The 57,135-nt window shown below is 62.6% G+C and carries 54 protein-coding genes (1 of these 54 only partly in view); 36 read left to right on the forward strand and 18 right to left on the reverse strand.

Annotated features, from left to right (window positions below; translation table 11 throughout):
- Positions 1-68: 68 nt before the first annotated feature.
- From DBV14_RS03130 to DBV14_RS03165, 8 genes are all read right to left on the reverse strand, one after another.
- The gene (locus DBV14_RS03130) at positions 69-1,178 is read right to left on the reverse strand and encodes a mandelate racemase/muconate lactonizing enzyme family protein (RefSeq protein ID WP_124457742.1); all 1,110 of its coding nucleotides are present in this window, start codon (positions 1,176-1,178) and stop codon (positions 69-71) included.
- A 5-nt stretch (positions 1,179-1,183) separates the two neighbouring features.
- A complete protein-coding gene (locus DBV14_RS03135; protein WP_124457743.1) occupies positions 1,184-2,005 on the reverse strand; it encodes a transporter substrate-binding domain-containing protein in 822 nt (273 codons plus the stop codon).
- Between the two features lie 64 nt (positions 2,006-2,069).
- Complete coding sequence (locus DBV14_RS03140; protein ID WP_124457744.1) at positions 2,070-2,798, reverse strand: amino acid ABC transporter ATP-binding protein; 729 nt, start codon at positions 2,796-2,798, stop codon at positions 2,070-2,072.
- Positions 2,782-3,429 carry an amino acid ABC transporter permease gene (locus DBV14_RS03145; RefSeq protein WP_124457799.1) on the reverse strand — a complete coding sequence of 216 codons (648 nt, stop codon included), beginning with the start codon at positions 3,427-3,429 and terminating at the stop codon, positions 2,782-2,784. Before DBV14_RS03145 ends, DBV14_RS03140 begins: the two co-directional genes overlap by 17 nt.
- A 22-nt stretch (positions 3,430-3,451) precedes the next feature.
- Entirely contained in the window at positions 3,452-4,135 is a 684-nt protein-coding gene (locus DBV14_RS03150; RefSeq protein ID WP_124457745.1) for an amino acid ABC transporter permease, read from the reverse strand.
- A 45-nt stretch (positions 4,136-4,180) separates the two neighbouring features.
- On the reverse strand, positions 4,181-5,431 hold the full coding sequence (locus DBV14_RS03155) for a UxaA family hydrolase (RefSeq protein ID WP_124457746.1): 1,251 nt from the start codon (positions 5,429-5,431) through the stop codon (positions 4,181-4,183).
- A gap of 16 nt (positions 5,432-5,447) precedes the next feature.
- A complete protein-coding gene (locus DBV14_RS03160; protein WP_124457747.1) occupies positions 5,448-5,780 on the reverse strand; it encodes a UxaA family hydrolase in 333 nt (110 codons plus the stop codon).
- Positions 5,781-5,791: 11 nt separating this feature from the next.
- A complete protein-coding gene (locus tag DBV14_RS03165) occupies positions 5,792-6,451 on the reverse strand; it encodes an RraA family protein (protein WP_124457748.1) in 660 nt (219 codons plus the stop codon).
- Between the two features lie 227 nt (positions 6,452-6,678).
- Here DBV14_RS03165 and DBV14_RS03170 point away from each other — a divergent pair, with 227 nt between their 5' ends.
- Positions 6,679-7,452 (forward strand): SDR family oxidoreductase, encoded by a 774-nt coding sequence (locus DBV14_RS03170; RefSeq protein WP_124457749.1) that lies wholly within the window; start codon positions 6,679-6,681, stop codon positions 7,450-7,452.
- Between the two features lie 106 nt (positions 7,453-7,558).
- Positions 7,559-8,404, forward strand: coding sequence for an IclR family transcriptional regulator (locus tag DBV14_RS03175; protein ID WP_124457750.1), 846 nt, complete (start codon positions 7,559-7,561; stop codon positions 8,402-8,404).
- A 57-nt stretch (positions 8,405-8,461) separates the two neighbouring features.
- On the opposite strand, the gene yiaA is transcribed toward DBV14_RS03175, so the two are convergent.
- Entirely contained in the window at positions 8,462-8,899 is a 438-nt protein-coding gene (gene yiaA, locus DBV14_RS03180) for an inner membrane protein YiaA (RefSeq protein ID WP_124457751.1), read from the reverse strand.
- Positions 8,900-9,015: 116 nt separating this feature from the next.
- Between yiaA and DBV14_RS03185 the strand changes: the two genes are divergently transcribed.
- Positions 9,016-9,750 (forward strand): hypothetical protein, encoded by a 735-nt coding sequence (locus DBV14_RS03185; protein ID WP_124457752.1) that lies wholly within the window; start codon positions 9,016-9,018, stop codon positions 9,748-9,750.
- Positions 9,751-9,829: 79 nt separating this feature from the next.
- Here DBV14_RS03185 and argC read toward each other — a convergent pair whose 3' ends face one another.
- Positions 9,830-10,753 (reverse strand): N-acetyl-gamma-glutamyl-phosphate reductase, encoded by a 924-nt coding sequence (gene argC / locus DBV14_RS03190; protein ID WP_124457753.1) that lies wholly within the window; start codon positions 10,751-10,753, stop codon positions 9,830-9,832.
- A gap of 207 nt (positions 10,754-10,960) precedes the next feature.
- On the opposite strand from argC, the gene sucC reads away from it, so the two are divergent.
- The 30 genes from sucC to DBV14_RS03340 all read left to right on the forward strand — a co-directional run bounded on the left by sucC (position 10,961) and on the right by DBV14_RS03340 (position 46,687).
- Positions 10,961-12,127, forward strand: a complete 1,167-nt coding sequence (gene sucC / locus DBV14_RS03195) for an ADP-forming succinate--CoA ligase subunit beta (protein ID WP_124457754.1) — start codon at positions 10,961-10,963, stop codon at positions 12,125-12,127.
- Positions 12,128-12,137: 10 nt separating this feature from the next.
- Positions 12,138-13,031: a succinate--CoA ligase subunit alpha gene (gene sucD, locus DBV14_RS03200; RefSeq protein WP_124457755.1), complete on the forward strand. Its 894-nt coding sequence runs from the start codon at positions 12,138-12,140 to the stop codon at positions 13,029-13,031.
- A gap of 105 nt (positions 13,032-13,136) precedes the next feature.
- Positions 13,137-13,823 carry a TerC family protein gene (locus DBV14_RS03205; protein WP_124457756.1) on the forward strand — a complete coding sequence of 229 codons (687 nt, stop codon included), beginning with the start codon at positions 13,137-13,139 and terminating at the stop codon, positions 13,821-13,823.
- 32 nt (positions 13,824-13,855) lie between these two features.
- Positions 13,856-14,665: a Stp1/IreP family PP2C-type Ser/Thr phosphatase gene (locus DBV14_RS03210; RefSeq protein WP_124457757.1), complete on the forward strand. Its 810-nt coding sequence runs from the start codon at positions 13,856-13,858 to the stop codon at positions 14,663-14,665.
- 66 nt (positions 14,666-14,731) lie between these two features.
- Entirely contained in the window at positions 14,732-15,382 is a 651-nt protein-coding gene (locus DBV14_RS03215) for an FHA domain-containing protein (protein WP_124457758.1), read from the forward strand.
- Positions 15,383-15,442: 60 nt separating this feature from the next.
- Positions 15,443-17,695 (forward strand): CHASE2 domain-containing protein, encoded by a 2,253-nt coding sequence (locus DBV14_RS03220; RefSeq protein WP_124457800.1) that lies wholly within the window; start codon positions 15,443-15,445, stop codon positions 17,693-17,695.
- 29 nt (positions 17,696-17,724) lie between these two features.
- A complete protein-coding gene (locus DBV14_RS03225) occupies positions 17,725-18,528 on the forward strand; it encodes a 3',5'-cyclic-nucleotide phosphodiesterase (RefSeq protein WP_124457759.1) in 804 nt (267 codons plus the stop codon).
- Between the two features lie 217 nt (positions 18,529-18,745).
- Positions 18,746-19,237: a pilin gene (locus DBV14_RS03230; RefSeq protein WP_311732688.1), complete on the forward strand. Its 492-nt coding sequence runs from the start codon at positions 18,746-18,748 to the stop codon at positions 19,235-19,237.
- A gap of 94 nt (positions 19,238-19,331) precedes the next feature.
- Positions 19,332-21,026, forward strand: coding sequence for a PglL family O-oligosaccharyltransferase (locus tag DBV14_RS03235; RefSeq protein ID WP_124457761.1), 1,695 nt, complete (start codon positions 19,332-19,334; stop codon positions 21,024-21,026).
- Between the two features lie 51 nt (positions 21,027-21,077).
- Positions 21,078-23,000 (forward strand): nucleoside-diphosphate sugar epimerase/dehydratase, encoded by a 1,923-nt coding sequence (locus DBV14_RS03240; RefSeq protein WP_124457762.1) that lies wholly within the window; start codon positions 21,078-21,080, stop codon positions 22,998-23,000.
- 4 nt (positions 23,001-23,004) lie between these two features.
- Entirely contained in the window at positions 23,005-24,297 is a 1,293-nt protein-coding gene (locus DBV14_RS03245; RefSeq protein ID WP_124457763.1) for a nucleotide sugar dehydrogenase, read from the forward strand.
- 8 nt (positions 24,298-24,305) lie between these two features.
- Positions 24,306-25,256, forward strand: a complete 951-nt coding sequence (locus DBV14_RS03250; RefSeq protein WP_124457764.1) for a Gfo/Idh/MocA family protein — start codon at positions 24,306-24,308, stop codon at positions 25,254-25,256.
- Complete coding sequence (locus DBV14_RS03255) at positions 25,253-25,834, forward strand: acyltransferase (RefSeq protein ID WP_124457765.1); 582 nt, start codon at positions 25,253-25,255, stop codon at positions 25,832-25,834. Before DBV14_RS03250 ends, DBV14_RS03255 begins: the two co-directional genes overlap by 4 nt.
- A gap of 8 nt (positions 25,835-25,842) precedes the next feature.
- Positions 25,843-26,958 carry a DegT/DnrJ/EryC1/StrS aminotransferase family protein gene (locus DBV14_RS03260; RefSeq protein WP_124457801.1) on the forward strand — a complete coding sequence of 372 codons (1,116 nt, stop codon included), beginning with the start codon at positions 25,843-25,845 and terminating at the stop codon, positions 26,956-26,958.
- A gap of 12 nt (positions 26,959-26,970) precedes the next feature.
- Entirely contained in the window at positions 26,971-27,960 is a 990-nt protein-coding gene (locus DBV14_RS03265) for an NAD(P)-dependent oxidoreductase (RefSeq protein ID WP_124457766.1), read from the forward strand.
- 3 nt (positions 27,961-27,963) lie between these two features.
- Positions 27,964-29,088: a DegT/DnrJ/EryC1/StrS aminotransferase family protein gene (locus tag DBV14_RS03270; RefSeq protein WP_124457767.1), complete on the forward strand. Its 1,125-nt coding sequence runs from the start codon at positions 27,964-27,966 to the stop codon at positions 29,086-29,088.
- Between the two features lie 159 nt (positions 29,089-29,247).
- Positions 29,248-30,594: a hypothetical protein gene (locus DBV14_RS03275; protein WP_124457768.1), complete on the forward strand. Its 1,347-nt coding sequence runs from the start codon at positions 29,248-29,250 to the stop codon at positions 30,592-30,594.
- On the forward strand, positions 30,594-32,066 hold the full coding sequence (locus DBV14_RS03280; RefSeq protein ID WP_260396798.1) for a lipopolysaccharide biosynthesis protein: 1,473 nt from the start codon (positions 30,594-30,596) through the stop codon (positions 32,064-32,066). The genes DBV14_RS03275 and DBV14_RS03280 overlap by 1 nt, the downstream gene beginning before the upstream one ends.
- A gap of 43 nt (positions 32,067-32,109) precedes the next feature.
- Complete coding sequence (wecB, locus tag DBV14_RS03285; protein WP_124457770.1) at positions 32,110-33,201, forward strand: non-hydrolyzing UDP-N-acetylglucosamine 2-epimerase; 1,092 nt, start codon at positions 32,110-32,112, stop codon at positions 33,199-33,201.
- Complete coding sequence (locus DBV14_RS03290; protein WP_124457771.1) at positions 33,198-34,424, forward strand: glycosyltransferase family 4 protein; 1,227 nt, start codon at positions 33,198-33,200, stop codon at positions 34,422-34,424. The genes wecB and DBV14_RS03290 overlap by 4 nt, the downstream gene beginning before the upstream one ends.
- Positions 34,421-35,149, forward strand: a complete 729-nt coding sequence (locus tag DBV14_RS03295) for a bifunctional 2-polyprenyl-6-hydroxyphenol methylase/3-demethylubiquinol 3-O-methyltransferase UbiG (protein ID WP_260396796.1) — start codon at positions 34,421-34,423, stop codon at positions 35,147-35,149. The genes DBV14_RS03290 and DBV14_RS03295 overlap by 4 nt, the downstream gene beginning before the upstream one ends.
- Positions 35,150-35,161: 12 nt before the next feature.
- The gene (locus tag DBV14_RS03300) at positions 35,162-36,334 is read left to right on the forward strand and encodes a DegT/DnrJ/EryC1/StrS aminotransferase family protein (protein WP_185545911.1); all 1,173 of its coding nucleotides are present in this window, start codon (positions 35,162-35,164) and stop codon (positions 36,332-36,334) included.
- Positions 36,334-36,954, forward strand: coding sequence for a sugar transferase (locus DBV14_RS03305; protein ID WP_124457773.1), 621 nt, complete (start codon positions 36,334-36,336; stop codon positions 36,952-36,954). The genes DBV14_RS03300 and DBV14_RS03305 overlap by 1 nt, the downstream gene beginning before the upstream one ends.
- Positions 36,955-37,430: 476 nt before the next feature.
- Positions 37,431-38,048, forward strand: a complete 618-nt coding sequence (locus tag DBV14_RS03310) for a GspH/FimT family pseudopilin (RefSeq protein ID WP_124457774.1) — start codon at positions 37,431-37,433, stop codon at positions 38,046-38,048.
- A 44-nt stretch (positions 38,049-38,092) separates the two neighbouring features.
- On the forward strand, positions 38,093-38,698 hold the full coding sequence (gene pilV, locus DBV14_RS03315; protein WP_124457775.1) for a type IV pilus modification protein PilV: 606 nt from the start codon (positions 38,093-38,095) through the stop codon (positions 38,696-38,698).
- Positions 38,695-39,705 carry a PilW family protein gene (locus DBV14_RS03320; RefSeq protein ID WP_124457776.1) on the forward strand — a complete coding sequence of 337 codons (1,011 nt, stop codon included), beginning with the start codon at positions 38,695-38,697 and terminating at the stop codon, positions 39,703-39,705. The genes pilV and DBV14_RS03320 overlap by 4 nt, the downstream gene beginning before the upstream one ends.
- Positions 39,702-40,349, forward strand: coding sequence for a PilX N-terminal domain-containing pilus assembly protein (locus tag DBV14_RS03325; RefSeq protein WP_124457777.1), 648 nt, complete (start codon positions 39,702-39,704; stop codon positions 40,347-40,349). The genes DBV14_RS03320 and DBV14_RS03325 overlap by 4 nt, the downstream gene beginning before the upstream one ends.
- Positions 40,350-40,354: 5 nt before the next feature.
- Positions 40,355-40,861 carry a type IV pilin protein gene (locus DBV14_RS03330; protein ID WP_185545912.1) on the forward strand — a complete coding sequence of 169 codons (507 nt, stop codon included), beginning with the start codon at positions 40,355-40,357 and terminating at the stop codon, positions 40,859-40,861.
- Between the two features lie 139 nt (positions 40,862-41,000).
- Entirely contained in the window at positions 41,001-44,861 is a 3,861-nt protein-coding gene (locus tag DBV14_RS03335; RefSeq protein WP_260396797.1) for a pilus assembly protein, read from the forward strand.
- 125 nt (positions 44,862-44,986) lie between these two features.
- The gene (locus DBV14_RS03340; protein ID WP_124457779.1) at positions 44,987-46,687 is read left to right on the forward strand and encodes a Wzy polymerase domain-containing protein; all 1,701 of its coding nucleotides are present in this window, start codon (positions 44,987-44,989) and stop codon (positions 46,685-46,687) included.
- A gap of 41 nt (positions 46,688-46,728) precedes the next feature.
- Here the strand turns inward: DBV14_RS03340 and moaC are convergent, their stop codons facing one another.
- Positions 46,729-47,241 carry a cyclic pyranopterin monophosphate synthase MoaC gene (moaC, locus tag DBV14_RS03345; RefSeq protein ID WP_124457780.1) on the reverse strand — a complete coding sequence of 171 codons (513 nt, stop codon included), beginning with the start codon at positions 47,239-47,241 and terminating at the stop codon, positions 46,729-46,731.
- 54 nt (positions 47,242-47,295) lie between these two features.
- Between moaC and DBV14_RS03350 the strand changes: the two genes are divergently transcribed.
- A complete protein-coding gene (locus tag DBV14_RS03350) occupies positions 47,296-48,864 on the forward strand; it encodes a M48 family metalloprotease (RefSeq protein ID WP_124457781.1) in 1,569 nt (522 codons plus the stop codon).
- A 7-nt stretch (positions 48,865-48,871) separates the two neighbouring features.
- Here the strand turns inward: DBV14_RS03350 and DBV14_RS03355 are convergent, their stop codons facing one another.
- The 3 genes from DBV14_RS03355 to DBV14_RS03365 all read right to left on the reverse strand — a co-directional run bounded on the left by DBV14_RS03355 (position 48,872) and on the right by DBV14_RS03365 (position 50,629).
- Positions 48,872-49,225 (reverse strand): phage holin family protein, encoded by a 354-nt coding sequence (locus DBV14_RS03355; RefSeq protein WP_124457782.1) that lies wholly within the window; start codon positions 49,223-49,225, stop codon positions 48,872-48,874.
- Between the two features lie 124 nt (positions 49,226-49,349).
- On the reverse strand, positions 49,350-49,814 hold the full coding sequence (locus DBV14_RS03360) for a hypothetical protein (RefSeq protein ID WP_124457783.1): 465 nt from the start codon (positions 49,812-49,814) through the stop codon (positions 49,350-49,352).
- A gap of 68 nt (positions 49,815-49,882) precedes the next feature.
- Complete coding sequence (locus tag DBV14_RS03365) at positions 49,883-50,629, reverse strand: TerC family protein (protein WP_124457784.1); 747 nt, start codon at positions 50,627-50,629, stop codon at positions 49,883-49,885.
- A 498-nt stretch (positions 50,630-51,127) separates the two neighbouring features.
- Between DBV14_RS03365 and DBV14_RS03370 the strand changes: the two genes are divergently transcribed.
- On the forward strand, positions 51,128-51,592 hold the full coding sequence (locus tag DBV14_RS03370) for a DUF3717 domain-containing protein (protein WP_124457785.1): 465 nt from the start codon (positions 51,128-51,130) through the stop codon (positions 51,590-51,592).
- A gap of 25 nt (positions 51,593-51,617) precedes the next feature.
- Entirely contained in the window at positions 51,618-51,923 is a 306-nt protein-coding gene (locus tag DBV14_RS03375) for a DUF2007 domain-containing protein (RefSeq protein ID WP_124457786.1), read from the forward strand.
- A gap of 13 nt (positions 51,924-51,936) precedes the next feature.
- Here DBV14_RS03375 and DBV14_RS03380 read toward each other — a convergent pair whose 3' ends face one another.
- The 4 genes from DBV14_RS03380 to purB form a co-directional block, all read right to left on the reverse strand.
- Entirely contained in the window at positions 51,937-52,497 is a 561-nt protein-coding gene (locus DBV14_RS03380) for a YaeQ family protein (RefSeq protein WP_124457787.1), read from the reverse strand.
- Positions 52,498-52,531: 34 nt separating this feature from the next.
- Entirely contained in the window at positions 52,532-54,664 is a 2,133-nt protein-coding gene (locus tag DBV14_RS03385; protein ID WP_185545913.1) for a TonB-dependent siderophore receptor, read from the reverse strand.
- 90 nt (positions 54,665-54,754) lie between these two features.
- Positions 54,755-55,897, reverse strand: a complete 1,143-nt coding sequence (locus tag DBV14_RS03390; protein ID WP_124457789.1) for a PepSY domain-containing protein — start codon at positions 55,895-55,897, stop codon at positions 54,755-54,757.
- Between the two features lie 127 nt (positions 55,898-56,024).
- On the reverse strand, positions 56,025-57,135 hold the 3' portion of the coding sequence (gene purB / locus DBV14_RS03395; protein WP_124457790.1) for an adenylosuccinate lyase. It continues 269 nt past the right edge of the window; only the last 1,111 of its 1,380 coding nucleotides appear in the window; its start codon lies beyond the right edge, outside the window; its stop codon occupies positions 56,025-56,027.

A 57,135-nucleotide genomic window follows, 5' to 3' on the forward strand; every position in this document is an offset into this window, starting at 1 on the left:
CGTCGCCCTGAATGAACCGAGCGACAGCGCCAAAACCCGAAGCAGATCGCAGACGGACAGCCAGGCCTTCAGCCGCGCACAACAAACGGCGCGAACTTGCGCCGCACCTTGAGCTGATCGGCATCCCATTCGATGCCCAGCCCCGGCGTCTCGGGCGCAACAGCGTGGCCGTTCTCGATGCGCAGACGGCTCGTGGTCAGGTCGTCCAACTGCGGGATGTATTCGACCCACCGGGCATTCGGAACCGCCGCGCACAGGCTCACGTGCAGCTCCATCAGAAAGTGCGGACACATCGCGATGTTGTGGGCCTCCGCCATGTGCGCGATTTTCAGCCACGGCGTGATGCCGCCCACCCGCGCCACATCGGCCTGCACGATCGAGCAGGCGCCCTGCTGGATGTACTCGGCAAACTGCGACGGGTGGTACATCGACTCGCCCACCGCAATCGGCACGCTCGTGCTGGCCAGCAGCTGCGCATGCGCGCGCACATGCTCGGCCGGCATCGGCTCCTCGAACCACGCGAGATCGAGCGGCGCGTACTGGCGCGCGCGGCGAATGGCCTCGGCCACGGTGAAGCTCTGGTTGGCATCCACCATCAGTTCGAAATCGGCACCCACCGCCTCACGCACCGCCGACAGGCGTGCAATGTCCTGCGCCACATGCGGCTTGCCGACCTTGATCTTCGCACCGAGAAAACCATCGGCCTTGGCCGCCAGCGTCTGCTCCACCAGCTGTGCCGGCTCGATGTGCAACCACCCGCCTTCGGTCGTGTAGACCGGCACGCGCGCCTGCGCCCCACCGGCCAGCCGCCACAGCGGCAGGTTGGCCACGCGCGCATTGCGGTCCCACAGCGCGGTGTCGACGGCGGCCAGCGCCAGGCTGGTGATGGCGCCGACGGCGGTGGCGTGCGTGTGGAAGAACAGGTCGCGCCAGATGGCTTCGTACTGCTGCGGATCGCGCCCGATCAGGCGCGGCACCAGGTGGTCGTTCAGCAGCGCCACGATGGAGGAGCCGCCCGTGCCGATGGTGTAGGTGTAGCCGGTGCCCACCGAGCCGTCGTCGCAGCGCACGGTGACCATCACGGTCTCCTGCGTCACGAAAGACTGAATGGCGTCGGTGCGCTTGACCTTGGGCGCAATGTCGATCTGCGCGATCTCGACCTGGTCGATCTTCGCCATGTCGGTCAGCCCGCGTTGCGCGTCACTTCGACCGGCAGGTCGGCGCCGTGGAACTTCTTGTAGATGGTGTTGAGCTCGCCGCTCTTGAGCTGCGCTTTTACAAAATCGTCGAGCTTGGCTTTCAGGCGGGGCTCGTTCTTGCGCAGGCCGATGGCCAGCATGTTGACCTTCATCGTGAACTTCGGCTCCATCTGCTTGGCCGGGTTCTTCTCGTTGATGGTCTTCAGCAGCGGCGGTGCGGTGGCGAAGATGTCGGCCTGGCCGCTGATCACGGCGGTGATCGAGGTGGCGTCGTCGTCGAAGCGAATCAGTTGCGTGCCGGCCGGCGCGACCTTGGTGAGCTCCTGGTCGTTGGTGGTGCCGCGCGTGGCAATCACCTTCTTGCCGACCAGGTCGGCGGGGCCGGTGATGGCCATGCCCTTCGGTGCGCCGACCACGGCCAGGATGGCGGCGTAGGGCACCGAGAAGTCGACCACCTTTTCGCGCTCGGGCGTGACCGACATGCTGGAGATCACGATGTCGGCCTTGTCGGTCTGCAGGAACGGAATGCGGTTGGCGCCGGTGGTCTGCACGATCTCCAGGTCCACGCCCAGGCTCTTGGCCAGCAGGCGCGCGGTTTCGACGTCGGAGCCGGTGGCGTTGAGCTTTTCGTCCTTCAGGCCATAAGGTGGCACGGCCAGGTCGATGGCCACGCGGATCTTCTTGGCGGCGGTGATGGTGTCGAGCTGGTCGGCATGGGCCGCTCCGGCAAATGCGAGAGGCAGCGCCAGCGCCAGGGCGGAAATCAGTGCGCCGCGGCGCTTGAGCGAAAGGAAAGAAGAAGTCATCGAAAGTCTCCTGGAGTTGTCTGAAGAAACGTTGTCGTCTGAAGAAGCAAGGCGGCCGAAGCGCTCAAAGGCCGGTGCCGATGAACTGGCGCAGCTCGGGCGTCTGCGGGTTGCTCAGGATGCTGGCGTCGCCCTCTTCCCACACCAGTCCCTGGTGCATGTAGATGATCTTGTCGGCCACGCCCCGTGCAAAGGCCATTTCGTGCGTGACCAGGATCATGGTCATGCCCTCGGACGCGAGCTTTTCCATCACCTTGAGCACTTCGCCGGTGAGCTGCGGGTCGAGCGCGGAAGTCACTTCGTCGAACAGCATCAGCTGCGGCTTCATGGCGAGCGAGCGCGCGATGGCCACGCGCTGCTGCTGGCCGCCGGAAAGCTGCTCGGGGTAGGCGTCGGCCTTCTCGGCCAGGCCCACGCGCTCGAGCACTTCCATGGCAATGGCGTTGGCTTCGGATGCGCCGATCTTCTTGACCGACTGCGGCGCGAGCGTGATGTTCTGCTTCACCGTGAGGTGCGGGAACAGGTTGTAGCTCTGGAACACGATGCCCACGTCCTTGCGCAGCGCGCGCAGGTTCAGGGCCGGGTCGTGCACCGCGTGGCCGCAGCACTGGATGGTGCCGCTGTCGATGGTTTCGAGCCGGTCGATGCAGCGCAGCGCGGTGCTCTTGCCCGAGCCGCTCTGGCCGATGATGGCCACCACCTGGCCGCGTTGTACCGAGAACGACACGCCCTTCAGGACGTGCAGCGGGCCGAAGTGCTTGTGGACTTTGTCGAGTTCAACCACGGGATGCATGGAGCTTCCTTTCGAGTGCGCGGCTCCACCGCGAGAGCGGGTAGCAAAGAATGAAATAGAGGACCACCGCACACCCGAAATACAGGAAGGGCTGGAAGGTCGAGTTGTTCAGCACCTTGGCGTTGTAGGAGAGCTCGGCATAGCCGACCACCAGCGACGCGATCGATGTGTTTTTGATGATCTGCACCAGGAAGCCGACGGTGGGCGGCGTCGCGATGCGCAGCGCCTGCGGCAGGATCACGCGGCGCATGCGCTCCCAGCGCGTGAGCGCCAGGCATTCGGCGGCTTCCCACTGCGCGCGCGGCACGGCCTGGATGCAGCCGCGCCAGATCTCGCCGAGAAAGGCGCTGGCGTAGATGGTGATGGCCAGCGCCGCCGCCGCCAGTGCCGGCACCGAGCCGATGCCCGCGATGTTGGGGCCGAAGAAGCACACGCCCATCAGCACCAGCAGCGGCGTGCCCTGGATGACCTGGATGTACCCCGCGGCCGCCACGCGCACGGCCTTGACAGGCGACACGCGGGCCAGCGCCACCGCGAGCCCGATGAGCCCGCCGCCGATGAAGGCCAGCGCAGAAAGCTGCACCGTGCCCCAGGCGCCCAGCAGAAGAAAGCCGAAGTGATCGGCCGGCATGAGAGTCATGTTGCGGCCCTTTTCACAGCGGCGTGCCGAGCTTGCGCCGGCGCGGGAAGATCAGCATGGCCAGCAGCCAGAAGCCCAGGCGCATGGCGTACGACAGCACGAGGTACACCACCCACAGCACGATGAAGATCTCGAAGTTGCGGAAGGTGTCCGACTGGATGCGGTTGGCCACGCCGAACAGCTCTTCCGCGCCGATCGACGACATGATGCTGGAGGCCAGCATCAACAGCACGAACTGGCTGGCCAGCGCCGGGTACACGCGCTCCACGGCCGGGCGCAGGATCACGTGCCAGAACACCTGCACCTTGGAAAGCCCGAGGCACTGGGCGGCTTCGAGCTGGCCTTTGTGGATCGACTCGATGCCGGCGCGGATGATCTCGCAGCTGTAGGCACCGATGTTGACCACCAGCGCCAGCACGGCGCCCACCAATATCGGCATGGTCACGCCCGCGCTCGACAGGCCGAAGATCAGGAAGTAGCTCTGGATGAGCAGCGGCGTGTTGCGGATCGCCTCCACGTAGCCGCCCGCCAAGCCGCGCAGCCAGCCATGCCGGCTGTTGCGGCCGAGCGCGCAGACGGTGCCCAGCGCAAAGCCCAGCACGGTGGCGACGAAAGACAGCTGCACGGTCGTCCATGCGCCTTCCAGCAGCAGCGGCCACTGCGCGAGCACGGGGGCGAAATCGAACTGGTAGTTCAAGCAATCTCCTTCGGGGAAGCGTTCGCGGGAGCTGGCGTGGCCGGCTCAGGCCGCGTGCGCCATGGGGCGCAGCGGCAGGCACGAAGGACCGATGGGCTCGAAGGCCTTGTAGGTCAGGATGAATTCGCGGTGGCCCAGCCCTTCGGACTTGGTGGCCGCGCCGTTGGCGACGTTGCGCACCGCGTCGAAGATTTCCTGCCCCACTTCCTGCAGCGTGCCGCGGCCTTCGAGGATGCGGCCGGCGTCCACGTCCATGTCCTCGGCGAGCTGGCGGTAGGTGTCGGGATTGGCGCAGACCTTGATGACCGGCGAGACGGCCGAGCCCACCACCGAGCCGCGTCCGGTGGTGAACAGGAGCAGGTGAGCCCCGCAGGCGATGAGCTCCACGATCTCGGCGTTGTCGCTGATGTTCGGAAAGCCGAAGCGCGGCTCACCGTCGGGCACCACGTCGAGCAGGTAGAGGCCGCCCTGCGGCGGCACATCGCCCGGCTTCACGATGCCGTTGATGGGCGAGGCGCCGCTCTTCGCATAGGCGCCCAGCGATTTCTCTTCGATGGTCGAGAGGCCGCCGTCGGCGTTGCCCGGCGCGAAGCTGCCGTGGCCCATGGTGCTGTAGTAGCGCGCGGCCTTGTTGACGCACTCGACGATGGCCTCGCCGAGTTCCGGTGTGGCGGCACGCCGCTTCATGTGGAACTCGCAGCCGATCAGCTCGCCGGTTTCCTCGAAGATGCAGCGCGCATCTTGTGCGATCAGCAGGTCGAAGGCGCGGCCCACGGCCGGGTTGGCGGTGATGCCGCTGGTGCCGTCGGAACCGCCGCAGATGGTGCCGACGATGAGCTCGTCCAGGCCCATCGGCACGCGCTGTTGTTGCGCCAGTTCGGCCAGCGCCCACTCGACCCACTCGGTGCCTTCGCGGATGGTGCTGCGGGTGCCGCCCTTCTGCTGGATGGTCAGCGTGTGCACCGGCCGGCCCGAAGCCTCGATGGCCTGTTCGAGCTTGCGCTTGTTCATGCTTTCGCAGCCCAGCGAGATCAGGAGCGCGGCACCCACGTTGGGGTGCGTGGTGATCGCCGTCATCATGCGTTCGGCGTACTCGTTGGGGTAGCAGCCGGGGAAACCGACGAGGTGCACCTCGACGTCGCCCTGCTGCTGGCGGAAGTTCAGCGTGATCTCGCGGGCCACGTGGTGCGCGCACTCCACGAGGTAGGCGACGACCACCACGTTGCGGATGCCCTTGCGGCCATCGGCGCGCGGGTAGCCGTGGAGCGAGAGCGGGAGCGGATTCGTGGGGCTCATGTCGGGTGTCGTGGTTTCAGGCGTGGCCGACGAAGGTCTCGCCCTCGTCCAGCGTGTAGGTGGGGGTGTAGTCGCTGTCGAGGTTGTGCGTGTGGATGTGCTCGCCGGCCTCGACCGCCACGCGCAGGCTGCCGATGACGGCGCCGTACTTCAGCACCTTCTCGCCCGCGGCGATGGCGTGGCGCGCGAGCTTGTGGCCCAGGCCGATGTCGCGCGGCAGCGTGGCGCTGTTGCCGCCTTCGAGCTGCACCGTGGTGCCGGCGGCCAGGTGGCTGCAGGCGATCAGGCAGTTGTCTTCGGCCGACAGCAGCACCAGCCGGGGATCGAGGGATTGCGCAGGAGTGCTCACCGTTCGATGCCTCAGAACTTGCGGTACTTCAGGTAGGCCTCTTGCGGGTCGGTGCCCGCGAGGATGGCGGTGCGCACGAGGTTCTCGCGGCCCATCATGTGTTCGGCTTCGGTGATGAGCGCGTCGGCTTGCGCGAGCGGAATGCAGATCACGCCGTCGGTGTCGGCCAGCAGCAGGTCGCCCGGGTTCACCGTGACCTCGCCGATGCGCACCGGCACTTCCATCGCGTCCGGCAGCCAGTAGCCGACCACGTCGCGCGGCGTGAAGTAGCGGTGCCAGACCTGGAAGCCCTGCGCAATGATGAATTCGGCGTCGCGTACGCCGCCGTCGGCGATCACGCCCAGCACGCCCTTGCGGCCGAGCGTCTCGGCGGAGAGCTCGCCCATGTGCGAGACGGTCGAGTCGTTGGGCTGGATCACCGCGATGTGGCCCGGCTTGGCGCGCGAGAGAAAGCCGGTCCATGCCATCAGCGTTTCGTGCGGATCGGCCGTGGGGTCGACCCGGCCGCTCACGGTGAAGGCCGGGCCGCAGATCTTCTGGCCGGCGATCAGCGGTCGCAGCGTGGGCGGCAGCGTGAAGTCGCGCAGGCCCGCGGCGCGCATGACGTCGTGAAGGATGCCGGTGTAGCAGGCCTGCAACCGGGGCAGCAGCGAATCAATCGTGGTGGCCATGTCTCTGTTTTCTTAGGTAAAACTTGATTTCAGCATTTAGGCTAACAGTGTGCGCAGTAATTTACGCTGGGGTTTGCGCCAGATTGCGGGTAAACACCAATGAGAAAGCAGCGAATACGGGTTTTTTCCGGGTTCGAAATGCTGAAGCCTTGGCGTACATTTGATTTCATACATGAAATGAAAATTTCATCAGTGCTTGAATCAAACCACTCGAAGGACACAGCAGCATGAGCAACCGCGTTCAGGGAAAGAACATCCTCGTCACCGCCGCCGGCAAGGGCATCGGCCGCGCCAGCGCGCAGGCACTGGCGCGTGAAGGCGCCGCCACCGTGTGGGCCACCGACGTGGACGAAGCCGCGCTGGCCGAGCTCGCCGCGCTGGCGCGAGAGGAAGGCCTGACGAACCTGAAGACCGCGTCGCTCAACGTGCGCGACAGCGCCGCGCTGCAGGCTTTCGCAAAAACGTCGGGACGGCTGGACGTGCTCTTCAACTGCGCCGGCTTCGTGCACAGCGGCAACATCCTGGCCTGCGAGGAAGCCGACTGGGACTTCAGCATGGACCTGAACGTGAAGTCGATGTACCGGACCATCCGCGCCTTCCTGCCGGCGATGCTGGAGCACGGCGGCTCGATCATCAACATGGCCTCGGCCGCGTCGAGCGTGAAGGGCGTGCCCAACCGATTCGTCTACGGTGCGTCGAAGGCAGCCGTCATCGGGCTGACCAAGGCGGTGGCGGCCGACTTCATCCAGCAGGGCATCCGCTGCAACGCGATCTGCCCGGGCACGGTGGAGTCGCCTTCGCTGCGCGACCGCATCGCGGCCCAGGCCGAACAGGCCGGCGCCGACGAGGCCACGGTGCGTGCCGCCTTCGTGGCGCGCCAGCCGCTGGGGCGCGTCGGCCGGCCGGAAGAAATTGCCGCGCTGGTGGTGTACCTGGCGTCGGACGAGTCGGGCTTCACGACCGGCACCACGCACATGATCGACGGCGGCTGGTCGAACTGACATGGGCGCTTCATCGATTGCCGGGAGCGGGGCTTCAGCGGCGCTGGCGGCTTCGCCGGAAGCCATGCCATCGTGCGTGTACGCTTGATGTGCCATGAACCCAAAGATGCCGAGCAATCTCACTGAGCCATCGATCGACGCCCCGTTGTCCGAGGCGGAAGACGGGCTGGACGCCGGCCCGCGCTATTCGGCGCCGGCCCTTGAAAAGGGGCTGGACATCCTGGAGGTGCTGGCCGACAGCGTGACCGGTTGCACCCTGAACGAGCTGGCGCAGAAGGTCGGCCGCAAGGTCAGCGAGATCTTCCGCATGGCGGTGACGCTGCAGCGGCGCGGCTACGTTCAGGTCGACGAGAACGACCGCTACACGCTCACGCTGCGGATGTTCGAGCTGGCCCATCGCCAGCAGCCGCTCAAGAGCCTGGTGAGCGCGGCATTGCCGCTGCTGCGCGAGCTGGCGAACCGCTCGCGCCAGTCGTGTCACCTGGCGATGTACCAGGGCGGCCGGGTGGTGGTGATTGCGCAGGTCGAGAGCCCCGAGCGCTGGTCGTTCGGGCTCAAGGTGGGCGTGATGATGGGGCTGACGGATACCTCGTCGGGCCACGTGCTGCTGGCCTTTCGCGACGAGATCGACCGCGCCCGCATGCTGGGCACGCACATCCGCGTCGAGGGCGAGCAGGACATGGACCCGGGCGAGCTCTTCGCCATCTTGCAGGACGTGCGCGAGCGCGGGCATTCGGCCATGCCGAGCCGGCAGATCCGGGGCATCACCAACATCGCGTTTCCGGTGATGGGCGTGGCCAACCACGTGATCGCGGCGATCAACGTGCCGCACCTCGAGCGCATCGACCAGAAGGCGGGCCCTGACGTGGCCCAGGTGCGCGATATTGCCGGCAACATCGCGGCGCGCCTGTCGGCGCTGATGGGCGCCAGCGGCTACAACGACAACGAGTAGCGCGGCTGGCGCGGAAGTGGCGCCGCTACCTACGGGGCTGCGGGCGCCGGGGCTGGATCAGCCCGCCTCGGGCGTGTCTTCGGCCGAGGGCAGTTCGTTCTTGTGCGCGGCGATGTCGCGCACGTTCTTCTGCACGGCCACCGAGCCGAACAGGCTCAGCAGGAAGGCCATGCCGTAGAAGCCCTTCTCGCTGTTGGCCAGCGTGGCGTTGAAGAGGCCGACGGCCAGCAGGGCCACCGACAGCAGCAGCGAGATCCAGCACAGGCCGTAGTAGATGGCGGTGACCGCAGTGCCCTCGAGCCGGTCGCGCACCGTCTTTTGAAGCGATACGGCGGAGAACAGGCCGTACATGAGGATGGTGAAGTAGTAGCCCTTTTCGTTGAGCTGCATGGAGGCATTCCACAGCCCGATCAGGTACACGATGGCACCGATGAGCAGTGCGGCCCAGGAAGCGGCGACGAACGCCCCGGTCGGTTTCTCAAACTTGACTGCCATGGCAATCCTCCTCGTTGTTGTGTGGCGCGATTATGGAGTTGGATTGGCGATGGCATGATCAACAATGGTTGCCGCGGGGGCGGCAAAGCCTTCAACAACTTCAAGGGAGCCTTTCGATGCCATCAGAGCCCGTCAACCAGCCATCGCTCGCGCGTACCGGTGCCAAGGCCGGCTTTGCTTTCGTCGGATCGGTCGTCAAGGGCGGCCTGCTCGGGCTGATCCTGGGCGGCGGTGTTTTCTTCTTCTACCTGAGCCAGCTGAGCGGGCCCGGCAATCCGGCGGCGCGGGCTGGCGGTGCAGGCGCCGTCGTGGCGCTGGTCACGTCGCCGCCCATTTTGGTCGCGGTGCTGCTGCTGCTCTTCGTTGCCGTCTACACGATGCTGGGCGTGCACCAGGGGCGCGCGAAGGCGATGCAGCACCTGGTGGCGGCGCGCGGCGAGGCCGTGTCGCAGCGGCTGGGCGGCGCCATTGCGGGCCGCATCGAGTCCATGCCGCGCACCCACGGCACGCTGCAGCGCGCCGCCGACTGGCTGTCGGTCGACGCCCTGAGCAAGCAGCTCGCGCCGGTGCTGGGCGAAGGCAAGGCGGTGCGCTCGGTGGTGGCTTTCGTGGTGAACCGGCTGCCGATGAGCGAGATGCTCGCCGAGTGGCAGGAGGGGCGCGCCGCGAACGGAGAGCCCGCCGCCGCCGAAGGTGCTGTTGCAGCGCAAGACCCGGCATTGCGCGCCCTGCTCACGCGCCGCATCAACGAGACGCTGCAGGACATGGCGACGCCATCGCGCACGCCGCTGTACATCGCACTGGGCGCGCACGCGGCGCTGCTGGGCGTGGGTCTGTGGCTGGTTAACTGATTGACTGGCGCCAGGGTCCGGCGCCTGGCTCGGCGTCCGGCCTGGTGGCGTGAAGCGTGAGGCGTGAAAAGCGTGGCGCTCAGAGCGCCAGCATCAGCTTCAGGTTCTGCACCGCGGCACCGCTGGCGCCCTTGCCCAGGTTGTCCAGGCGCGCGATCACCACGGCATGGCGGTGGTCTTCGTTCGGGAACACGCGGATCTCGAGCTGGTTGGTGTCGTTCAGCGCCAGCGCATCGAGCTTGCCGTCGTCCGTGGGCGGCAGCACCTTCACGAACTGTTCGGGCGTGTTGCTCTTTGCGTAGTGCGCGGCCAGCGCGTCGTGCAGGTCGCCGGCCTTCGGCTTGCCGGGCAGCAGGTCGAGGTGCAACGGCAGCTGGACCAGCATGCCCTGCTTGAAATTGCCCACCGAAGGAATGAAGACCGGCCGGCGGGTCAGGCCGGTGTAGGTCATGATTTCGGGGATGTGCTTGTGCTTGAGGCCCAGCGCGTAGGTCTCGAAGAGCGGGGCTTCGTCTTTTTCGTAGGCCTCGATCATGGTCCGGCCGCCGCCCGAATAGCCGCTCACGGAGGGCAGCGAGATCGGGAAGTCGGCGGGCAGCAGGCCGGCATCGACCAGCGGGCGCACCATGGCGATGGCACCGGTGGCGTAGCAGCCGGGGTTGCCGACGCGGTCGGCCTGGGCCACCGCTTGCCAGTGGCCAGCCACCAGTTCGGGGAAGCCGAACACCCAGCCGGGCGCAATGCGGTGCGCCGTGGAGGCGTCGATGATCTTGGGCTTCTTGCCGGGCAGCTGGTCAATCAGCGCGACCGATTCGCGCGCTGCGTCGTCGTGCAGGCACAGCACCACGAGGTCGACGCCGGCCATCAGGTCGCGCTTGGCGTTCACGTCTTTTCGCAGCTCGGGCGCGATGCTCACGAGCTCGATCTGCGGCATTGTCTGGAGCCGCTCGCGAATTTGCAGGCCGGTGGTACCGGCTTCGCCGTCGATGAAAACCTTGGCCATGATGGAGTGTGCCCGGGGTAGCTAGAAGAAAGTACGTATTGACCGCAACCCTACGTACAGTATTGGTGCGGCGCACCATGATACAGTCCGCGGTTGTTCGCCGCCCCCAGCCGTCAGGCTGCCGTCGCCCGCGAACAACAGAGCCAAAGAAGCCTCAGACCCCCAAATCTCCCGTTCTCAACCTCCTCCTTCCGAGAGACATCCCTCATGAAGATTCACGAGTACCAAGGCAAGGAAATCCTTGCCAAGTTCGGCGTGCCGGTGCCGCGCGGCATCCCGGCCTATACGGTCCAGGAGGCTGTCGAGGCCGCCCAGAAACTTGGAGGCCCGGTCTGGGTCGTCAAGGCCCAGATTCACGCGGGTGGCCGCGGCAAGGGCGGCGGCGTCAAGGTCGCCAAGTCGATCGAAGACGTCAAGAAGCTGGCCGGCGAAATCCTCGGCATGCAGCTCAAGACCCACCAGACCGGCCCCGAAGGCCAGAAGGTGCGCCGCCTCTACATCGAAGATGGCGCCGACATCAACAAGGAATACTACGTTTCCGCCGTGACCGACCGCGCCACCCAGAAGGTGGCCTTCATCGCTTCGAGCGAAGGCGGCATGGACATCGAGGAAGTGGCCCACTCCACCCCCGAGAAGATCATCACGGTCTACGCCGACCCGAAGGATGGCCTGACCGACGCGCAAGCCAGGGAAATCGCCAACGGCATCGGCATGCCGGCCGACTCGGTCGCCCAGACCGTCGACATCCTGAAGAAGCTCTATACCTGCTACATGGAGACGGACGCCTCGCTGGTCGAGATCAACCCGCTCAACCGTGACAGCAAGGGCAACGTCATGGCGCTGGACGCCAAGTTCAACTTCGACAGCAACGCGCTGTTCCGCCACCCCGAAATCGTGGCCCTGCGCGACCTCGACGAAGAAGACGCGGCCGAAGTCGAAGCCTCGAAGTTCGACCTGGCCTACATCTCGCTGGACGGCAACATCGGCTGCCTGGTGAACGGTGCCGGCCTGGCCATGGCCACCATGGACACCATCAAGCTGTTCGGCGGCGAGCCGGCCAACTTCCTGGACGTGGGCGGCGGCGCCACCCCCGAGAAGGTCACCGAAGCCTTCAAGATCATGCTGAAGAACAAGAATGTCGAGGCCATCCTCGTCAACATCTTCGGCGGCATCATGAAGTGCGACACCATCGCCACCGGCGTGATCGCGGCCTGCAAGGCCGTGAACCTGCAAGTGCCACTGGTCGTGCGCATGAAGGGCACCAACGAAGTCGAAGGCAAGAAGCTGCTGGCCGATTCGGGCCTGCCGATCATCAGCGCCGACACCATGGCGGACGCGGCCCAGAAGGTCGTCGCAGCAGTCAAGAAGGCCTAAGGAACAAGTCATGTCGATCTACATCAACAAAGACACCAAAGTCATCACGCAAGGCATCACGGGCAAGACCGGCCAGTTCCACACCGAAAAGTGCCAGGAATACGCGAACGGCAAGAACGCCTTCGTGGCGGGCGTGAACCCCAAGAAGGCCGGCGAGTCGATCTTCAACATCCCGATCTTCGGTTCGGTCAAGGAAGCCGCTTCGCAAACCGGCGCCACCGTGTCGGTGATCTACGTGCCGCCGGCAGGCGCCGCGGCCGCCATCTGGGAAGCTGTCGAAGCCGACCTGGACCTGGCGATCTGCATCACCGAAGGCATTCCGGTTCGCGACATGCTCGAAGTGCGCAACAAGATGAAGGCCAAGGAAGCGGCCGGCGGCAAGAAGACCTTGCTGCTGGGCCCGAACTGCCCCGGCCTGATCACGCCCGACGAAATCAAGATCGGCATCATGCCCGGCCACATCCACCGCAAGGGTCGCATCGGCGTGGTTTCGCGCTCGGGCACGCTGACGTACGAAGCCGTGGCTCAACTGACGGAAATCGGCCTGGGCCAATCGTCGGCAGTCGGCATCGGCGGCGACCCGATCAACGGCCTGAAGCACATCGACGTGATGAAGGCCTTCAACGACGATCCGGACACCGACGCCGTCATCATGATCGGCGAAATCGGCGGCCCCGACGAGGCTGACGCAGCCCGCTGGTGCAAGGAACACATGAAGAAGCCGGTCGTCGGCTTCATCGCCGGTGTCACCGCCCCTCCCGGCAAGCGCATGGGCCACGCCGGCGCGCTGATCTCGGGCGGTGCCGACACGGCCGATGCCAAGCTCGCCATCATGGAAGAGTGCGGCTTCACCGTGACGCGCAACTTCTCGGAACTGGCCAAGCTGCTCAAGGCACGCCTGTAATCAGCCGAACGGCTGCGGCTTGCCGCACCTCCACGCAGAAATAAAAAAGCGCCCGCAATGGATTGCGGGCGCTTTTTTCAAATAAAACACAGTGGGATCAGAGACATGGAAATTCTTTACAGCACAGACTTCTGGATCGGTCTTCTCAAGATCGTCTGGATCAACATCATCCTGTCGGGTGACAACGCGGTGGTCATTGCCATGGCCGCGCGCTCGTTGCCGCCCGCACAGCAGAAAAAGGCCGTGCTCTTCGGCTCGGGCGCGGCCGTGGTGCTGCGCATCGTGCTCACGGTGGTGGCGGCCAAGCTGCTCGCCCTGCCCTACCTGCAGATCATCGGCGGCCTGCTGCTGCTCTGGATCGGCCTGCAGCTCCTGAGCGAAGAAGACGACGGCGAAGGTGAAAGCAAGGAATACGGCAGCATGATGGTGGCCGTGCGCACCATCCTGCTGGCCGACCTGGTCATGAGCCTGGACAACGTGATTGCCGTCGCGGCCGCCGCGCAGGGCAGCATGGTGCTGCTGGTGCTCGGCCTGGCGATCAGCATTCCGCTGGTGATTTTCGGCAGCACGCTCATGATCAAGCTCATGGAGCGCTTCCCGATCATCGTCATGCTGGGTGCCGCGCTGATCGGCTGGGTCGGTGGCGAAACCATCGTGAGCGACGTCGCCCTGCGCGACGTGCTGGTGGCCAACCCCTGGCTGCACTATGCGGCCGCGGCTGCCGGTGCTTTCCTCGTCGTGGCCCTGGGCCGCTTGCTGCAGCAGCGCGCACGTGCTGCGGCGCAGCACTGAGTTCCAACCAGCAAAGGCGGCGCTGACAAACCATGGCGAGTGTCGGTGTCTCCCTGTTCTCCAGCCGGCCTCCGCTGACCTGGGAGTTTGCCGCGCTGACCGATGTCGGACGGCTGCGCGCCCACAACGAGGATGCCGTGCACGTGGACGCAGCCCTCGGCCTGGCCCTGCTGGCCGACGGCATGGGCGGCTACAAGGGCGGTGAAGTGGCGAGCGCCATGGCCATCTCGCTGCTGCACGCCAGCTTCGGCCGGTGGTTCGCCCAGGCCGGGATGCAGGCACCGGCCCGGGTGGTCAGGCGGGCGCTGCAGGCGGCCACCGACGAGGCCAATGGGTCGATCCTGCAGGCCGGCACCACCAATCCCGAGCTGCAAGGCATGGGAACGACGCTGGTGCTGGCGGCGTTCCGGCCGCAGCGCGTGCTGGTCGGGCACATCGGCGATTCGCGCTGTTATCGGCTGCGCAACAACAAGCTGGAGTTGCTCACGCGCGACCATTCGCTGCGCCAGCAACAGCTCGACGCCGGCGCGATCACCGCCGAGGAAGCGCTCCATTCACCGACCCGCAACCTGGTGACCCGGGCCGTCGGCGTGGAGGCCCAGGTCTTGCTGGAAATGCACGAACACAGCGCAAGACCGGGCGATCTCTATATGCTCTGCTCCGACGGGTTGAGCGAGATGGTTTCGGATGGGCAGCTTTTCACGCTTTTGGGTCACGATGTCGAGCTTCAGAAAAAAGCTTCACTTTTGGTTGCAATTGCAAACGACAATGGCGGCCGGGACAACATTTCGGTTGTTCTGGCAAGAGCGGGCGTTGCCGAAGTGCCCCGGGCGGCCCGGTAACAGGCCCCGACGGCTGCGTGCCGTCCCGCTTGCCGTCGTTAAAGCTTTGCATTCGGGGAGTCGGCAATGCCGAAGATGATCATTTCGGTCGATGGCGTTGTCATCGGGCAAGTGGCACTCGCCAAGGACCGCACGACGCTGGGCCGGCGTGCCTACAACGACATCGTGATCGACAATCTGGCGGTCAGCGGCGAGCACGCCGTGCTGCACATGAGCGGTGGCGAAGTCGAAATTGAAGATCTCAACAGCACCAACGGCACCTACGTCAATGCGCTCGCCATCCAGAAGCAGGCGCTCAAGGACAACGATGTCATCGAGGTCGGTGGCTGCCGCATCCATTTCCGCGCGCGCAGCAACCTGGCCATCGGCCCCGGTTCCGTCCGCACCGCATCGGGCGAATTTTCTGCTCCCATGCCCCTCTCGTCGGCGCCCACGGAATCCGGTGCGCTGGTCGAACTCGGCATTCCCGTGCTGCGCGTGCTTTCGGGCGCCAATGAAGGACAAGACGTTTCGCTGCAGAAAGTGGTCACCACCATCGGCAAGCCCGGCGTGGCCGTGGCCGTGGTCACGCGCCGCCGGCAAGGCTATGTCGCGGCCAGCGTCGTGGGCGGCGTCACGCTCAACGGCGTGCTGCTGGGAACCGACGCGGTCGCCCTGCAGGAGCTCGACGTGCTCGAGCTCGGCGACCACACGCGCATGCAGTTCGTGCGGGTCTGAGCCTTTCCCTTTTCCTCAGCACCGAGGCGGGTTTAGTCGCCGGGGCGGGATGCCATGATGATGGGCGTGTTGCGGCGGCACTGGCCCCGCATCGTCATCACGCTGCTGCCGGTTCTGCTGGCGCTGGCGCACGCCACCGACGCGTGGCAGCTGACCGCATTCGAACGCCTTGACCGCCTGATCTACGACATCCGGCTGCGCGCCACCATGCCGCGCACGCTCGATCCGCGCGTCGTCATCGTCGACGTCGACGACACCAGCCTGGCGCGCGAAGGCCAGTGGCCCTGGCCGCGCGACAGCATCGCCCGCCTGACCACCGAGCTGCTGACCCGCCAGCAGGTGGCGGTGCTCGGCTTCGACGTCATGTTTCTCGAGCCCGACCGGAGTTCGGGCCTGCGCAGGCTGCGAGACATCGCCCAGGGCCCCTTGCGCAACATGCCGGGCCTTGCCGCCGAGGTCGAGCGGCTCGCGCCCACGCTGGACCACGACGCGACATTCGCCTCCGCGCTGAACGGCCAGCGCGTGGCCCTCGGCTATTACTTCACGCGCACCATCACGCCCAGCGCCAAGGGGCAGTTGCCCGCCACGCCGCTCTTGCCGGTCGAGGCCTTTCCCGCGGGCGGCGCCTATGCCACCAGCTGGAACGGCTTCGGCGCCAGCCTGCCGGCGCTGGCCAAGGCCGCGCCGACCGCGGGTTTCCTGAACACGCTGGTCGGCGCCAACGGCGACGGCGTCATTCGCAGCGTGCCACTGATTGCGCGCTACGAAGGCGACAAGGCCCAGCCCGGCTATTACGAATCGCTGGGGCTCGCCGTCTACCGGCTTGCGAACGGTTCGCCGCCGGTGCGCCCGATCTTTGCGCCCGGTGGCGAGGCGCCGAGGCTCGAATCTCTGCGGCTCGGGCGCCTGCGCGTTCCGGTCGACCAGACCGCCAGCATGCAGGTGCCGTTTCGCGGACCCGGCGGCGCGGGGGCGGGATCGTTCCGCTATGTCGCGGCGGCCGACGTGCTCGAAGGCCGGCTCGCACCGGGCGAGCTGAAAGACAGGATCGTGCTCGTGGGCGCCACGGCGCCGGGCCTGCAAGACCTGCGCGCCACGCCGGTGGGGGCGGCGTTTCCGGGTGTCGAGGTGCATGCCAACATCGTCTCCGGCCTGCTCGACCAGCGCCTGCTCGCCGTGCCGGACTATGCGCCCGGCTACGAGGTGCTGATGATCCTGCTCGCGGGACTGGTGCTCGCGTTCGGCCTGTCCCTGCTGTCGGTGTCGCGCGCCGTGTTGCTGGCGGCCGGCACGACCGCCGCGCTGATCGGCCTCAACACCTGGCTCTACGTGAGCCACAGCCTGGTGCTGCCGCTGGCCTCGGCGCTCATCACCATCGCGCTCGCTTTCGTGCTCAACATGAGCTGGGGCTACTTCGTCGAATCGCGCGCGCGGCGCGGCCTGGTGCGGCTGTTCGGCACCTACGTGCCGCCGCAGCTCGTCAATGAAATGCTCGTGCACCCGGACCGCTACAGCATGCGTGCCGAGAGCAAGCCGATGACCGTGATGTTCTGCGACATGCGCGACTTCACCCGCCTGTCGGAGCAGATGGCGCCGGCCGAGCTGCAGGCCTTTCTGAATACCGTCTTCAGCCGGCTCACCGACGTCATCAGCACCCACCGCGGCACCGTCGACAAGTACATGGGCGATTGCGTCATGGCCTTCTGGGGGGCGCCGATCGACACCCCCGACCACGCCGCGCTGGCCGTGCGCGCCGCGCTCGACATGGCCGAGACCGTGCGCGACATCAACCGCATGCATCGCGACAGCGGACGCCCGGAAATCAGCGTGGGCATCGGCATCAACAGTGGCGTGATGAGCGTGGGCGACATGGGCTCCACCGCCCGCCGCAGCTACACCGTGGTCGGCGATGCCGTCAACCTGGCGTCGCGCCTCGAAGGCCTGAGCGGCCACTATGGCGTCGAGATCGTCGCCAGCGGCGGCACCCGCGAACTGGCGCCCGGCTACATCTGGCAGGAACTCGACAGCGTGCGTGTCAAGGGCAAGGCACAAGCCGTTGCCGTTTTTACCCCGCTGGACGCCCGCACCGCCGACGCGGTGAAGCAGACTCGACAGATGCTCGAACGTTGGACCGGCGTGCTGGCAGCCTATCGCCGCCAGGACTGGGCGGTGGGCCGGAACTTGCTGGCCCCCTTGCTCGCGGCCGATGCCAAAAAAGTCCTTTACCAGCTCTACGCACAGCGTTTAGCCTCGATGGCGTTGCGACCGCAAGACCCGAACTGGGATGGCGCAACCCGGTTCGAAACCAAATGACGACAGACACATACAAGGGGTCTCTCACAATGCAGGTTCGTGTGCTGGGTTGCTCGGGCGCCATCGCCAAAGACTGCCGCACCACCTCGTTTCTGGTCGACACCGACCTGCTCGTCGATGCGGGCACCGGCGTCGGAGACCTCACGCTCGAAGAGATGGCTGCCATCGACGATGTCGTGCTTACGCACAGCCACCTCGACCACATCGCCGCGCTGCCCCTCATGCTCGACGCCGTGGGCAGCCGCCGTACCAAGCCCCTGCGCGTGCATGCGCTGCGCGCCACCATCGAGGCGCTGCGGGCGCATGTGTTCAACAACGTCATCTGGCCCGATTTCGAGAGCATTCCCAGCCCCGAGGCGCCATTCGTGAGCTTTCACGACATCGCAGTGGGGCAGATGCTGCAGCTGGGCAGTTGCGCGCCGAAGCTCATCGAGGTGCTGCCCGCTGTCCATACCGTGCCGGCCTGCGGCTTTGCCGTGCGGCGGGCCACCGGCGGGGCACATTGGGTTTTCAGCGGCGACACCGAGCGCAACGCGCCGTTCTGGGACCGGGTCAATGCGATCGAGGTGGCCATGCTCGTGATCGAAACGGCCTTCAGCAGCCGCGAGCAGGCGCTGGCCGAACGCAGCCTGCACCTGTCGCCGGCGGTGCTGGCCGATGAGTTGGCGCATATCGATCCGGGCAAGCAGTACCCGATCTACATCACCCACACCAAGCCGGCGGAAACCGACGAGATCATGAGCCAGATCGAGCTGCTGGCGGACCATCAGGTGGCCGGGTTGGCGCAGCGGGATATACGCTGGCTGAAGGCGGATGGCATCTTGACCTTCTGAGCATGGCGACGCGTTGGCATGACAAATTTGTCACCGCTTGTAGCATCTTGACGCAAATTGTGTCACTTGGTGTAACGCCAAAGTGGGCCAAGGTGACGGGTTTGGGCGGCGTGGAGTGCCAATGGCGGGTGGCACGGATGCTGCGGAAGGTAGTGCGCTCCGGGCTGGTTCCCGGGCTCTACAACCAACCTGGAGTTAATGAATGAACCGTCGTTCTATCGCACGCAATGTGCAAAAGGGTTTCACCCTTATTGAATTGATGATCGTTGTGGCGATCATTGGTATCTTGGCTGCTGTGGCTCTGCCGGCGTATCAGGACTACACCATTCGTGCGAAGGTGTCTGAAGCCATTCTGGCGGCATCGTCGTGCCGCACCAGCATCACCGAAACGATTCAATCGAATTCGGGTGCGACTCTTCCGGCGGCTGATAACTGGGGGTGCGAGGTTCTGACGGCAAGCGCTCCTGCAAGCAAGTATGTGAATACCATCAATACCTCTAACGGCGGTCAGGTTACCGTCGCCACCACCGCAGCCACGGATTTGGGTGGTGCTGCAAGCAAGACATTCCAGTTGACGCCGTATTCGGACGCTTCGACGCCGTTCACCAACACTACGACTGCAAAAACGGTGTTCAAGTGGGTTTGCGGTCCCGGCGGCAGCGCCTCGATGCCACCTAAGTACCTTCCTGGCTCTTGCCGCGGAGCATAAGTTGTTTACGATCCAGGACCTCAAGTCCTGGGTTTAGTCAGGCGACGCAATAAAACGCGTCGCCTTTTTTTTGTTGATAATCTTCGGAGTTCGCTTGAAGCGACGCCTCATTCTGTTTGTCGGAATTGTGTTGGGCCTTGCCTATTTGATTCCCAATCATTCTCCGCCCTGGGTCGTTTTTCACGAAGACACAATTGCCGCCGTAGCCTTTCTGCCGCTGATGGTCTGGGGGGTGGGATTAAGAAAAACCAAGCCGACAATAATGCTTGGTGTTTTCTTTCTGGCCCTTGTCCCCATAGCCCAGCTTCTGAGTGGGCAAGTTCTTTTTGCCAGCGATAGCTGGCTTGCCGCCTTGTATCTGATGGGTTTTGCTTATTCGATACTTGCGGGCACTCGCATTACGTCGGAACCAGCTCCGCAGCAGAATCTGGCGTTGGCGGGGCTAGCTCCCTTGTTTGCGTGCTTTATATTTTCAGGATTGCTATCGGTAGCTGTCGCAATTCATCAATGGCTTGATCTGGGAATTCTAGGCCTGTACGTGGTAGATATGCGTTTTGGCGGGCGACCCTATGCGAATCTTGCCCAGCCTAATCAACTGGCAACCCTTCTTCTCCTAGGTGAACTTGGATTGATATTCATGTTCGAGATGCGGTTCATCCGCGCCCCAATTGCATTCGTCGGTGCAATGATGCTGGCCTTCGGATTGGCAATGACACAATCGCGTTCCGTCTTGATGGCGCTGCTTTTCTTTTGGATTGCATTTCTGGGGTTGAGAGCGCGCGCATCTCTGCGAACGCGGCTTTTGCCTTTGTCAATCGTAACGGCCTTCTACGCTTGCATAGCCTGGAAGTGGTTGGCTATCAATGAGAAATTACTTCTCTCTGGTGGCACATCACTGGCAGAGCGTTTGAATCAGGATCTACGAATCACGATATGGGGGCAGATGCTGGATGCAATAACTCGCGCCCCGTGGCTGGGATATGGATGGAATCAAGTTCCAATTGCACAAAAATTAACGGCATTGGATCATCCTGCGACACATCATTATTTCACATCTGCTCACAATTTTCTCGTCGATCTTGCCATCTGGTGTGGCCTGCCTATTGCAGTCTTCATCTCGGCGGGCCTTGTGGCATGGTTTATTGCACAAATAAAATATTGCCGAGACCCGTTGTCTTGGTGCGCACTGGTCGCAGTGCTCTTGGTGTTTGGGCATTCTTTGGTTGAATTTCCATTGTATTACGCCTATTTTTTATTGCCAGTTGGACTCTTAATGGGCGCGCTCCAAGTGAATTTGCCAAGAACACAGTGTTGGAATATTAAATTTCCTAACCCTGTGTTGTGGGCCGGAGGAGGTGCGGTATTTGCGCTATTTTTTGCGATAGTCTCGGAATACCCTGGCTGGGAGCAAGAGTGGCAGCGCGTGAGGTTTGAAAAGGCAAGAATTGGCACGCGCGAAACAACCGCACCGCCGAGAGCGTTCATTCTGACGGAATTTCCGGCGGTCCTGAAGTTTGCACGAACAGATCCGACGCGCGACATGCAAGCCGAGGATATTAATGAAATGCGACGTGTTGTCGAAAGATTTGGATGGGCCAACAATCTGTTCAAGTATGCGCTTGTAATGGGGTTGAATGGCGAGCCCAAAGAGGCCGAAGACGCATTGGCTCGGCTGTGCAAAATGCACACAGAGAGAAACTGCCGCGAGGCCCGAGAAACCTGGCTTGAGTTGGCCACAGAGAAATATCCCGAGCTCGGCAAAATCAAGTTGCCAGAGCTAGGTAATTAGCGTGTCCCTCAAGCACTGCTTGATAGATGCAACTTATTGATAGAAGCGCAGATGCAGAAATCTATTCTTGGTTGGCCGCGCGCGAAGAAGCAATTGATCGTCGTATGTCTCGACATCGGGCTGTCGCTTTTTTCGGTATGGCTGGCCTTCACGCTTCGACTCGATGCTTTTCATCGGCCGGAAGGGGTTGAGTGGCTGCTCTATGCAGTCGCTCCCGCGCTGGCTATTCCGGTTTTCATAAAATTCGGCCTCTACCGCGCGATTTTTCGCTACACCGGCATGGCCGCAATTCTTGCTACTGGCAAGGCGGTTGCCGTATATGGAATAGCTTTATTTCCCTTCATTTGGGGTCTTTATCATTGGGAGGGAATCCCTCGCAGCCTGATTATTCTGCAGCCGGTAATTTTTCTGCTATTTGTAAGCTCAAGCCGCACCTTGGGATGGCATTGGCTCGCAGGAAGTAATAGTGGCAGCGCGGCCAGACGTCTTCTCATCTATGGGGCAGGCACCGCTGGAGCTCAAACGGCCGCGGCGCTTTCAGGCGTAGATCACTATGCGTTGCTTGGTTTCATTGATGATGATCATTCAAAGAACGGGCAGTCAATCAATGGCGTGCCTGTTTTTTTGGCAACAGAAATTCCGGAAACGATAAAGCGCCTCTCGATTACAGATGTACTGCTCGCAATGCCGAGTGTAAGTCGGAAGAGACGAAATCAAATTATTGGACAGCTGCAACACTCATCTGCTCGTATTCGTTCGTTGCCCAGCTTGACTGATCTCGCAAGTGGCCGCATCACAGTCAGTGATTTTCGGGATCTAGATATAGAAGATTTGCTTGGACGCGAGCCAGTGACTTCTGACCCCGAACTTCTTGCGCGCGGTCTTGCAGGACATGTCGTCATGGTAACTGGTGCAGGTGGAAGTATCGGAAGTGAGCTCTGTCGCCAAATTATTCTGCAGAAGCCGAAAGAACTAGTTCTTATCGATCACAGTGAGTTTTTGCTTTATCGAATTCATCAGGAATTACTGCAATTAATCGCGCATGCCGATTTGACTGTGCGACTCACGCCGCGGCTCGCCAATGTCTGTAATTTCGAGCGCATTCATGCAATATGTCGGTTGCACAAGCCAGCGGTTATTTATCACGCGGCTGCGTACAAACATGTTCCGTTGGTCGAGCAGAATTCTGAAGAAGGAGTCATCAATAACGTACTCGGAACCTTGACTATGGCGCGCGTAGCCATTGAGGGGAGAGTAGATCGATTTGTGTTGATTTCTACAGACAAAGCTGTTCGGCCCACCAATATCATGGGGGGAAGCAAACGAATTGCTGAAATGATTTTGCAATCTCTGGCCGCCAATAACGAATATCCATTCGGCAAAAGTGATTGCAGTATCAGAGCAAGCGAGGGCACCCGAAGAACGTGCTTCTCCATGGTTCGCTTCGGCAACGTTCTCGGCTCCAGCGGAAGCGTTGTTCCACTTTTTAGATCACAGATTGCAGCAGGCGGACCGCTCACGGTCACTCATCCTGGGATTACGCGCTACTTCATGACAATTCCCGAGGCGGCCCAGCTGGTCTTGCACGCCGGTGCAATGGCTGAGGAAGGGGACTTATTCGTGCTCGATATGGGGAGTCCGGTGAAAATCATTGATTTGGCCAAACAAATGATTGCGTTATCCGGGCATACCGTTCGGGACGCCGAAAATCCTGCTGGCGACATTCAAATCACTTTCACCGGACTGCGCCCCGGTGAAAAGCTGTTTGAAGAGCTGTTGATCGGTGAAAATCCATTGCCGACCGATCATCCTCGAATCATTCGAGCGAGAGAGGATTTTGTGCGCTGGCCTGAGTTTTCTGGGTACCTCCAGGAACTTTTAAGTGCCGCGCATTGTGGAAATTCACATTTGATGCAAGAAACAATGTGCAAATTGATCCCCGGCTTTAAGCCGAAGACGGTTGTAATCCAATAATATAATGTACACGGAAATTAAATTGGCCATAATCGGGCTTGGCTACGTTGGCTTGCCTTTGGCTGTAGCATTTGCTAAGTTGGTTTCGGTTGTCGGATTCGATACAAACTCTCGCCGCATTCAAGAACTCGGTGCTGGAAATGACAGGACCCTCGAAGTGTGCGCTGCGGATCTTCAAGAGGCTTCATTCTTAACGCTAACTTCTGATCCCGATGACCTGCACGGTTGCAATGTTTTTATTGTGACAGTGCCAACCCCAGTCGACAGCGCCAATCGCCCTGATTTCTCGTATTTGCTAAACGCCAGTGAAGTAATAGGGAAGGTCCTGCCGAAAGGTGCGATCGTGATCTACGAATCGACGGTCTACCCTGGTGCGACCGAGGAAGTCTGTGTGCCGGTGCTTGAGAAATTCTCAAACAAAGTTTTCAACAAAGATTTCTTTTGTGGCTACAGTCCCGAGCGAGCGAATCCGGGTGACAAGGTCAATACGGTCACCCAGATAAAAAAAATCACGAGCGGGAGCACCCCGGAGGTTGCTGATGTAGTCGATCGGCTCTACAACACGATCATCACTGCGGGGACGTACAAAGCCAGCAGCATCAAGGTTGCGGAAGCCGCCAAGGTTATTGAAAACACGCAGCGTGATCTGAACATCGCGCTGATGAACGAATTCGCCGTGCTCTTTGACAGGCTGGGCATCGACACGCTCGAAGTGCTCGAGGCCGCTGGCAGCAAGTGGAATTTCCTGCCGTTCCGACCAGGACTCGTTGGTGGGCATTGCATCGGCGTCGACCCCTACTACCTCACCTACAAAGCAGAGCAGGTCGGCTACATCCCTCAGATCATTCTGGCGGGTCGACGCATCAACGACAACATGGCCCGCTATGCAGCGCGCAACACCATCAAGCTGATGCTGCAAGCCGGCATGGATGTACCGCGTTGCAAGATAGGCGTGCTGGGCATCACCTTCAAGGAGAATTGTCCCGACATACGGAATAGCAAGGTGGTAGACCTGGTGCGCGAGCTTCAGGCATGGGGTGCACAAGTGGTCGTGGCAGATCCATGGGCCGATGCGGAAGAAGTGCAGCACGAATATGGTCTGACGCTCGGTACCATTGATGAAGACAATCCGGTCGATTCACTGGTTGTGGCGGTGGGGCATACCGAGTACCGAACCCTCTCACCCTTGGTGCTGCGACGCTACTGTCGTCATGCCACGCCTGTGCTCACCGACGTCAAATCGCTCTACGACCGACATGATGCGGCGAGCGCGGGCTTTGCCGTGTTCAGGCTTTGATGACGACCATGAGCAAGAACTTCGCATTGATCGGTGCTGCCGGCTACATCGCGCCACGGCATATGCGCGCTATCAAGGACACGGGCAACACGCTTGCCGTGGCGTACGACATCAACGACTCCGTCGGCATCATCGACAGCCTGTCACCCGACGCGTCATTTTTCACCGAATTCGAATCGTTTTACGAACACGCGCATCGACTCAGGCGTTCGCAGGCCACCGCACTGCATTTCGTATCGATCTGCTCGCCCAACCATCTGCACCATGCGCACAGCGCGGCCGGGCTGAGGCTCGGCTGTAATGTGATCTGCGAGAAGCCGCTCGTGCCCTCGCCGGATGCACTTGACGAACTGGCACGGGTTGAAGGCGAGGCGGGCCGGCGCGTTTTCACTATCCTGCAGTTGCGCCACCACGAAGCCATTCTCAGGCTGCGCGACAAGGTGGCCGCAGCGCCTGCGGACACCAAATTCGACGTCGATCTGAGCTACATCACATCGCGTGGCAAGTGGTACTCGGCCAGCTGGAAGGGTGATCCGCGCAAGTCGTTCGGCGTGGCCACCAATATCGGCGTGCATTTCTTCGACATGCTGCACTTCATCTTCGGCAGACTTCAGGCCAATGTGGTTCACCACAGTGCAGAACACAAGGCGGCAGGTTTCCTTGAATATGAGCGTGCCCGGGTGCGATGGTTTCTTTCCATAGATGCGGACGATCTGCCCGCGGAAGTCAAAGGCAAGAAGACAACGTACCGTTCCATCACGGTAGACGGTGAGGAGCTCGAATTTTCCGAGGGCTTTACCGATCTGCACACGACGAGCTACAGCGAAATTCTCGCTGGGCGCGGCTACGGCCTCCAGGAGGCGAGGCAGGCTGTAGAGGCCGTGCACGTCATTCGCACGGCGCGAATCAATCCGTCGCATTCCGAACAGCATCCGTTCACCAGAAGGTTGCTGGCATGAGCGCGACGATTCACGAGACGGCTATCGTGGACGCGGGCGCTGCGGTGGGCGCAGGCACGCGCATCTGGCACTGGGTGCACGTGAGCGCGGGCGCGGTCATCGGCGATGGCTGCTCGCTGGGACAGAGCGTCTATGTGGGCAATGACGTGCGCATCGGCAACAACGTCAAGATCCAGAACAATGTCAGCGTCTATGACGCGGTCACGCTCGAAGACGACGTATTCTGTGGCCCAAGCATGGTCTTCACCAATGTCTACAACCCTCGCTCGGCTGTGAGTCGCAAAGGGGAGTACCGACGTACCCTGGTGCGGGAAGGCGCGACGTTGGGCGCCAACAGCACCATCGTTTGCGGCGTCACTATCGGCCGCCATGCTTTCGTCGGGGCGGGTGCCGTGGTGAATCGCGATGTGCCCGATTTTGCGTTGATGCTCGGTGTACCGGCGCGACACGCGGGTTGGATGAGCAGGCATGGCGAGCGGTTGATGTTTGTCGGCGAGTTCGCGACTTGCCCGGCCACCGGGGAGAAATACGTACTGCGCGGCGGCCGCTGTGCACCGGCCATCGAGACAGCGTCATGAGTGACAAGATGGAGTTCGTGGACCTGAAGGCTCAGTACCGGGCCTTGAAGGTGCAAATCGACGAGCGCATTCAGCGGGTGCTCGACCATGGTCAATACATCATGGGCCCCGAGGTGGCAGAGCTTGAGGAAAAACTGGTTGCATTCACCGGCGCCAAGCACTGCATCACGGTTGCGAGCGGGACGGAAGCACTGCTTGTTTCATTGATGGCCATGGGCTTGAAGCCTGGCGACGAGGTCATCACGACGCCGTTCACCTTTGCAGCCACCGCTGAAATGATCGTGCTGCTGGGCGGGAAGCCGGTGTTCGTGGATATCGAACCCGACACCTGCAACATTGATGCAAACTTGATCGAAGCAAAGATCAGTGCTCGAACACGCGCCATCATGCCGGTGAGTCTGTATGGCCAGTGTGCTGATATGGACGAGATCAATGCCATCGCAGCACGGCACGGCTTGCTCGTGATCGAGGATGCGGCCCAGAGCTTTGGGGCAACCTACAAGGACAGGCGGAGCTGCAATCTCAGCACCTTTGGTTGCACCAGCTTCTTTCCCAGCAAACCGTTGGGTTGCTATGGCGATGGCGGGGCAATTTTCACGAGCGACGATGCATTGGCACAGGCCTGCCGGGAAATTCGCGTGCATGGGCAGAGCGCGCGATATACGCACACCCGTGTCGGTGTCGGGGGGCGAATGGATACGCTGCAGTGCGCGATCGTGCTGGCAAAGTTGAATCGTTTCGACTGGGAGCTGACGACGCGTAAATCGATCGGTGATCGCTATGGAGCGCTGCTCCGAAATGTGCCCGGCATCCGCCTGCTTGCCGTGCGTTCCGACCGCGATTGCGTTTGGGCTCAGTACACCGTATTTACGACGCAACGCGCGTCTGTTCAGGCTGCGCTCCATGCAGCGGGTATCCCGACCATGGTGCACTATCCAAAGCCGATACACCATCAGCCCGCTTACGCGCAGCACGGCCTTCCTGAGTGCTGCCCCCAAAGCCAACTCGCTGGTGAACTGGTGATTAGCTTGCCGATGAGCCCGGATCTGACAACGACGCAGCAAGAGAATGTGGTCCACAGGCTGCGTGCGACCCTGGGCCAAGTCGGCTCTGCCAAGACCTAATTCGAAAATTCAATGATCCAAGGTAAGACCATCTTTATTACTGGCGGCGCCGGCTTTATCGCCAGCACGTTGATTGCGCGACTGGCCGATCGGAACCGTATCGTGGTGTACGACAACTACACGCGCAACACCTTGGCTTCGACGCCCTTTGACAAGCATCCGAACGTCGTGCAAGTGGAGGGCGATGTGCTGGATGTCGAGCACTTGAAGAAACACATGCAGGGTGCGCATGTGGTGGTTCATGCCGCCGCAATTGCCGGCATCGAAAGCACGGTTCGCAACCCCGTACAGACCATGCGTGTGAACATGCTTGGCACTGCAAACGCACTAGAGGCGGCGCATCAGATCGGCAGCGTCGAGCGTTTCCTGGAGTTTTCGACCTCCGAGGTATTTGGCTCGCAGGCCTTCAAGGTCAATGAGGGTTCACAGGCTGTCACAGGCGCGGTTGGCGAAGCACGCTGGACCTATGCAGTGAGCAAACTCGCGGGAGAGCATCTTACGCACGCGTACTTCAAGCAGTTCGGGCTGCCAACAGTGACACTTCGGCCCTTCAATGTCTATGGCCCCGGGCAGACCGGCGAAGGAGCCCTGTCGATTTTCATCCGCAAGGCGCTGAAAGGAGAAGATCTATTGATCTTTGGCGACGGTACGCAGATTCGCGCATGGTGTTTCGTCGATGACATGGTCGACGGCGTGATGTGTGCGCTTGAGCACCCCAACGCAATCGGTGAGTCGTTCAACATAGGCAATGCACGTGCTGTGACCACCATCTATGGTCTGGCCGAGGCCGTATGCCGCGTGGTGGGAACAAAATCGCGCATCTTGTTCCGACCGGCGCTGTCTGCGGATATCGAACTGCGCATTCCGAACGTCGACAAGGCGACCGAGCACATCGGATTCAGCGCCGCTGTCGATCTTGAAGAGGGACTGCGTCGTACGGTGAAATGGATTGCCGAGAACGAGCACACGCTACCGGCGCTGGCACCGATCTTCAGGACCTGAGCCATGCTTCGTTTGTCGCGACCGCACATCGACGATGAGGGAATCGCCGCAGTTGTGGAAGTTCTTCGGTCCGGCCAATTGGTATACGGTGCTCAAGGGCATGCGTTCGAGCGCGAACTCGAGGCTTGGCTCGGCTGTTCACATGCGGTCCTCGTTTCTTCGGGCACAGCCGCCCTTCACCTTTCACTCGTGGCTTTGGGTGTGGGACCCGGAGATGCCGTGCTGGTGCCCGATTTCACGTTCCCGGCAACCGCGAACGTGGTGCTCTTGGCAGGCGCCAAACCGGTTTTTGTGGATGTAGATCCAGGCAGCTACTGTGTTACGCCGAATGCGATAGCCGCAGCCGTCGAGAGCTGGCATGGTCCCGAACGCTTGCGAGCGGTAATGCCGGTGCACGAGTTCGGCAGTCCGGTTGATATGACGGGGCTACGGGCGGTGGCTCGGCATCATTCACTGCACGTGGTTGAGGATGCCGCTTGTGCTATCGGTGCTGTGCACGAAGGGCGCAAGGTCGGTACGTTTGGCGACATCGGCTGTTTCTCGCTGCACCCACGCAAGACGTTGACCACTGGTGAAGGGGGCATTCTCGTTACCGATGATGCGACGCTCGCACACCGTCTGCGCCGTCTGCGCAATCACGGCATGGAACGCGGTGCTGTGGGCATGCAGTTTCACGAGGCGGGTTTCAACTATCGATTGACCGATATCCAGTCGGCGCTGGGGCGGTCTCAACTACCGCGCCTGCAGGGATGGATAGAAGCGCGTCGTGTGCTGGCTCAGACTTATCTCTTGGCGTTGGCGCCGCTTGCGCGACGCGGCCTGATCGATCTGCCGATCGACAGTCCTGGCCATAGCTGGCAAACCTTCATGGTGGTGTTGGCCGATGGAATCGACCGCGCAGCGGTGATTCTGCGGCTGGCCGAGGCCGGGATTGAGGTGAACGTCGGCGCCCAGTGCCTGTCGATGCAGCAATCATTCGAAAAATTTGTTGCGACTGATCCCCAGGCAGTTTCAGCGCGTCTGTACCGTCAGGGGTTGGCGCTGCCGTTCTGCGAACAGTACAACAACGCCGATGTTGTTCGGGTATCTGCGATGCTCGAGTCGGTGTTGCAGGGCTCGCATGTTTGAATTCTTGAAATCCCTCGAGCCAGACATCGAAGCACTGATGCGCGAGGTGCTGGACGCACCCTGTGCAATTGTCGCCAGCTCTTCGGCCAGCACCATTGCGCAGGTCTCGGACGCATTCAGGCAACGTCTGAGCGATGAGCTACTTGCCCAGCGAAGCGGGTGAGCTCGAAGAACATGGTTCCTCGAAATTTCTCCAGGGTTTTGATCGGACCAGTCGAAGTTGCTGGCGTGGCGCAGGGATTACAGAAGGGGTTGGCGCAACTCAACATCTCTTCGGATCTGGTATTGGAGTGCCAACATCCCTTTGGCTACGCAGCTCAGGAGCCCGCGTCCCTGCTGGTGAAAGTGTGGAAGTGGGCGGGTACACAGGCGCGAAAGATCCCCATGCGGTTGCTTCCGCTGAAGGGGCTTGCCTATGCGTGCCACCTCGTGTTGTGCTGGCCAGTATTGCTTTGGGCGCTCTTTCGCTACGATGCCTTTGTATTTCTGGCGGGAAAAACCCTGACCAACACATCGCTTGAGCTCTTGCTGTTGCGCGTGCTGCGCAAGCCGGTGGTCGTTATTTTTCTTGGTTCGGATTCGCGTCCGCCCTACATCAATGGGGCGTGGCCCATGTCAACGGTTGCCGCCATGTGCCGTGCGACTCTTCGTCAGAAGCGCAAGGTGCGCCGAATCGAACGTCAAGCGACGGTATGCGTCAACGCCCCTGGGACCTCTCATTTCCACGAGCGTCCGGTCATAAATTGGTTCGCTCTCGGGCTGCCGCGTGACGTTTCGGCTGTGGCACAGACCGTCGTAGATACCAAGAAATTATCAACAACGCCGCTGCGGATCATTCACAGTCCTTCCAATTCCGCCGTCAAGGGGACGGCCCTGATTCAAGCCGCTGTCGAGCGTTTGCAGCGGCGCGGCGTACAGATCGAACTGGTCACACTCAAGGGCCTGTCGAACGAGGCCGTGCTCACCGCGCTGCAACGCTGTGATCTGGTCATCGATCAGATGTATTCAGACACGCCCATGGCTGGCTTTGCTGCCGAGGCTGCGTTGTTCGGCAAGCCGACCCTCGTGGGGGGCTACTTCGCGCGTGACATGCCGAGTGCATTGACGGGCATGCCCGTGCCACCGACGCGATTTGTCGCGCCCGACCTCCTCGAGCAGGCGCTGGATGAACTGGTGTGCTCCGCCGCCGCCCGCGCGGAACTGGCAGATGCAGCTCGGCATTTCGTTCAATCCGAATGGTCTTGCCAAGAGGTCGCTGGACGACTGCTTCGGATCATTCGTGGCGAAGCACCAGCCACTTGGTGGTACGACCCAGCTGATGTCACCTATCTTGCAGGCTGTGGTCTATCGGAAAGCGCCGCTCAAGAGCGCGTGCGTCAACTCATCAATCACGCAGGCATCGGCGCGTTGCAAGTCAAGGACAAGCCTGGGCTCGAAACGGCGTTTGCAAGTTGGGCCAAAGTGCAGTCTGCGGGGGCGCCAGCCGATGATGGGGCTGCACCGTGATGGAGCGGCTATTGCGAGATGGCATGGTGTATGCCATCGCAGCCGTGTTCTCTCGCGGTGTGACGTTCCTTATCGTTCCGATCTACACCCGCCTGCTCAATCCACAGAGCTATGGCGCGCTTGACCTTATCCTGACGGCCGGCTTGTTGATAAATCTGGTCGTAGCCTTGGAGGTTGGGCAGGGGCTCGCACGAGAGTGGGCGGAGCAGCCAGGAGCAGCGCATGGCCGTAGTCTGGCCAGCACGGCAGTCACATTCACTTTGTTCGCGCATCTCGGGTTTCTGGCATTGGCGCTTTTGATGTCGCCGGCGTTGACACAAGCGCTCTTGGGTTCAACGGAGTTCTTATCCGAATTCCGTGTCGGCCTGATCTTCATCGCTGCGAATGCGGTTTTCCTGCAATTGCAGAATCAATTTCGCTGGAACTTGCGCGCGCGCAGCTATGCTGCAGTCAGCATCCTTTACGGTGTACTTACTCTCTGTTTTGGCGCGGGACTGGGTTGGATCTACGGGCTGCAAGGAATCTTCTGGGGCCAAGCGCTGGCTGCTGCAATCGGCTGCGTAGTCAGTGCCGTATTGCTGCGAGGGCGGATCGGTCTGACTCTTGCCAGACCAGATCTGCTTCGCATGCTGCGCTATTCATTACCGTTGGTGCCAAGCGGCGTAGCAATATTCGCGAGTTTTTATGTCAATCGATGGATTCTTTCGATGGCTTCGTCATTGGCGGAGGTTGGGATTTTCAGCGTTGGACAGCGAATCGCGGGATTGACTTTGCTGCTCATTGTGGGGTTGCAGGGGGCATTGACTCCCCTTATTTATCGACACCATCGTGAGCCTGGTGTGCCGGCGCAACTGGCGCGTATTTTTGAGGTATTTGTCGGGGTCGCGATGCTGGTATGTCTGCTGCTTAGCGCGTTTTCGCGGGACTTGATTGGCTGGGTGGCATCGGATGAATTTCAGGCTTCGGCGGCGCTTTTGCCTTGGTTGGCGCCCGCGGCACTACTGAGTCAAATGTACATTTTTATGCCTGGAATTGCGATCGCCCGCAAAACGCTGTGGCAGCTATCTCTCACCAGCCTGAGCGCTGCGCTGGCCATCGGCTTGAATCTGTGGCTGATCCCAAAATGGGGTGCACTAGGCGCGGCCATTGCAAGTTGCATGACCTCTGCTGTATTCCTGCTGCTTTGGTGTGCAGCCAGTCAGCGCCTATATGCTTTGCCGCTTCGTTGGCGAGCTCTGGCGTCGGCGACTGCCATCTACATTGCCATGGTCTGCTTGGTGTCGTGGGGGGATCATCTCGCTTCGACCATCAATGTCTCTGTCATATTGAAGCTCTTGGCCATTGGCTCAATGGCTGTAATTTTCAATTGCCTTGGCTTGTTTCAATGGCGTGAATTGACCCGACTCCGTTCTGAGCAGAAATTCGTCAATTCGAACATGCACTCTGCATCTCGAGGGGTGAGGTGCGAATGAGTCAGCAAGCAGTCTTTTCTAGCGATGCTTTGAGTCAGTTGATATGAAAATAATTACCGTCGTTGGTGCTCGCCCTCAATTCATCAAGGCCGTGGTTCTTAGCGCCATGTTTCGAAAGATCTGCGGTGTGCAGGAGCGCTTGCTTCACACCGGCCAGCATTTCGATGACAACATGTCGGATGTATTTTTTCGAGAGCTAGGTATTCCCGCGCCCCATTGGAATCTGGGTGTAAACGGCGGTGCCCATGGGGCGATGACAGGCGCGCAACTCCAAGGCATCGAGGACATACTGATGCAAGAGAGGCCTGATGTCGTGCTGGTCTATGGCGACACCAACTCCACGTTGGCGGGCGCGCTGGCCGCAGCCAAGCTCCACATCCCGGTCGCGCACGTCGAAGCAGGGCTGCGGTCATTCAATCGAAGAATGCCCGAGGAGGTCAATCGAGTCTTGACCGACCACATGTCGCGTTGGCTGTTCGCGCCGACTCAAGCCGCAGTGCGCAATCTGGAGCGTGAAGGGATCGCCGGCCCAGATGTCCACCAGGTAGGCGACGTGATGTTCGACGCCGCATTGCACTTTGCCGAAGTGGCCAGAGGCCGTAGCGAACGGCCACTCGTGCTCGAACAGCTCTCAGGGCGCCCATTCGTGCTGGCAACCGTTCACCGCGCCGAGAACACCGAAAGCGCTGAATGCCTGCAAGCGATCGTACAGGCATTGAGTGGCTTGGCGAACGACATCAATGTGGTTTGGCCTGTGCACCCCCGAACCCGAGGCGCCCTCGCCAAGCTGGACCTCGATGTGACTGCAACGAAAGGCTTGCACTGCACCGAACCGCTCGGTTACCTCGACATGATCGAGATGGAGCAGGCCGCGCAATTGGTCGTGACCGATTCGGGCGGCGTGCAGAAGGAGGCTTTCTTTTTCGGCAAGCCCTGCGTCACGCTGCGCGATGAGACCGAGTGGGTTGAGCTGGTCGAAGCTGGCTGGAATCGCCTTGCACCGCCTAGCTCGGCGAAAGCATTGCTGAAGGCCTTTCGCGCCGCTTTGGGCACATCGGGCCAGCCGATCGAGCCGTATGGGCGAGGCGATGCCGGGCGGCGCATCGCGGACATCCTGCAGGGATCGCGGGTGTGAAGATCCTATTGATCAATCACTATGCCGGCTCAATTCGGCATGGCATGGAGTACCGCCCGTATTACCTGGCGCGCGAATGGGTTCGCGCCGGCCATATGGTACGAATCGTCGCGGCGTCGCAATCGCACGTGCGCAGTATTCAGCCCGCGTTCACCGGTCGCCGGCATGAAGAGACGATCGATGGCATCGACTACCTTTGGTATCGCACACCTCGCTATCAGGGGAACGGGGGCGGGCGTGCATTGAACATCGCGGCGTTCTGCGCGCAGTTGATGGGGGATGCGAAACGGCTCGCGCGCGAGTTCCAACCCGATGTCGTGGTGGCCTCCAGCACCTATCCAATGGACATCTGGCCGGCACACCGCATCGCGCGACTGAGCGCGGCCAAGCTGGTGCACGAGGTGCATGACCTGTGGCCTCTGTCGCCGATGGAACTCAACGGCATGTCGGCGCGGCATCCGTTCATTGCTGTGTGCCAGATGGCGGAAAACTTCGCCTGCAAGCGAGCCGACATCGTGATCTCCATGCTGCCCAAGGTGCATGACCACATGGCGGCGCACGGACTGGATCTGTCCCGGCTGCACATCGTGCCAAATGGCGTGCTGAGCGAAGAATGGGATCACCCGGGAGATGCCTTGTCACCGGCGCTTGCTCGGCATATCGACCAAGCCCGCAGCGAAGGGCGCGTGATCGTGACCTATGCCGGCGCACATGGCCTGGCCAATGCACTGGACTCGTTGCTCGATGCCGCGGCGATGCTGCGTTCAGAGCCGTTCAGCTTCGTCCTGGTCGGCTCGGGTACGGAGCGGGAGAGGCTGAAGCAGAGGGTTGCCTCGGACGGCCTGGGCAACGTGGCAATGTTCGATGCCATTCCGAAGCGCCAGATTCCAACCCTGCTGTCAGCGGTAGACGTGGCGTACATCGGCTTGCAGCGTGTGCCGCTTTTCAGGTTCGGCATCGCCCCGAACAAATTGATGGACTACATGATGGCCGGCTGCGCAGTACTCAGTGCCATCGAGGCGGGCAACGACCCGGTCACTGAGGCGGGCTGCGGGGTGTCCGTGCAGGCGGAGTCGGCGCCCGCGATCGCAGGCGGACTGCGCATGCTTGCGGGGATGAGTATCGATAGCCGTCAGGCCATGGGACTGCGCGGGCGCGAGTATGTGCGCGAGCGCCATGCTTGGCCGGTGCTGGCCCGGCGATTCGTGGAGGCGGTGTCGTGAGGACCGGCCTCACGCCACCGGATGCCGCGGGCGAGGTGGACGCGGTGCGCAAGCGCTATGAGCGTCGGCGCACCCAAGGCATCGACTGGCGGTACAACCTGTTGAATCCGGCCGTCTGGCAAATGGTGCACGAACGGCAGCGAGCCTTGCTGCAGCTGTTGCATCGTTTGGGCGGAGAAGACTTGGCGCAAAAGACGCTCCTCGAAGTTGGATGCGGAAGCGGAGGCAACCTTCTGGAAATGCTGCGCTTCGGCTTCGATGCCCGGAATTTGCAAGGCGTGGAATTGCTGGAAGAGCGCTACGCCGAGGCCCGGCGCGCGCTGCCTTTGGAGTTGCAACTGAGCCTTGGCGATGCTTGCGAGGCGCAGGTTCAGCCTGGCAGCCAAGACATAGTTTTTCAATCCACCGTCTTTTCTTCGCTTCTCGACGATGCCTTCCAGCAGCGCCTGGCCGACGCCATGTGGCGCTGGGTCAAGCCCGGCGGCGGCGTGCTCTGGTATGACTTTACAGTCAACAATCCGCGCAATGCCGATGTGCGCGGCGTACCGCTGCAACGTGTGTGCGCGCTCTTTCCCGGGGGGCGGGTGCATGCCCGGCGCGTCACGCTGGCGCCGCCTGTCGCGCGCCAGGTCGTGCGGCTTCACCCTTCGCTCTACACCTTGTTCAACATGACTCCCCTGCTGCGCACACATGTGCTCGCATGGATCGAGAAGCCACCGTTCTGATTGATCCCTCCCATGTCGTCACCTCCTACCTTCCTGCCCTTTGCATTGCCGGACACCGGTGAAGAGGAGATCGCAGAGGTTTCCGCCGCTATCCGTTCGGGCTGGGTCACCACGGGACCCCGAGCCAAGCTTTTCGAGGAAGACTTCGCGGCCTTTCTCGGCGCCCCGCAGTTGCACTGCATGGCCGTCAATTCCGCCACAGCGGGTCTTCACCTGGCGCTCGAAGCGCTCGGCATAGGGCCGGGCGACGAGGTCATCACGACCACGCATACCTTCACGGCTACGGCCGAAGTGGCACGCTACCTGGGCGCGGATGTGGTGCTGGTCGACATAGACCCCGCCACGCTCTGCATCGATGCGCAACAGGTCGAAGCCGCGATCACAGCGCGTACCAAGGCCATCATCCCGGTCCACTATGCGGGGCTTGCCGCCGACATGCCCGCCTTGCTGGCCATTGCTCGCAAGCATGGGCTGAAGGTGGTGGAAGACGCAGCACATGCGCTGCCCACGACCTCCGGTGGCCAATTGGTTGGAACCCTGGAGTCCGATTTCACCGTGTTCAGCTTCTATGCCAACAAGACCATCTCGACTGGAGAGGGGGGCATGGTGGTAACGCGTGATGCGGCGTTGGCCGAGCGGGTCAGGATCATGCGGTTGCATGGCATCAACCGGGATGCCTTCGACCGCTTTCGCTCGACCACCCCGGCCTGGTACTACGAGGTGGTTGCGCCGGGCTTCAAGTACAACCTGACCGACGTTGCCGCGGCCATGGGGCTGGCACAGCTGGCGAAACTCCCTCGTTTTCTGGCGCGTCGGCAGCATTTGGCGGGTCGCTATCGCGAACAGTTGCACGGGCTTCCGCTGCTGCTGCCGCCTGAGCCGCAGCCCGGCGAAGTGCATGCCTGGCACCTGTACGTGATCCGGCTCGACGACAGGGCTGTGGAAATCACTTCACGCGACGCGCTGATCCAGGCGCTGTCGGACCTGGGTATTGGCACCAGCGTGCACTACATTCCGCTGCACCGGCAGCCTTACTGGCGCGACCGTTATCAACTCACTGCTGAAATGTTTCCCCACTCGGAGGCTGCCTACCAGCGGATGCTGAGCATTCCTTTGTTCACGGCCATGAGCGACGCCGACCAGGACCGGGTGATTTCGGCATTGCGCGAGATACTGGGGCGGTGATGGGCAAGCGGGTATTCGACCTGTGCGTGGCGCTCGGCGTCCTGCTCGTGTTGTCTCCCTTGCTGGTCGCGGCCGCCCTCTGGATCAAGCTCGATTCGCCGGGACCGGTGCTGTTTCGCCAGCAGCGCGTGGGTTGGCGCGGGCGGCCGTTTGCCATCCTCAAGTTTCGGACGATGCGTCATGCGGCGACGGGCGACGGGCTCAGGATTACCGTAGGCGCCGACCCGAGGATCACGCGAGCGGGCGTTTTTCTGCGCCGACACAAGATCGACGAGTTTCCGCAGTTTATCAACGTGTTGCGCGGCGAGATGAGCGTGGTGGGCCCGAGGCCCGAAGTGCCGCACTATGTGGCTCTCTACACGCAGGCACAGAGGGATATCGTGCTGAGCGTGCGGCCCGGCATTACAGATCCCGCGTCGCTGGTTTTCAAGGATGAATCCACGTTGCTTGCCAAGGCGGATGACCCGGAGAACTTCTACGTGACCGAGGTGATGCCTGCCAAGCTTGAGCATGCGGCGCAGTACGTGGCGACGCGCAGCCTGCTAGGAGACATCAGGATCGTCCTGCGCACTGCTGGCGCAATCGTGGCTCGCCGGAAACACCCGGCGTGCGAGCCATAGCGCCTGTTCTTCGACGTGTTGGCAGCGGCGTGCTGTCGAGTAGCACTTCCCTGCTGATTCGACTTGACGGCGCCGCCATCGACTTCGCCGGGAGAAAAATCCTTTAGGTGCGAAGGCGCGGTATAGGGCTGAACGCCGTGTCGCGATCCATCGGTTTTCCTCTTCTTGGGGGCCCGTCAGATCGTCATTCGCCCTCCGTTCCCTCGCTTTCAGCGGCAATGGGCACCCGTTGCGTTGCATCAATCTGCCGGATCACCTCCGCCGAACGGTTGTCATCGGGCGACAAATGGTGCTTGCTGGATGGGCGCCACAAAATAGCATCGAAAGTCACATACAGACACATTTATCAAAAAGTGCAAACGACTTCTATCGGGATGTCAGGTGCAGTGCAGCACGCTGGTGGCCTCACGCTCAGCGCGTTGAGTGGCCTGGCTGCAGTTGGCTGCAATGACACCGGCTCAAACTAGCTTGGCCCTATGCGCACGATTCGCCTCGATTCTCGACAGCCGCATGGGCAGCGTGGCCTGACGGCCATCGAGCTGCTCGTCACGCTTGCCATCCTGGCGATCCTCATGGGCATCGCCGCTCCTTCTATGTCGCGCTTCATCACTCAGTGGCGCGCCTCCAATACCGTCAATGCCCTGACCGGCTCCCTGCGCATCGCTCGAACCGAAGCCATTGCCCGCGCGCGTCCGGTCGTCGTATGTCGCGTGGCCTCCAGCAGTTCCACGACATGCCTGTCCACTGCGGGCGCCAACGGTTTCGCCAGCGGCTGGATCGTGTTCGTCAACAACGATCGCGATGCCAGCTCCGACTTTTCGTCAGCGAATGACGAACTGCTGCTGCGCCAGGAAGCGCCGGCTGGCATCGCGAAGATCGCCCTGACGACCGTCAACTCCGGCAATGCGGGCCGTTTCGTTTTTCTTCCGAACGGCCTGCTGCAGGCCAATGCCAACGGCATCAACATCGAAGCCAGCGGCTTCACCAGCGCCAGCGCCACCCCGTGGGCGCGCAAGGGCCTCTGCATCACCAAGCCCGGCCGCGTCCGTTCGGTCGCGGATTCGACCAGCTGCGACAACGCCACCGAAAAATGAGATCGCCACGCCCGGCCGCTTCGGCGCGGCCCCGACCTCTTTTCATGAACATGAAAACCCACAACACGCAGCGAGGCGCCACCCTCATCGAGGTGCTGGTGGCCATCGTCATCCTGGCCGTTGCATTGTTCGGCATGGCGGGGCTGACTTCCTCGGCTGTCAAGTACAACCAGTTCTCTCGCATGCGCGCCACTGGCTTGAGCCTGGTTGCCGACTACACGGAGCGCGCCCGCGCCAATGTTTCGGGCTTCGCGAACTACGCCTACACCGACGCCTACAACGCCAGCTCGCGGTCGGCAGCCACTTCGGACCCCACGGAGGCACCGGCGACTTGCCAGGTCGACACCTCCAATCCCACCGCTCCGATCAACACCTGCGGCGCGGCCATCGCGAACTACGACAAGTCCCAGTGGCTCACCAATGTCGCCAACCGGCTGCCGGGCGGCACGGCTTATGTCACAGCCGACCTGACCCCCGCACCGCCCGGCGTGAACGGACTGCCGGCCACGCGCGTGCTGAATATCTGGCTGATCTGGACGGCCATCGAGGAGGCCGGAGGCTTTTTCCAGCAGCAACAGCCTTGCCCCACCGGGGCCAACATCGCTGCGGGCACTTCCGTGAACTGCATGTACTTCCGGATCACGCTATGAGAACGGCACGCCTCTTTTTGCCGCGCCTGCGCCGCAACGTCGGCGGCTTCACCCTGCTCGAATTGCTGATCGCCATGACGATAGGACTGGTGATCCTGGCGTCCAGCTTGTCCCTGTATGTCGCGTCCAGTCGCGGTAGCCAGATGTCCCAGGTCGAAACACAGCTGAACGAGGACGGAATCCTGGCGCTCAACCTGATCCAGCAGCAACTGAAGCAGGCGGGCTATTCCCGGCAGATCATCCCGGCCAGTGGCGCCGCCGTGATGGGCAACTACGCGGGTCCCGCCGTGCGCGGATGCGATGGTGGCTTCACCGATTCCAGCGTTGCTTTCGGCGATCTGGCTTGCACTACGGGCGCTGGCAGCGATGCCATCGCCATCCGCTACGAGGCTACCTCCGACAACACGACGCCTACGAACGACGCCACTCCCCTGGCGACGAATTGCGTGGGGAATGGCATCAACCCCGTGACCGCATCCCAGGTGAGTCCCCCACCCACGCCCGCGAGCGCGGCTGGAAGCTACGCCCTGGCCGACAACCGCTATTCAGTCACAAACGCGAACACGCAACCCATGTTGTCGTGCCGTGGATCGGAGAAGAACGGTTCCAGCAGCACTGACAACGTCATCGGCACGTCTTGGCTGCCACTACTGGCCAACGTCGAAAGCATGCAGATCCTCTACGGCGTGGCCAGCCGTCCCAGCGCCGAACTGGCTGCCACCTACGACCCCATGCGACACCAGATCATCAGCTATCTGAGCGCGAGCGGTGTCGACGCCCTGACCAGCACAGGTGTGTTGCCCAATGTCACCGAAGACCGGTGGGGCCGGGTCCTGAGCGTGCGTGTGTGCTTGCTCATGCGCAGCGACCAGCCTGTGAAAGATGCGCCTACGGGTGGCATGGCCTACAAGGACTGCAACAACATCGATGCCTCCGGCACGGATGGCTACCTGCGCAGGACCTACACCACCACGGTTCTGTTGAGAAATCGCGTGATTGTCCAATGAGCAAGAACCTCAACGCCAACCTTGGTTTGTGCGCCGTTTCGCGTCGCGCCTTCGATAGCCCCGCTACTACGGAGCAGGGCAACCCTTGCCGTCGACAACGCGGCGTCGTGTTGGTCATCACCCTCATCCTGATCGTGATCCTCTCGCTGCTTGGCACCTTCGCCATTCGCAATGCCACCCAGAGCGAGCGCAGCATCAATGGCATTCGTTCGGCGGAAGTGGCGCGCGAGGCCGCCGAAACAGCCCTGCGTTTCTGCGAGCAGGTCGCCATCTTCGATAGTGAGGGCAAGGACTACACCGAGTACGGGACTCCCAGCCCGCGCGGCCAGATCGTCTCAACCACCATCGGCTCGGAATCAGACCCTGCGGCCGTATGGCGCCTCGAGGCCAACTGGAAGGAAAACGCCAACGCCATCGCAGTCCCGGAAGCCTATTACAAGAAGGATTCCGGCGGAACCGCGCCGCTGACAAATGCGCCGCTGTGCCTAATCCAGAAGATCGAATCCACCTCGACTCCGAAGCTGACTGGCTATCTGATCACCGCCCGGGGTTTTGCCAACAACGCCAAGTTCACGTCCTCGACAGGCAAGTCCGCCCAGGGCGCCGAATCGTGGATGCAGTCCGTGCTGACGCGCGGCAGTTGACCACCATGCACAAGTCCATCATCGCCATGACACGTCAATCCCTCGACTCCCGTCGATCCGGCCGCGGCTTCACGTTGATCGAAGTCATGATCGTCGTCGCGATCATCGGCATCCTGGCGATGGTCGCCATGCCCAGCTACCAGGAATACATGCGGCGGTCTAAACGCGCCGAAGCCCAGGGCATCCTGATGGAAGCTGCCCAGTACATGCAGCGCTACTACTCGGCCAACGACCGCTACACCGTCACGGCGGGCAACACCACCGCCGAAGTCGAACAAAAAGTCGCCAACGTCAGCGTGCTGCCCGAGACCTTGCGCCAGTCGCCCAAATCTGGCACCGCCAACTACGACATCGCTGTCTTTGCCCGTGACGTCCCACCCAGCTACACCATTCGGGCCACGCGTGCTGGCAGCATGGCCAGCGACAAGTGCGGCACGCTCATGCTGAACAGCCTGGGCGCCAAAACCATCGATGCGACAGGCGTCAACGTTGCAGATTGCTGGAGACAGTAGTTCCCATGGCCCTTGCGCTGCTTGTCTGAGCAACTGCCAAGACGGCGCACACCGACATGACTCCGCGGACGGCATGGCCCATGGGCCAGCCGAACACACACGACAACTCCATGAAGCTCCGTTCGAGAGGGAAGACCGCATGACCGCCACGACCCAAATTCCTGTTCCGACACCTGCTAGAGGCGCGCGTGCGCGCATGAATCTGCTGTTCACGGCTATCGGACTTGCCGCCATCTGGTTGGCCGCCGCCTTGCCTGTAGGTGACGCATTCGCCGCTACTACGCCGAGCCAGGCGCCTCTGTACAGCGCTGTGCCAGGCGCCAAGCCCAATTTGATGTTCGTGCTGGACAACTCTGGGTCAATGGATTTCGAAGCCCAGGACGGTTATTCGGTCAATGACAATTGCAAGGGATCAACGGATTGGTGGTCGGATTGCTATAGAAAATATGGCTGGTATTCGATGCGGTCCAGCGACATCAATACCCAATACTACAACCCATCCATTACCTATGCCGCCCGCGTCAATTCGGGCGGCGTCAAGCTGGTAAATCCAATTGTTTTCGTAGACAACCAATCGTCCGGCAACAGTGCGCCAAGTCATTCGACTTATACAACGGCAACGGGTGCAAGTGGAAAAAAATTCACCTACGTTCTATGCGCAGGAAATGATTGTTCCAGTTCCGGCACCAGGACTGTGGTCGATATAAATTATCCACCAGGATCCGGCACCGTTGATCTTCCCGCCGGGCACAAGCGAACCGAGTGCGGAAAAAATGCCACTTCTTGCACGGCCGATCTGGAGCGCCAGAATATTGTGAATTGGTATCAATGGTACCGAACTCGTACGCTTGCAGTCAGCACGGCGCTGGGCCAGGCGATGCAGAGCTATGAAAATAAATTCAGGGTGGGATACGCTCAATACAACGCTGGTGGAAATGCCGCGGACCACATCGTGAGGGGTGTCAATTATTTCAAGGACGACCCCAATGTCACGGCAAACAATTGGAAAACAAAATTCTATGACTGGATTTATGGCATTAATCCCAGCGGAGGCACTCCTAGCCACAACGCCTTGATGCTTGCTGCCGACTATTTTGCCGGCAACGAAACACAAACTTCCTCTGGCGCTACACCTACCAACCCCTGGAAGAACGACCCCACGAGCTCGGGTGCCGTAAACAACACGGACTTGAGTTGCAGGCGCGCTTATGCAATCGTATTGTCCGATGGTGCTTGGAATTCCGGTACCACTAAAGGAGCCGGCACCAAATATGCCAGCACGGCAGGGGCGACCAACTACAGCGGAAATCCCTCGGGAAATCCGGCCACGCTCCAATACGACCCCAATGGAGCTGCTGGGTACAACAGCGGAACTTTGACAACCAAGCTGGCGGCCCGAAATCTCTACATCCCCTACAGCGACGGGGGAATCAGCAGCAATGGCTTCGCCGATTTGACCGCTCGTTATTTCTGGAATACCGATTTTTCCAGCCTGCCCAATAATGTTCCGGCCATCGACGGGCAGCACAACCCGACGTTCTGGCAGAACATGACCACCTACACCATTGGTTGGGGGCTGACGCCATCGGGCGATTCCGGAACGTCGGGTGGTTTGACGTGGGATCAGATCAATGCATACAACAACGATTGGCTCGCGGGACGGGCTGCTACACAACCCAAATGGGCCGACAACAGATCAAGTGTCAATTTGAACAGTTCGAACACCAGCGATTCGCTGCGCGTCAATGACTTCATTCGTGCGGGCTTTACAGGTGGCGGTCGCTCTTACAGCGTCTATTCGGGTGAAGACGTTCGTCGCGCCCTCGACAATGCCTTGAGCGGCATGGTGGGCTCCGGCAATGATGCCGGCGTGGCGGTGTCGGGCAATAGCAGCGAATTCCAGACGCTGGAGAACCAATACAAGTACACGACCGAGTACCAGACGGCAGACAACAGCGGTGACATCAAGGCATTCCGATTGAATGCCGATGGCGGCTACCTCAATGTGGATGGGAGCGGCAAAGCGATACCGGCATGGTCTGCCAATACGAAGATGCCAGCCTTGGCAAACCGGAAGATCTTTGCCCTGTCGGCCTATGACGCCAATGCCCCCGATTGGGGGGCTGCCAAGCGCAAGGAACTGACCCCCACCACAAGACTGGACAGCCTGCCGACGGACTTCACGGCACTGCTGAACGCAGACAACCTGCAGAGGCTCGACAACAGCTTCATCCGCTACATGCTGGGCGAAGACCCGCAGACGGACATCAACGGCACCATCTATCGCTCGCGCAAGCAGCCGATTGGCGCTTCGGTCAACTCGCCGCCGGTGTTCGTCGGCGGACGCATCGACATGGGTTACAGCATCTACGGTTCCGTGGATGGCAAGGACCTCTATGCCGCCTACAAGGCGCGCAAGTCCGCGCTACCGCCCACCATCTTTGCCGCGACCAACAACGGCAAAGTGCATGTGTTCAACGCTGCCAAGGACGACACCACGCTGACGGGTACCCCGGCCGGTGCGGAATTGGCCGAGTTCATGCCCAAGGGCGCGATGGCCTCGCAGATTGATCTGGCGAATTCGAATTTCCGCTTCCGCTACACCCTGGATGGTCCGCTGGTGGAACAGGACATCTACGACAGAAACAGCCAGACCCCCGCAGGCGGGGCGGCCGCGTGGCGCCAGTTGGTGCTGGGCACCGGTGGGCGCGCGGGCAGCTTCATGTACGGCCTGGAGTCGCCGATGAACACGGCCAACCGGACACCGACCAAGAATCACTTTCTCTGGGAGCTCGACAACAAGACCACGGGGTACGGCGATCTGGCCAATGTGACCAACAACCCCACCGCAGGCCAATTGAACGACGGCACCTGGGTCATGCTGACGGGCAGCGGGCATTACGCGGGCGCGGGCAAGAAAGTGGGCCTGTACGTGGTGGAGGCGGTCACCGGCAAACTGAGGGCATTCATTCCCCTGCCGGCGGGCTTCGGTAACGACGATACGGTCAACGGTGGCAACCGCGGCCTGGGTGGTGTGGTCGCTGTGCGTGACACCAGCCGCAGGATCGTGGCTGCCTATGCGGGCGATGCCAACGGCAACCTGTGGCGTTTCGACTTGCGCACCGCCAGTTTCTCGGTGTCCTACAACAGGCCGTTGTTCACGACCCCGGGCGGCAAGAACCAGCCGATCTACGCCACGCCGACATGGCAGACGCACCCCGGCGACGCAACTGCGTGCACGTACAGCACTTCCACGCAGTGCGGCGCCATCGTGGTGGTGGGCACCGGCATCCTGTTGGACGAGGACGACCTGCAGACACCCGCGACGAAGCAGGCCATCTACGGCATCTGGGACCAGACACCGATCGGAAGCGGCGACAAGGCAGGCTTTGGCAAAGTCGCAGCCACGGACCTGGTGGAACAAACCATCGCCCTGGCCTCGGCAAAAGACGGATCGGGCATCGAGACCGGCAAGAAGTTCTACCAGGTCAGCAGCAACCCCGTGGATTGGAGAACGAAGAAAGGATGGGTGCTGAACCTTGGTGCGATTCTCTATACCGGTGCCATGGCGAATGGTGAACGGGTGGTGGGCGACCTGGCTAACCTGGGCAGCAGCGTCGTGATCACGTCTTTCCTGCCGGAGGACCGCAACCTGGGCATCGAGTCGTGTACGGCCACCGGCAGCCTGCCCAACATCATCTATGTGCTGGACGCCTTGACGGGCAAGAACAAGTCTTCCTTCGACATCGACTCGAATGGCGTTTTCGACCTTTATTCCATCGTCTCGATTCCCTCTGGGGGGTTCACGCGTGGCAACGTGAGTTCGCGCAACATGGTCGGCCAACCCAATGAAGGTCGGCCGGACCTGAAGCCCGATGCCGACTGCACCAACGAGGTCGGCTTCCTGACCGGCGTGGGCGGCACGCAGAAGGCCGGTGACGGCTGCCCGGCAAAGGGATGGCGCCGCAGCTGGCGTTCGGTGGTCTCACCGCCGTTCTGAGGTCCTGATGCACGCGGTTCTGCCTGCTATGGCACGGGTCGGCAGAACCTGCGAAATTCCCGGCACTGGTGCCGTGATTGACAGCGCCTGCGCTTGAGTTCCGACAGGGGGCACAATGCCGGCGGATGATCGCTGACACTCTTGCCCGTGCTCAAAAGGCTCCGGCTGAACCTGCGAATCTCGTAGTTCGTGCAGGACTGATCGCGCTGCCATTCTTGTGTCCCTTCGTGGCGGGCCCATCCGTCAACGTGTGGCAGTTGCTTGTCGCCTGGACTTGTCTTGCCACCCTCTTCCTCATAGGCCCGAAGACTATTCCGGCGCATGGCTTGTCGGTCTGGCTGACATTGGGTGCAGCCATCGTTGCGTTGTCCGGCGCGAGCAGCGTTTCTACGGCATGGCTTCCGACTTGCATGGCCATAGCCGGCATGGCGGCTATGGCCTGCGTTGGATCGAGCATTGCGGTCAGCGGGCCTACTGCCGTGTTGGCGCTGCCCTGCGGCATCTTGATTGCCGGTCTCCTGAGCGCTGTCCTTGGGCTGCTTCAGTACTACGGCCTTGCCGAATGGCTTGTTCCTTGGACTACCTCACCTGCCCTCGGCCAGGCTTACGGCAACCTCCGCCAACGCAATCAGTTCGCCACGCTGATCAGCATGGCGCTCGTTGCCGCGCTGTGGCTTTACGCCGTCCGTGCATCGCCTCGCATGCGGTGCGGGCTGATGCTGGCGGGCGTGCTGCTTCTGGCCGCCTTGGCGGCATCGACTTCCCGGACGGGCTTGCTGCAACTGTTGTTGATCGTGGGTGTGGCAAGCGTCGTCGCGCGGCGCGAGCGCCGTTGCGTATTCGACGCTGAAATTTCTCGGCCGAGCCTGCCGCCGCCTCATGTGCTGCTCGCCATGATCCCGCTCTACTTCGCCATGGCGTTGGTCCTGCCTCGTCTTGCGGGAGGCGGGGTAGAAGGCATGCTCCAGCGCCTGCAGACTGGTGCGTCAGACGATCACAGCCGGCTCATTCTGTGGCGCAACGTGTTGGCCTTGATTTCAGAGCGTCCTTGGACCGGATGGGGCTGGGGTGAACTGAGCTTTGCGCACTACAGCACGCTGTACTTGGGCCCGCGATTTGCCGAAATTCTCGACAACGCTCACAACCTCCCTCTCCATCTCGCCGTCGAATTGGGCGTGCCCGCCGCGGTGCTGATCTGCGGTGGGTTCGTGTGGATGGTGATCGCCGCACAGCCTTGGCGCGAACGTGATCCGACACGCCTCATGGCGTGGGGCATGCTCGGCGCGAGCATCCTGCACAGCTTGCTCGAATACCCGCTGTGGTACGGGCCATTCCAGTTGGTGTTCGGGCTGTGCCTCGGCATCCTGTGGCCGTCCAGATCCACATACGCCGTCCCTGGGTGGTTGAATACCCGTGTACGAGGCCCTTTCATCGCGGCCGGCCTGATCGCCATCGTCGGCTATGCAAGCTGGGACTACATTCGCATCAGCCAGATCTATCTGCCTCGTGCCGAACGCTTGCCGATGTACGAAGACGACACCCTCGCCAAGGCGAAAGGTTCCTGGCTTTTCGCGCGGCAGGTAGCCTTTGCCGAGCTGACACTGACCACAGTGACGCCAGCAAATGCAGCCAGAATGCACGCCCTTGCAGAACGCACATTGCATTTCTCGCCCGAGCCGCGCGTCATCATCAAGCTGATCGAAAGCGCCGAGCTGTCGGGGCGCGAAGACGAGGCCCGAACCCAAGCGGAGCGTTTCAGGATCGCGTTCCCCGCAGAATTCACCCGATGGCTGAACGACAAGCCGGGCAACGCGCCGCTGCCGTAGCAGTCAAATGATCGGCCAGTCGAGGCGACGGAGGAGCGCACTCACTCCGCCACCCAACTCCCCGACTTCCCCCCATGCTTCTCCAACACATGCACATCGGTGATCCGCATCCCCCGGTCCACCGCCTTGCACATGTCGTAGATGGTGAGCAGCGCCACCTGCACTGCCGTCAGCGCCTCCATCTCCACGCCTGTCGGCCCCACGGTCTCGACTGTCGCGGTGCACGCCACTTGCGGCACCTCCCCGCCCTCGGCCAACGCAAAAGCCACGGCGACCCGCGTCAGCGCCAGCGGATGGCACAGCGGAATCAGGTCGCTTGTCTTCTTGGCCGCCTGGATACCGGCAATCCGCGCGATCCCCAGCACATCGCCCTTCTTCGCCGTCCCTGATTCGATCAGCGCCAGCGTTGCCGGCTGCATCTCGATGCGCCCCGTGGCCACGGCGACGCGGTGGGTAGCGGGCTTACCGGCGACATCGACCATGTGGGCCTGGCCCTGAGCGTCGAAGTGGGTAAGGGCAGAAGAAGAGGAAGAAGGAAGAGGAGACGAGTTCATGGGTGAACGTTCGGTTATGAGGTGCATCATACGAGCCCGAGCCACAGACGAGGAATGCCGCGCTTGACTCCTGAACTCCACCCAAAAAGGCCGCTTGTGTCCACCCTGCGGTCGTTGTGCGCTACTTTCTTGATAGCGTCCCAGGCGCTGCTGCCAGTGCCCGCGCTGGCCCAGATGCAGCAGATCCTGCCGGGCATGGGCGACGGCGGCGAGATGACGGCGAGTGCCGAGCGCCATCTGGGCGACCAGATCGCCCGCGAGTTGTACCGCGACACAGACTATGTCGACGACCCGGTGATCGCCGCCTACGTCCAGGAGATCTGGCAGCGGCTGCTGACGGCGGCCCGCGCGCGCGGCGAACTGACACCCGAGCTCGACGAGCGCTTCGCCTGGACGATTCTTCTCGGGCGCGACCGCAACATCAATGCCTTCGCGTTGCCGGGCGGCTACCTGGGGCTGAACCTCGGCCTGGTGGCCGTGGTCGGCAGCCGCGACGAACTGGCAACGGTGCTGGGGCACGAGCTGTCGCACGTCACGCAGCGCCACATCGCGCGGATCATGGACAAGCAGGGCAAGCAGATGCCGCTGATGCTGGCGGGCCTGATTCTCGGGATGATCGCGGCGAGCAAAAGCCGCAGCGGCGACGCCGGCCAGGCGGTGATCATGGGCAGCCAGGCGCTGTTCGCACAGAACCAGCTGAACTTCTCGCGCGACATGGAGCGCGAGGCCGACCGCATCGGCTTCGGCGTGATGACGCAGGCGGGCTTTGCGCCGCAAGGCGCGGCCGCGATGTTCGAGAAGCTGCAGTACGCCTCGCGCCTGAACGACAACGGCTCGTACCCGTACCTGCGCAGCCATCCGCTGACGACCGAGCGCATCTCGGACATGCAGGGCCGCTTCCAGTTCCGCATGGACGTGGCACCACAGCTCCCGCTGGAAATGGACCACGCGATGATCGCTTCGCGTGCCCGCGTGCTGACGCGGCCCGGTGTCGATGTGCTGCGGCTCTGGGTCGATTCGGCGTCGAGCGGCGAGTTCGCGAAAACCTCGCCGGCGCAACAGGCCGGCACGCTCTACGCCGCCGCGCTCTCGGCCAAGGAAATGCGCGACTACAAGACGGCGCGCGCGCTGGCCGAGCGGCTGTCGGCGCGCACGGCGGACAACGCGCCGGCGGCGAAGCTGGCGCGCTGGCTGAGCGCCGAGATCGAGCTGGCGGCGGGCGCGGCGCCCAAGGCGGCCACGCTGCTGGATGCCAAGTCGAAGGAGCGGCCAGAGATGATGCTCTCGGCCGAGGCCGCGACGGCGATGCGCCAGCCCGCGCCGATGATTCCGGTGCTGCGCGACTGGGTGGCGGTGAATCCGCGTGATGCGACGGCGTGGCGCACGCTGGCCAATCTGTACGGCGCCCAGAACGACACGGTGCACGCGGTGCGCGCCGATGCCGAAGCCAATGTGGCGATCCTCGACTACCCGGCGGCCCGCGACCGTTTCAAGGCGGCGCAGGAGCTGATGCGGCAACCGGGAAAGCCGATCGACCACTACGAGGCATCGATCGTCGACACCCGCGCGCGGGCGGTGGACGTGCTGGTGAAGCAGCAGGCCGAAGAGCCGCCGCTGAAGTAGCGACGGCTCAGCGTCGCGAAAGAAGCCCGCCCAGTGCGGATTCGATGAGCAGCCCCAGCAGCGAGTAGATCAGCGAGCCCAGCAGTGCGGCCAGGAAGCCGTTGACGTGAAACCCGCTGAGCAGCCCTGAAGCAGCCCAGAACAGCAGTGCATTGATCACGAACAGGAACAGCCCGAGCGTGACGATGGTGACCGGCAGCGTCAGCACGACGAGGATCGGCCGCACGATCATGTTGAGCAGGCCGATCACCGCGGCCGCGATCAGCGCGGAGCCGAAGCTGTTGACCTGGACGCCGCTGTAGAGATAGGCGACCGCGAGCAGCGCGACAGCGCTGAGCAGCCATTTGATGATGATGCGCATGCGGCGCAGGATACCCCAGAGCCCCACAAACAACGAGCCCCGGAGCGTTGCCGCGCCGGGGCTCGTCGGGGATACGGAAAGGCGTTGCGTGTCGCCTGTCTGTCCGGGCCGTGTCTCTTGCCGCTTACTCGGCCAGCTCGTTCGCCAGCACCAGCAGCGCACCCATGCCCATCACGGCGCCGGGAAAGGCCCAGCCGGTCTGGTGCGCGGGCTTCTGGTCGGGCGTCACGGGCTCGAGGTCGACGCCGATCTTCGGGCGGCGCGCATCGACCACGTGGGTGGCCGAATGCTCGCGCTTCAGTTGCAGCGTCAGCTCGGCCAGCGGGCCCTTGGCCAGCACCGGCGTCACCTGGCCACCGTTGCGCTCCAGCAGCGGCAGCATCTGTGCCTGCACCTTGCTGAACCACTTGGCGCGCCAGTTTTCGCGGGCGCTGTGGCTCACCCACTTGCTGATGCGATGCGTCATGCGCGGCGCGCAGGCCACGAGCACCCAATGGCGCGCCACGACGCTGTTCGCGTCGGGTGCGAGTTCGGCGAACTGTTCACAGGCGTAGGTGATGTCGTCGACATAAAGAATGATCTTTTCCATGAGTGCTCCTTCAGATAGTTAGAGTGGCAGAGACGGGGAAATTCCTGCGGGTCCCGAGAAAATATCGCTCAGTGGCTCGCGGCAGGCGTTGCCGCCTTGTTGCGGGCCTGCCGCATGGCGACCCACTTGCCAATGACCAGCACCAGCAGCGCACCGCCGATACCGGCTGCGTACTTGATCACATCGGTCTGCGGCACCTTCGGCACCCAGGTCCAGGCCGCGGTGTTCGCGAGCGCCGGGTCCGACACGGCCATCGTGCCTGCGATCCAGCCCAGCAGCATGCCGCCGGCCGTGATGATCATGGGGAAGCGGTCCATCAGCTTGATGACCAGCTGGCTGCCCCAGACGATGATCGGGATGCTCACGAGCAGGCCGAAGATCACGAGCGGCATCTGGTGGCCTTCGCCCGCGCCTTGGGCGGCGCCGGCAATGGCGATCACGTTGTCCACGCTCATCACCAGGTCGGCAATGATCACGGTCTTGACGGCGCCCCACAGCTTGTCACTGCCGGTGATGTTGCCGTGCGCGTCGTCATGCTCGGGGGCCAGCAGCTTGATGCCGATCCACACCAGCAGGATGGCACCGACCAGCTTCAGGAACGGAATGGCCAGCAGCGTCAGCGCGAAGAAGATCAATATGACGCGCAGGATGATGGCGCCGGCGGTGCCCCAAAGAATGCCCTTGGTGCGTTGTGCGGGCGGCAGCTTGCGGCAGGCCAGCGCGATCACGACGGCGTTGTCGCCACCGAGCAGGATGTCGATCATGATGATCTGACCGACAGCGACCCAGAACTCCGGGGCCATGAACAATTCCATAAATTCCTCTTTGTCTTTGCGCTCCGCCTGTCTCTCCTGGGTTGGACGATGACGGGCAGGCGCATTCCGATGCGTTTCGATTCATCCCGCACGGGGCTGGTCGAAAGCGAGGGAATGAGGAATCCGGATGGAACCGGGGACTCGCGAACGCTTCGACCAAACCTGCACAGGTTCAAATCGAAGGTCTTGCTCGACAGCGCGCGCGCACCAGTGCGCGTGTGTTGTCCGACAGGCCGGAAGTGTTTTGCTTCGTATTGACGACCTGGCGATTCGCGCTGCCTGGGGCAGCGGTCGGGAGCTACTCCCCTTCGTGGGCGGAATTAGAGCATCGAAGGCCTCGGCGTGGCAACCGAAAGTTTTCACCGATTTAAAAGGAAATGCTTCGAAACGCGCATGAACAGGGCGAATGGCGCTCCGTTATTTGTAGCACCCATGGCCCTTTGAGATCGCGGGGAATTGGCGGACTATGATCGCCGCTCGCTGCTTTTTCCACTCTTCATGGCCGCCATACACATCACCGACATCGAGGCCGCCATCAATCACTGGCGCGAGAGAACCCCCTCGCCCGACGGGGTCACGCTCGGACCCGAATTGCGCGCGCTGGCCGAGGTCTACGCGCTCATGGTTTTTCATCACGAGGACGAGGTCGACGAGGTCGGCTTCCCGCCCAAGGCCTGGGCCGCCTGGATGGCCTGGTACGAGAGCACGCCGGACACGCCGTGCATTGCCATCTGTTCCACCAGCCAGGGCGACGACGAATGCAAGGGCTGCGGCCGCAGTTTCGACGAGGTCCAGTTCTGGCCGGCCATGACGCCGGTCGAGAAGCGCGCCACGTGGCGCCGCATCACCATGGAAGACTCGGCCTGGCGCTTCAACCGCTATGCCGAGCGCGCCCGCGAAGCCGAGCCGCCGCAATGGCCCGACGACCCGGCCGAGCCGCTCGGCCCCGACGACACGCCCTGAACGCAGGCAACGCCACCACCACCGCATGCGCCGCCTTGCCCAGGCCCCGAATCTCGCGATAGCGACGCTGTGGGTGCACGCCCTGCGCGAGGAGGGCGTCGATGCCACCGTGCAGCGCGAGTTTCTCGGCGCCGTGATGGGCCAGCTGCCGCCCGACCAGTGCCTGCCCGAAATCTGGATCGACGACGACACCCAGTTCGACCGGGCGAAAGAGCTGCTGCACGCCGTGCAGCACCGCCCCCAGCGCAGCTGGCAATGCGTGTGCGGGGAGCAGGTCGAAGGCGGCTTCGAGCAGTGCTGGCAGTGCGGCGAAATGATGCCGGCTGCGTAGCCTGGGGGGTGCCCTATTTCCAGCGCAGCAGTTCGATGTCGATGCTGTTCGTGCCGTCGCCCAGCGTCAGCGTGTTTTCCTGAATGGTCGCCTGCAGCTGCATGCTGCGCTGCGCCAGCGCGGCCAGGGCCTGCGAGGCGTCGGTCGGCACGCGGTAGACCTTCAGGTTTTGCGGCCGCGTGAGCTTGTTCTCGATGCCGCGCCACCAGATCTCGGCGGCGTGGTTGAAGCAATAGACGATCACTTCGTCGGCCTTGCCGCAGGCCTTGATGATGGGCTTGTCCTCGGGCTGGCCGACCTCGATCCAGATCTTGATCTCGCCCGTGAAGTCGCGCAGCCAGACGTCGGGCTCGTCGACGTTCGACAGGCCGGCGCCGAAGGCCAGCGTGCCGTCGCCCTGGCAGATGTCCTGCAGCTGGTGCGCGTTGAGCGCGAGCGCCACGAGCCGGATCATCATCCGCTCGTCGGTTTCGCTCGGGTGGCGCGCCAGGGTCAGCGCATGGTCGGCGTAGTAGCCGTGGTCGATGTCGGCCACCGCGAGGGTGACCTTGAAGATGGTGGATTTGAGGGCCATGGGTGCGCGAGTGTATGCGCGCGCAACCGCGGGCTCAGAACGCCACCGAGGCTTGCGCGTACAGCGTGCGCGGCTGCCCCACGTATTTGCCGCCGTTGTTGTCCACCGAGCGGTTGTAGTAGCGGCGGTCGAACAGGTTCTTGATGCCGATGGCCAGCTTCAGGTGGCTCATCGACGGGCCGAAGTCGTACGCGGCGCGCAGGTTCATGGTGGTGTAGCCCGGAATGTTGCCGAGCCGGCCGGTCGCGTCTTCGAGCGTGACGTATCTGGTGCCGTCGTCCGGCGAACCCGGCGAACGCTGCTTCGATTGCGCGTAGAGGTCGGCATTCAGCGTCCACGGCCCGCGCTCGTAGCGCGCACCGAGCGTTGCCACCTGGCGCGAATAGAACGGCAGGTCGCGGCCGGCGAAGTTGCCGGCCTTCGAGGTGGCCTGCGTGTACGTGTAGGTGCCCGACACCGACAGCCCCTTGAGCGATTCGCTCAGGTTGCCCAGGTCGTAGCGCAGGGCCGACTCCAGGCCGCGGTGCCTAGTGGCGCCCAGGTCGGTCCACTGGCCGACGTCGCCGGTGATGGAGCGCGCCAGTTGCAGCTCCTTGTCGAAGTTGATGTTGAACAGCGTCAGCTCGCCGCTCCAGGCCTCGCCCTTGTAGTGCGTGCCGACCTCGTAGGTCTTGGCCTTCTCGGGGTGCAGGCTGGTGGTGGACTGCGCGAGCTGGGCGTACTGCTGCGGGCCGAACGACACGCCGGCGTTGGCGAACACCGACCAGCGCTCGCTCATGCGATAGAGCACCGACAGCGTCGGCAGCACTTCGTTGGAGTCGATCTTCGGATAGATCGCGTTGGTGATGCGGCTGTTCGCCACGGTGAACACGTCGTTGTGCGTGCGGAAGGATTCGTAGCGCACGCCTGGCGTGATCGTCCAGTTGCCGAAGTCGATGCGGTCGTCGATGTAGAACGCGTGCGCGGTCGTGCCGCCCTTGCTGGTCTGGTAGGCGGGGTTGGCCAGGCCGTAGGCATCGAAGCCCGGGCGCGGCGTGTAGTAGGCGCTGCGTGTTGCCACCTCGGAGGCATCTTCCTTGAGGTAGCGGAAGCCGACGCTGACTTCCTGCACCACGCTGCCGGAGTCGATCAGGCGCGAGTAGCGCGGCTCGAAGGCATAGGTCTTGTAGTTGCGCGGCGCGCTGGTCAGGCGCCGCTTGCCGGCGTTGGCGCCGGTGCCTTCCTGCTCCAGGTGGCTGCCGCGGAACGAGTCCGTGTAGTAGGTCAGCATCTCGAACTTGTTCACGCCGTCGTTGTGCGTGTACTTGATCGAGCCGTCGGTGCGGCGGCCGGTGAACTCGTCGAAGGGGCGGTCCGACTGGAACGGGTTGGCCGCGAACTGGCTGGTGGTCAACCCGCCCGGCATGCGTCCGCTGCCTTCGAAGTGATGCAGCGTGACCGCGATGTCGTCGGTGTTCGACAGCCGGTAGGCGCCCTTGAGCATCAGGTCGTCGATGCTGGTGCGGTCGTTGTCCTGGCGAAAGCCTTTGCCATGCGTGCCCGAGTACAGCAGCGCCAGCCCCAGGCCGTTCTCGTTGGTGCCGCCGATGAACAGGCTGGGCGTGGTCTTGGTGCCGCCGCCATGGCTGGCGCTTTCGACGCCCACGCCCACTTCGCCCGCGAACTGCTTGGGAATGGAGCGCGTCACGAAGTTGATGATGCCGCCCACGTTCTGCGGGCCATAGCGCACCGAGCCCGCGCCACGCACCACGTCGACCGCCTCCAGGCTGCCGAGCGACACCGGCGCCAGCGACAGCTGCGGCTGGCCGTAGGGCGCATAGGCCAGCGGCACGCCGTCCAGCAGGATGGTCGAGCGCGGCGACAGCCGCGAGGTCAGGCCGCGCACGCCCACGTTCAGCGAGATGTCGCTGCCGCCGGTGCCGTTGCTCTCCTGCACCTGCACGCCCGGTACCTGCCGCAGCACGTCGCGCACGCTGGCCGAGCCGCTTTCCTGGATCTGCTTGCGCTCGATGATGCTGCGCGCGCCGGGGTGCTCGAGCACCTTGGTTTCGCTGGGCGTGCCGAGCCAGTCACCGGTGACGGTGATGGCCTCCAGCGACTTCGATGGTTCGGTGCCGGGCGCGCCGTCGGCGGCAAAGCTCTGCAGGCTCAGGGGCAGCAGTGCCATCGCAATGGCGGTACGTTTGTGCGGGAACAAGGGGAACTCCTCCGGATATGGAAACGATGACTGGGTGGCGCGGCGCGCCGGTGTTTTTCTTCAGGACGTCGTGCTGCTGGACAGCGCGTTGCCGCGCGCTGCCGCAGCCATGGCGCGCCGACGCCACCAGAGCCAGATGCCGCTGAAGCCCAGGCCGCCGAGCGCCAGGCCGAGCAGCGCGGTGACGATCTGGTGGGCCACGCCGCCCAGCTCGCCCGTGTGCAGCGGAAAGATCACCGCCACCACGCCGTTGCCGGCGTCCAGGTCCTGCCACTTGCGCACGGCCAGCACCTCGCCGCTCACCGGGTTCAGCCATACGGAACTGATGCCGTTGGGGTGCGGGTCGTCCGCCAGGCGGAAGCGCACGCGCATCGGCCGGTCGGCCTTGCCGGGCACCATCGCGTAGCCGATCGGCTGGCCCGGGAAGACCGCCTGGGCCCGCGCCACGAGTTCGTCCAGCGGCAGGCGCGGGCCATTGCCATTGACGCTGCCCTTGGCGATCGTCGGCGGCTTGACCGGCTGCTGCCCCATGGCGGTGGAGATGAAGTCGCCCAGCGGCCGCCACGCCATGTAGGCGCCCGTGGCCACCGACACTGCGATCAGCAGGCCGAGCACCGCGCCGCCGGTGCGGTGCAGGTCGAACAGGCCGCGCAGCAAGCCCCGGTTCAGCACGATGCGCAGCGACGGCGGCCAGCGCGTGGGCCACCACAGCACCAGGCCCGTCACCAACAGGAACAGGTAGGCCAGCGCCACGAAGGCCAGGATCGCCTTGCCGTCGCTGCCCAGCAGCAGGCTGTTGTGCAGCTTGTAGGAGAAGTTGTAGAACCCCTCGTCGGTGCCGCGCCGGCCCTGCTCGGCGCCGGTGGCGGGATCGAGGTACAGCGTGCCGTCCCACTTGCCGCGCACCAGCACCCAGAGTGTTTCGTCGGCATGGTGCGGCGGGCGCAGCGTGAAGTTGGTGTCGGCGCCGAACTCGGCCACGATGCGCTGGCGCAGCGGTTCGAGCGGCAGTGCGGCCGTGGCCGCGATCGTGTCACCCGGGGTGCGCGCGACGAAGAGGTTGGAATGAACCTGGCGGTCGATCGGCAGGGCCACCACCAGCACCGCGCCGAGCAGCGCGGTAAGGGCCAGGATGGGGCCGAGGGTGAGCCCGATCCAGCGGTGGATCTTCAGCCAGAGACGTCTCAGCGGAGCGCGCAGCATGAACAACGGGGACGGCGAGTCCCATCACGGTTGTTGGCTGGCGCACCGGGGTGCGTTGGCTGGAAATGTGGTGCCGATACGGCAAAACAGCCGCCCTGGGGCGGCTGGTGTATCGGTACACGAAAGCTTAAATTCTACTGGCGAGTTCCGCTGCCTTGCCCACGTAGCTGGCGGGCGTTATGGCCAGAAGGCGAGCTTTTTCCTCTTCCGGGATGGCCAGCGAGCGAATCAGTCCGTGCAGCGCCTCGGCCGTGACCGTCTTGCCGCGCGTCACTTCCTTCAACTGCTCGTAGGCGCCCTGCACGCCGAAGCGGCGCATCACGGTCTGGATCGGTTCGGCCAGCACTTCCCACGAAGCGTCGAGGTCTTCGGCCAGCGCTTCTTCGTTCAGTTCCAGCTTGCCCAGGCCGGTGGCCAGGCTCGCATAGGCCAGCGTGGCGTAGCCGAAGGCCACGCCGATGTTGCGCAGCACCGTGCTGTCGGTCAGGTCGCGCTGCCAGCGGCTGATGGGCAGCTTTTCGCTCAGGTGGCGCAGCACCGCGTTGGCCAGGCCCAGGTTGCCTTCGGCGTTCTCGAAATCGATCGGGTTGACCTTGTGCGGCATGGTCGACGAGCCGATCTCGCCCTTCTTCAGGCGCTGCTTGAAGTAGCCCAGGCTCACGTAGCCCCAGATGTCGCGCGAAAAATCGATCAGGATGGTGTCGGCGCGCGCCACGGCATCGAACAGCTCGGCCATGTAGTCGTGCGGCTCGATCTGGATGCTGTACGGCTGGAAGCTCAGGCCCAGGCCCAGCGGTGCCGGCGTTTCGATCACCTTGCGGCTGAAGGCTTCCCAGTCGAAGTCGGGCCACGCGGCCAGGTGGGCGTTGTAGTTGCCCACTGCGCCGTTCATCTTGCCCAGCAGTTGCACCGAGGCAATCTGCGCGCGGGCCTTCGACAGGCGCACCGCCACGTTGGCGATTTCCTTGCCCACGGTGGTCGGGCTGGCCGTCTGGCCGTGCGTGCGCGAGAGCATCGACACGCCGGCGAACTGGTGCGCCATTTCGCGCAGCTTGGCGATCAGGCCGTCGATGGCGGGAAGCACCACCTTGTCGCGGGCCGCCTGGATCTGCAGCGCGTGGCTGGTGTTGTTGATGTCTTCGCTGGTGCAGGCAAAGTGCACGAATTCAGCGGCGGCCAGCAGCTCGGGCCGGGCTTCGAACTTGGACTTGATCCAGTACTCGACCGCCTTCACGTCG

The organism is Variovorax sp. KBW07, assembly GCF_003852515.1.
In the GTDB taxonomy this organism is placed as follows: Bacteria; Pseudomonadota; Gammaproteobacteria; order Burkholderiales; family Burkholderiaceae_C; genus Variovorax.

Excerpts from the sequence above, each read along its gene's own strand:
- DBV14_RS03145 (WP_124457799.1), bottom strand. The coding sequence starts at position 3,429 with ATGCCGGCCGATCACTTCGGCTTTCTTCTGCTGGGCGCCTGGGGCACG.
- DBV14_RS03260 (WP_124457801.1), top strand. The coding sequence starts at position 25,843 with ATGGAGTTCGTGGACCTGAAGGCTCAGTACCGGGCCTTGAAGGTGCAA.
- DBV14_RS03380 (WP_124457787.1), bottom strand. The coding sequence starts at position 52,497 with ATGGCCCTCAAATCCACCATCTTCAAGGTCACCCTCGCGGTGGCCGAC.
- wecB (WP_124457770.1), top strand. The coding sequence starts at position 32,110 with ATGAAAATAATTACCGTCGTTGGTGCTCGCCCTCAATTCATCAAGGCC.
- DBV14_RS03205 (WP_124457756.1), top strand. The coding sequence starts at position 13,137 with ATGGAAATTCTTTACAGCACAGACTTCTGGATCGGTCTTCTCAAGATC.
- DBV14_RS03255 (WP_124457765.1), top strand. The coding sequence starts at position 25,253 with ATGAGCGCGACGATTCACGAGACGGCTATCGTGGACGCGGGCGCTGCG.
- DBV14_RS03130 (WP_124457742.1), bottom strand. The coding sequence starts at position 1,178 with ATGGCGAAGATCGACCAGGTCGAGATCGCGCAGATCGACATTGCGCCC.
- DBV14_RS03165 (WP_124457748.1), bottom strand. The coding sequence starts at position 6,451 with ATGGCCACCACGATTGATTCGCTGCTGCCCCGGTTGCAGGCCTGCTAC.
- sucD (WP_124457755.1), top strand. The coding sequence starts at position 12,138 with ATGTCGATCTACATCAACAAAGACACCAAAGTCATCACGCAAGGCATC.
- DBV14_RS03185 (WP_124457752.1), top strand. The coding sequence starts at position 9,016 with ATGCCATCAGAGCCCGTCAACCAGCCATCGCTCGCGCGTACCGGTGCC.
- DBV14_RS03215 (WP_124457758.1), top strand. The coding sequence starts at position 14,732 with ATGCCGAAGATGATCATTTCGGTCGATGGCGTTGTCATCGGGCAAGTG.
- DBV14_RS03225 (WP_124457759.1), top strand. The coding sequence starts at position 17,725 with ATGCAGGTTCGTGTGCTGGGTTGCTCGGGCGCCATCGCCAAAGACTGC.
- DBV14_RS03375 (WP_124457786.1), top strand. The coding sequence starts at position 51,618 with ATGCGCCGCCTTGCCCAGGCCCCGAATCTCGCGATAGCGACGCTGTGG.
- DBV14_RS03305 (WP_124457773.1), top strand. The coding sequence starts at position 36,334 with ATGGGCAAGCGGGTATTCGACCTGTGCGTGGCGCTCGGCGTCCTGCTC.
- DBV14_RS03170 (WP_124457749.1), top strand. The coding sequence starts at position 6,679 with ATGAGCAACCGCGTTCAGGGAAAGAACATCCTCGTCACCGCCGCCGGC.
- DBV14_RS03175 (WP_124457750.1), top strand. The coding sequence starts at position 7,559 with ATGCCGAGCAATCTCACTGAGCCATCGATCGACGCCCCGTTGTCCGAG.
- DBV14_RS03220 (WP_124457800.1), top strand. The coding sequence starts at position 15,443 with ATGGGCGTGTTGCGGCGGCACTGGCCCCGCATCGTCATCACGCTGCTG.
- DBV14_RS03335 (WP_260396797.1), top strand. The coding sequence starts at position 41,001 with ATGACCGCCACGACCCAAATTCCTGTTCCGACACCTGCTAGAGGCGCG.
- DBV14_RS03350 (WP_124457781.1), top strand. The coding sequence starts at position 47,296 with ATGCCGCGCTTGACTCCTGAACTCCACCCAAAAAGGCCGCTTGTGTCC.
- DBV14_RS03370 (WP_124457785.1), top strand. The coding sequence starts at position 51,128 with ATGGCCGCCATACACATCACCGACATCGAGGCCGCCATCAATCACTGG.
- DBV14_RS03320 (WP_124457776.1), top strand. The coding sequence starts at position 38,695 with ATGAGAACGGCACGCCTCTTTTTGCCGCGCCTGCGCCGCAACGTCGGC.
- moaC (WP_124457780.1), bottom strand. The coding sequence starts at position 47,241 with ATGAACTCGTCTCCTCTTCCTTCTTCCTCTTCTTCTGCCCTTACCCAC.
- DBV14_RS03250 (WP_124457764.1), top strand. The coding sequence starts at position 24,306 with ATGAGCAAGAACTTCGCATTGATCGGTGCTGCCGGCTACATCGCGCCA.
- DBV14_RS03385 (WP_185545913.1), bottom strand. The coding sequence starts at position 54,664 with ATGGCACTGCTGCCCCTGAGCCTGCAGAGCTTTGCCGCCGACGGCGCG.
- DBV14_RS03325 (WP_124457777.1), top strand. The coding sequence starts at position 39,702 with ATGAGCAAGAACCTCAACGCCAACCTTGGTTTGTGCGCCGTTTCGCGT.
- DBV14_RS03240 (WP_124457762.1), top strand. The coding sequence starts at position 21,078 with ATGCAGAAATCTATTCTTGGTTGGCCGCGCGCGAAGAAGCAATTGATC.
- DBV14_RS03300 (WP_185545911.1), top strand. The coding sequence starts at position 35,162 with ATGTCGTCACCTCCTACCTTCCTGCCCTTTGCATTGCCGGACACCGGT.
- pilV (WP_124457775.1), top strand. The coding sequence starts at position 38,093 with ATGAACATGAAAACCCACAACACGCAGCGAGGCGCCACCCTCATCGAG.
- argC (WP_124457753.1), bottom strand. The coding sequence starts at position 10,753 with ATGGCCAAGGTTTTCATCGACGGCGAAGCCGGTACCACCGGCCTGCAA.
- DBV14_RS03135 (WP_124457743.1), bottom strand. The coding sequence starts at position 2,005 with ATGACTTCTTCTTTCCTTTCGCTCAAGCGCCGCGGCGCACTGATTTCC.
- DBV14_RS03330 (WP_185545912.1), top strand. The coding sequence starts at position 40,355 with ATGCACAAGTCCATCATCGCCATGACACGTCAATCCCTCGACTCCCGT.
- DBV14_RS03355 (WP_124457782.1), bottom strand. The coding sequence starts at position 49,225 with ATGCGCATCATCATCAAATGGCTGCTCAGCGCTGTCGCGCTGCTCGCG.
- DBV14_RS03365 (WP_124457784.1), bottom strand. The coding sequence starts at position 50,629 with ATGGAATTGTTCATGGCCCCGGAGTTCTGGGTCGCTGTCGGTCAGATC.
- DBV14_RS03265 (WP_124457766.1), top strand. The coding sequence starts at position 26,971 with ATGATCCAAGGTAAGACCATCTTTATTACTGGCGGCGCCGGCTTTATC.
- sucC (WP_124457754.1), top strand. The coding sequence starts at position 10,961 with ATGAAGATTCACGAGTACCAAGGCAAGGAAATCCTTGCCAAGTTCGGC.
- DBV14_RS03280 (WP_260396798.1), top strand. The coding sequence starts at position 30,594 with ATGGAGCGGCTATTGCGAGATGGCATGGTGTATGCCATCGCAGCCGTG.
- DBV14_RS03210 (WP_124457757.1), top strand. The coding sequence starts at position 13,856 with ATGGCGAGTGTCGGTGTCTCCCTGTTCTCCAGCCGGCCTCCGCTGACC.
- DBV14_RS03310 (WP_124457774.1), top strand. The coding sequence starts at position 37,431 with ATGCGCACGATTCGCCTCGATTCTCGACAGCCGCATGGGCAGCGTGGC.
- yiaA (WP_124457751.1), bottom strand. The coding sequence starts at position 8,899 with ATGGCAGTCAAGTTTGAGAAACCGACCGGGGCGTTCGTCGCCGCTTCC.
- DBV14_RS03340 (WP_124457779.1), top strand. The coding sequence starts at position 44,987 with ATGATCGCTGACACTCTTGCCCGTGCTCAAAAGGCTCCGGCTGAACCT.
- DBV14_RS03155 (WP_124457746.1), bottom strand. The coding sequence starts at position 5,431 with ATGAGCCCCACGAATCCGCTCCCGCTCTCGCTCCACGGCTACCCGCGC.
- DBV14_RS03140 (WP_124457744.1), bottom strand. The coding sequence starts at position 2,798 with ATGCATCCCGTGGTTGAACTCGACAAAGTCCACAAGCACTTCGGCCCG.
- DBV14_RS03270 (WP_124457767.1), top strand. The coding sequence starts at position 27,964 with ATGCTTCGTTTGTCGCGACCGCACATCGACGATGAGGGAATCGCCGCA.
- DBV14_RS03245 (WP_124457763.1), top strand. The coding sequence starts at position 23,005 with ATGTACACGGAAATTAAATTGGCCATAATCGGGCTTGGCTACGTTGGC.
- DBV14_RS03360 (WP_124457783.1), bottom strand. The coding sequence starts at position 49,814 with ATGGAAAAGATCATTCTTTATGTCGACGACATCACCTACGCCTGTGAA.
- DBV14_RS03390 (WP_124457789.1), bottom strand. The coding sequence starts at position 55,897 with ATGCTGCGCGCTCCGCTGAGACGTCTCTGGCTGAAGATCCACCGCTGG.